Source organism: Alteromonas sp. ABV4_150 (assembly GCF_056311745.1).
Genome location: NZ_CM149971.1, coordinates 3402103 through 3459773, shown reverse-complemented (window position 1 = coordinate 3459773; position 57671 = coordinate 3402103). Strand labels below are relative to the sequence as shown.

At 44.6% G+C, this 57671-nt stretch carries 39 protein-coding genes, 4 tRNA genes and 3 pseudogenes (2 of these 46 only partly in view); 18 read left to right on the top strand and 28 right to left on the bottom strand.

What is annotated here, in order from left to right; genetic code table 11:
* Positions 1-940: the 3' portion of an N-succinylarginine dihydrolase gene (gene astB / locus ACYX4M_RS14995; protein WP_476080710.1), read on the top strand. 401 nt of this gene lie to the left of the window's left edge; the window shows 940 of its 1341 coding nt (coding positions 402-1341); the start codon falls outside the window, past its left edge; it ends in the stop codon at positions 938-940.
* A gap of 77 nt (positions 941-1017) precedes the next feature.
* Here astB and ACYX4M_RS14990 read toward each other — a convergent pair whose 3' ends face one another.
* Positions 1018-3567 (bottom strand): Ig-like domain-containing protein, encoded by a 2550-nt coding sequence (locus ACYX4M_RS14990; protein WP_476080709.1) that lies wholly within the window; start codon positions 3565-3567, stop codon positions 1018-1020.
* 114 nt (positions 3568-3681) lie between these two features.
* On the opposite strand from ACYX4M_RS14990, the gene ACYX4M_RS14985 reads away from it, so the two are divergent.
* Positions 3682-5028 carry a dicarboxylate/amino acid:cation symporter gene (locus tag ACYX4M_RS14985; protein ID WP_476080708.1) on the top strand — a complete coding sequence of 449 codons (1347 nt, stop codon included), beginning with the start codon at positions 3682-3684 and terminating at the stop codon, positions 5026-5028.
* Between the two features lie 163 nt (positions 5029-5191).
* Here ACYX4M_RS14985 and ACYX4M_RS14980 read toward each other — a convergent pair whose 3' ends face one another.
* From ACYX4M_RS14980 to dnaQ, 9 genes and pseudogenes are all read right to left on the bottom strand, one after another.
* Positions 5192-6418, bottom strand: coding sequence for a lipoprotein-releasing ABC transporter permease subunit (locus tag ACYX4M_RS14980; protein WP_476080707.1), 1227 nt, complete (start codon positions 6416-6418; stop codon positions 5192-5194).
* Positions 6405-7116 (bottom strand): annotated as a pseudogene (gene lolD, locus ACYX4M_RS14975) (lipoprotein-releasing ABC transporter ATP-binding protein LolD). The gene ACYX4M_RS14980 and the pseudogene lolD overlap by 14 nt, the downstream one beginning before the upstream one ends.
* An 87-nt stretch (positions 7117-7203) precedes the next feature.
* Positions 7204-8757: an EAL domain-containing protein gene (locus tag ACYX4M_RS14970; protein WP_476080706.1), complete on the bottom strand. Its 1554-nt coding sequence runs from the start codon at positions 8755-8757 to the stop codon at positions 7204-7206.
* Between the two features lie 317 nt (positions 8758-9074).
* Positions 9075-9151, bottom strand: a tRNA-Asp gene (locus ACYX4M_RS14965).
* 32 nt (positions 9152-9183) lie between these two features.
* A tRNA-Asp gene (locus ACYX4M_RS14960) sits at positions 9184-9260 on the bottom strand.
* A gap of 30 nt (positions 9261-9290) precedes the next feature.
* A tRNA-Asp gene (locus ACYX4M_RS14955) sits at positions 9291-9367 on the bottom strand.
* Between the two features lie 30 nt (positions 9368-9397).
* Positions 9398-9474: transfer RNA gene (locus tag ACYX4M_RS14950), tRNA-Asp, on the bottom strand.
* Positions 9475-9690: 216 nt separating this feature from the next.
* Entirely contained in the window at positions 9691-11187 is a 1497-nt protein-coding gene (locus tag ACYX4M_RS14945; RefSeq protein WP_476080705.1) for a TIGR03503 family protein, read from the bottom strand.
* Positions 11188-11241: 54 nt separating this feature from the next.
* The gene (gene dnaQ / locus ACYX4M_RS14940) at positions 11242-11961 is read right to left on the bottom strand and encodes a DNA polymerase III subunit epsilon (protein WP_476080704.1); all 720 of its coding nucleotides are present in this window, start codon (positions 11959-11961) and stop codon (positions 11242-11244) included.
* A gap of 111 nt (positions 11962-12072) precedes the next feature.
* Here dnaQ and rnhA point away from each other — a divergent pair, with 111 nt between their 5' ends.
* Positions 12073-12543, top strand: a complete 471-nt coding sequence (rnhA, locus tag ACYX4M_RS14935; RefSeq protein ID WP_476080703.1) for a ribonuclease HI — start codon at positions 12073-12075, stop codon at positions 12541-12543.
* 112 nt (positions 12544-12655) lie between these two features.
* On the opposite strand, the gene ACYX4M_RS14930 is transcribed toward rnhA, so the two are convergent.
* Positions 12656-13633: an NAD(P)H-quinone oxidoreductase gene (locus ACYX4M_RS14930; protein WP_476082889.1), complete on the bottom strand. Its 978-nt coding sequence runs from the start codon at positions 13631-13633 to the stop codon at positions 12656-12658.
* Positions 13634-13825: 192 nt separating this feature from the next.
* Here ACYX4M_RS14930 and ACYX4M_RS14925 point away from each other — a divergent pair, with 192 nt between their 5' ends.
* Positions 13826-15019, top strand: coding sequence for a class I SAM-dependent rRNA methyltransferase (locus ACYX4M_RS14925; RefSeq protein ID WP_476080702.1), 1194 nt, complete (start codon positions 13826-13828; stop codon positions 15017-15019).
* A gap of 109 nt (positions 15020-15128) precedes the next feature.
* Here the strand turns inward: ACYX4M_RS14925 and ACYX4M_RS14920 are convergent, their stop codons facing one another.
* The 6 genes and pseudogenes from ACYX4M_RS14920 to ACYX4M_RS14895 form a co-directional block, all read right to left on the bottom strand.
* Complete coding sequence (locus tag ACYX4M_RS14920; protein ID WP_476080701.1) at positions 15129-15383, bottom strand: DUF2061 domain-containing protein; 255 nt, start codon at positions 15381-15383, stop codon at positions 15129-15131.
* Between the two features lie 287 nt (positions 15384-15670).
* Complete coding sequence (locus ACYX4M_RS14915; protein WP_039223891.1) at positions 15671-15973, bottom strand: PilZ domain-containing protein; 303 nt, start codon at positions 15971-15973, stop codon at positions 15671-15673.
* Between the two features lie 314 nt (positions 15974-16287).
* Positions 16288-20284 (bottom strand): annotated as a pseudogene (gene hrpA / locus ACYX4M_RS14910) (ATP-dependent RNA helicase HrpA).
* 100 nt (positions 20285-20384) lie between these two features.
* Complete coding sequence (locus tag ACYX4M_RS14905; protein ID WP_476080700.1) at positions 20385-21731, bottom strand: Na+/H+ antiporter NhaC family protein; 1347 nt, start codon at positions 21729-21731, stop codon at positions 20385-20387.
* 462 nt (positions 21732-22193) lie between these two features.
* Positions 22194-23456 carry a helix-turn-helix domain-containing protein gene (locus ACYX4M_RS14900; RefSeq protein WP_476080699.1) on the bottom strand — a complete coding sequence of 421 codons (1263 nt, stop codon included), beginning with the start codon at positions 23454-23456 and terminating at the stop codon, positions 22194-22196.
* Between the two features lie 62 nt (positions 23457-23518).
* On the bottom strand, positions 23519-24430 hold the full coding sequence (locus ACYX4M_RS14895) for a diguanylate cyclase domain-containing protein (RefSeq protein WP_476080698.1): 912 nt from the start codon (positions 24428-24430) through the stop codon (positions 23519-23521).
* A 374-nt stretch (positions 24431-24804) separates the two neighbouring features.
* Here ACYX4M_RS14895 and ACYX4M_RS14890 point away from each other — a divergent pair, with 374 nt between their 5' ends.
* From ACYX4M_RS14890 to ACYX4M_RS14880, 3 genes are all read left to right on the top strand, one after another.
* Positions 24805-27510 (top strand): TonB-dependent receptor, encoded by a 2706-nt coding sequence (locus ACYX4M_RS14890; RefSeq protein ID WP_476080697.1) that lies wholly within the window; start codon positions 24805-24807, stop codon positions 27508-27510.
* 81 nt (positions 27511-27591) lie between these two features.
* A complete protein-coding gene (locus ACYX4M_RS14885; protein ID WP_476080696.1) occupies positions 27592-28707 on the top strand; it encodes a metallophosphoesterase in 1116 nt (371 codons plus the stop codon).
* A gap of 8 nt (positions 28708-28715) precedes the next feature.
* Positions 28716-30941 carry a phytase gene (locus ACYX4M_RS14880; protein WP_476080695.1) on the top strand — a complete coding sequence of 742 codons (2226 nt, stop codon included), beginning with the start codon at positions 28716-28718 and terminating at the stop codon, positions 30939-30941.
* Positions 30942-31148: 207 nt separating this feature from the next.
* On the opposite strand, the pseudogene ACYX4M_RS14875 reads toward ACYX4M_RS14880, so the two are convergent.
* Positions 31149-31569 (bottom strand): annotated as a pseudogene (locus ACYX4M_RS14875) (CBS domain-containing protein).
* Positions 31570-31747: 178 nt separating this feature from the next.
* Complete coding sequence (locus ACYX4M_RS14870; protein WP_476082888.1) at positions 31748-32740, bottom strand: isoaspartyl peptidase/L-asparaginase family protein; 993 nt, start codon at positions 32738-32740, stop codon at positions 31748-31750.
* Positions 32741-33134: 394 nt separating this feature from the next.
* Between ACYX4M_RS14870 and sbcB the strand changes: the two genes are divergently transcribed.
* Together sbcB and ACYX4M_RS14860 are read left to right on the top strand one after the other, a co-directional pair.
* The gene (gene sbcB / locus ACYX4M_RS14865; RefSeq protein ID WP_476080694.1) at positions 33135-34565 is read left to right on the top strand and encodes an exodeoxyribonuclease I; all 1431 of its coding nucleotides are present in this window, start codon (positions 33135-33137) and stop codon (positions 34563-34565) included.
* A 125-nt stretch (positions 34566-34690) separates the two neighbouring features.
* Positions 34691-36346 carry a FapA family protein gene (locus ACYX4M_RS14860; protein ID WP_476080693.1) on the top strand — a complete coding sequence of 552 codons (1656 nt, stop codon included), beginning with the start codon at positions 34691-34693 and terminating at the stop codon, positions 36344-36346.
* A gap of 79 nt (positions 36347-36425) precedes the next feature.
* Here ACYX4M_RS14860 and ACYX4M_RS14855 read toward each other — a convergent pair whose 3' ends face one another.
* The 4 genes from ACYX4M_RS14855 to ACYX4M_RS14840 all read right to left on the bottom strand — a co-directional run bounded on the left by ACYX4M_RS14855 (position 36426) and on the right by ACYX4M_RS14840 (position 41544).
* On the bottom strand, positions 36426-37859 hold the full coding sequence (locus tag ACYX4M_RS14855; RefSeq protein WP_476080692.1) for a diguanylate cyclase: 1434 nt from the start codon (positions 37857-37859) through the stop codon (positions 36426-36428).
* 103 nt (positions 37860-37962) lie between these two features.
* Complete coding sequence (kynU, locus tag ACYX4M_RS14850; RefSeq protein WP_476080691.1) at positions 37963-39198, bottom strand: kynureninase; 1236 nt, start codon at positions 39196-39198, stop codon at positions 37963-37965.
* Complete coding sequence (locus ACYX4M_RS14845) at positions 39188-40276, bottom strand: alpha/beta hydrolase family protein (protein WP_476080690.1); 1089 nt, start codon at positions 40274-40276, stop codon at positions 39188-39190. The genes kynU and ACYX4M_RS14845 overlap by 11 nt, the downstream gene beginning before the upstream one ends.
* 92 nt (positions 40277-40368) lie before the next feature.
* Complete coding sequence (locus tag ACYX4M_RS14840; RefSeq protein ID WP_476080689.1) at positions 40369-41544, bottom strand: thiolase family protein; 1176 nt, start codon at positions 41542-41544, stop codon at positions 40369-40371.
* A 349-nt stretch (positions 41545-41893) separates the two neighbouring features.
* Between ACYX4M_RS14840 and ACYX4M_RS14835 the strand changes: the two genes are divergently transcribed.
* The 7 genes from ACYX4M_RS14835 (at position 41894) to ACYX4M_RS14805 (ending at position 50310) form a co-directional block, all read left to right on the top strand.
* Entirely contained in the window at positions 41894-42301 is a 408-nt protein-coding gene (locus tag ACYX4M_RS14835) for a MerR family transcriptional regulator (protein WP_014949161.1), read from the top strand.
* Positions 42298-43467, top strand: a complete 1170-nt coding sequence (locus ACYX4M_RS14830) for an isovaleryl-CoA dehydrogenase (protein ID WP_039227068.1) — start codon at positions 42298-42300, stop codon at positions 43465-43467. The genes ACYX4M_RS14835 and ACYX4M_RS14830 overlap by 4 nt, the downstream gene beginning before the upstream one ends.
* A gap of 243 nt (positions 43468-43710) precedes the next feature.
* Positions 43711-45318, top strand: a complete 1608-nt coding sequence (locus ACYX4M_RS14825; RefSeq protein ID WP_476080688.1) for a carboxyl transferase domain-containing protein — start codon at positions 43711-43713, stop codon at positions 45316-45318.
* Positions 45319-45329: 11 nt separating this feature from the next.
* Positions 45330-46130: an enoyl-CoA hydratase/isomerase family protein gene (locus ACYX4M_RS14820; RefSeq protein WP_476080687.1), complete on the top strand. Its 801-nt coding sequence runs from the start codon at positions 45330-45332 to the stop codon at positions 46128-46130.
* Positions 46120-48132 (top strand): acetyl/propionyl/methylcrotonyl-CoA carboxylase subunit alpha, encoded by a 2013-nt coding sequence (locus tag ACYX4M_RS14815; RefSeq protein WP_476080686.1) that lies wholly within the window; start codon positions 46120-46122, stop codon positions 48130-48132. Before ACYX4M_RS14820 ends, ACYX4M_RS14815 begins: the two co-directional genes overlap by 11 nt.
* A gap of 1 nt (position 48133) precedes the next feature.
* Positions 48134-49033 carry a hydroxymethylglutaryl-CoA lyase gene (locus tag ACYX4M_RS14810; RefSeq protein ID WP_476080685.1) on the top strand — a complete coding sequence of 300 codons (900 nt, stop codon included), beginning with the start codon at positions 48134-48136 and terminating at the stop codon, positions 49031-49033.
* Between the two features lie 554 nt (positions 49034-49587).
* Positions 49588-50310 carry a transposase gene (locus ACYX4M_RS14805; protein ID WP_476080684.1) on the top strand — a complete coding sequence of 241 codons (723 nt, stop codon included), beginning with the start codon at positions 49588-49590 and terminating at the stop codon, positions 50308-50310.
* On the opposite strand, the gene ACYX4M_RS14800 is transcribed toward ACYX4M_RS14805, so the two are convergent.
* Together ACYX4M_RS14800 and ACYX4M_RS14795 are read right to left on the bottom strand one after the other, a co-directional pair.
* The gene (locus ACYX4M_RS14800) at positions 50279-51433 is read right to left on the bottom strand and encodes an MFS transporter (protein WP_476080683.1); all 1155 of its coding nucleotides are present in this window, start codon (positions 51431-51433) and stop codon (positions 50279-50281) included. The genes ACYX4M_RS14805 and ACYX4M_RS14800 overlap by 32 nt on opposite strands.
* A 74-nt stretch (positions 51434-51507) precedes the next feature.
* A complete protein-coding gene (locus ACYX4M_RS14795) occupies positions 51508-52041 on the bottom strand; it encodes an SRPBCC family protein (RefSeq protein ID WP_476080682.1) in 534 nt (177 codons plus the stop codon).
* A gap of 682 nt (positions 52042-52723) precedes the next feature.
* Here ACYX4M_RS14795 and glgC point away from each other — a divergent pair.
* Positions 52724-53995 carry a glucose-1-phosphate adenylyltransferase gene (glgC, locus tag ACYX4M_RS14790; RefSeq protein ID WP_476080681.1) on the top strand — a complete coding sequence of 424 codons (1272 nt, stop codon included), beginning with the start codon at positions 52724-52726 and terminating at the stop codon, positions 53993-53995.
* Between the two features lie 112 nt (positions 53996-54107).
* Here the strand turns inward: glgC and ACYX4M_RS14785 are convergent, their stop codons facing one another.
* Positions 54108-54920 (bottom strand): alpha/beta fold hydrolase, encoded by an 813-nt coding sequence (locus ACYX4M_RS14785; protein WP_476080680.1) that lies wholly within the window; start codon positions 54918-54920, stop codon positions 54108-54110.
* A 70-nt stretch (positions 54921-54990) separates the two neighbouring features.
* Positions 54991-56313, bottom strand: coding sequence for a spinster family MFS transporter (locus ACYX4M_RS14780; RefSeq protein ID WP_476080679.1), 1323 nt, complete (start codon positions 56311-56313; stop codon positions 54991-54993).
* 169 nt (positions 56314-56482) lie between these two features.
* Here ACYX4M_RS14780 and ACYX4M_RS14775 point away from each other — a divergent pair, with 169 nt between their 5' ends.
* Positions 56483-57298 (top strand): acyl-CoA thioesterase, encoded by an 816-nt coding sequence (locus ACYX4M_RS14775; RefSeq protein ID WP_334058057.1) that lies wholly within the window; start codon positions 56483-56485, stop codon positions 57296-57298.
* A 37-nt stretch (positions 57299-57335) separates the two neighbouring features.
* Here ACYX4M_RS14775 and ACYX4M_RS14770 read toward each other — a convergent pair whose 3' ends face one another.
* On the bottom strand, positions 57336-57671 hold the 3' end of the coding sequence (locus ACYX4M_RS14770; protein WP_476080678.1) for an HDOD domain-containing protein. The gene runs 510 nt beyond the window's last position; 336 of the gene's 846 nt are visible here — the last part of the coding sequence; its start codon lies beyond the right edge, outside the window; its stop codon occupies positions 57336-57338.

Sequence of the window (57671 nt, the reverse complement as noted above, 5' to 3'; positions counted from 1 at the left end):
CAAGTTTCATCGCTCACTAGAGCCTCAGGTTACAGGCAATATTTTGCGCGGCACATTCGCCAATGAAAAACACTTTGCCCACCATCAGCACCTACCAGATAACGAGCATTTTGGTGACGAAGGTGCAGCCAACCATACACGCCTATGCAGCAATTATGGGCAGGCTGGCGTTGAGTTGTTTGTTTATGGTCGTCACGCATTTGATACCAGCAAACCTGCACCGACAAAATACCCGGCTCGCCAAACATTAGAAGCATGCCAAGCAGTCGCTCGCTTACACGGTCTAGACGACGATGGCGTAGTTTACATGCAGCAAAACCCTGACGTAATCGACCAGGGCGTATTCCATAACGACGTGATCGCTGTAGGTAACCAGAATGTATTGTTCTTCCACGAGCAAGCGTTCTACCAAAAAGACGCCGGATTTAAAGAGCTTCAAGCCAAATTTGGGAGCGAACCGCTTCATTTTATTGAAGTGCCGACTGCCGAAGTGTCTGTTCAAGACGCAGTAAAAACCTACTTGTTCAATACGCAAATTATAACGCTTCCAGGTGGCGATATGACCATAATAGCGCCAACTGAATGTCAGGAAAACGAAGCCGTCAAGCGTTATTTAGACAAGCTAGTGACACTAGGCACACCGATAAAGTCAGTTAATTTCTTTGACGTTAAACAGAGTATGCGCAATGGCGGCGGCCCGGCGTGTTTGCGTTTGCGCGTTGCCATGAACGACCAGGAACTTGAAGCAGTAAATCAAAACACGTTAATCAACGATACACAGTTTACGCGCTTGAACGCGTGGGTCGACAAACACTATCGCGATGAACTAAGCGAAGATGACTTGCGCGATCCTCAGCTACTGATTGAGTCGCGCACTGCTCTAGATGAGCTTACGCAAATTTTGAAGATTGGTTCGGTTTATCCGTTCCAGCAAGGGTAAGTGCTATAGCGCCTTAAAAAGTAAAAAGAAAGCCGGCTAACAGCCGGCTTTTTTTATAATTTCAATAATGTATACATTTACGGCGTAACCAAAGTACACTGGTCAGTCACACCGAACGGGTTAGCCGGCGGTGATGCGCCTTCATCGGTCACGTCTTCAGCTGAAATACTAAGCGTGTAGTTCATCGAAGCTTGCGCCTCGCTTCCTGTAGACTGACCGAAAACGGAAATAACAGCATCATACCAAACCGCATAACTGCTCGGGTATCGGTACTCTAATTCGGCGTAACCATTTTCATCTGTTTCAGCGTTGCCGTTAGCAAAGGTTATGGTTCCCACCAATCCAGGAGTAAGCATCTGGTCTCCATTGGTATCTTCATTGGTTGGGGTTGTATCCAAAATGCCGTTATCGTTAACATCTTCTGTAAGACAGTTTTGATTTACTATCGCTACCCATTGCGATTCGTCGTCATCATACACCCAGAAACCTGTGCGATATTCACCATTATCCACATACTTTGCCGGCGATACCGATGCAGTTAGGTTCACGCCGCTGACTGGCTGTCCAGCTGAGTCAGAAACAAAAACACTGAAACGCTTCAAGTAAGATGTAGAGGTAGGTTCTTCAAGCTCATTACCCGTTCCTAGAGAGATATCGAATGCGCGAGCACCTACTGTTAAAGTAACTTGATCATCTATTGCTGAATCATCAGCAACAAAGGCAGTAACAACTACAGACTCTAAGGTTGAAACCGAGCCTGACGTAAAGACTGTTGTAGCTATTCCCTTACTGTCGGTAGTTGCTTGAGAGGGCGATACGAATCCGGTAGACACGTCAGAGACAGTAAAGTTAACCACACTGTTTTTTACCAAATTACCATCTACATCGCGAACCACCGCGCTAATCGTGCTGGTTTGTCCATCAGGGCCTAAAATATCAGGCGATGCATCAGCAATAAGCGTGTGCGGTGTAGTAGCTATGAACTCAATTTGAGTAAGTGCTGAAACCAACACATTGCCGCTTCCGTCGCTTGCCGACGCTGTAATTGAAGAAATGCCAGCATTGTTGGCGCTAATGTCAATACTTGCTTGTCCTTCTGCATCGGTTTGTACCGTTGAGTCGCCGTCAATCACGCCACGTGAGGCGCTAAAGGTCACCTCTTGGCCTACTACTGGCGTGTTGTTTTGACGCCATTGCACGGTGATAGTCTGTGTTTGCCCTAACGGCACTTCTTCTGTTGGTAAGTTAACGAAGTTAAACTCGTCTTGCTGTACCTGTACCGTAAAGCTTGTTTCAGCATTAAGTGCTGATGCAGTAATGGTATTTTCTCCAGAGGCAGATGCTGTATATGACACAGTAGCTTGTCCGTTAGCCCCGGTATTAACAGTGGCGCTGCTAAGGGTGCCGTTTGTGGCACTTAAGGCAACATCTTCATTTTTTATAGACTCGCCATCCGAGTCTTGAAGACGGATGGTATAATCAACAGTGTCATTTAAAATGACTGAAGACGCGCCGTTGATAGTTACTTCTGTTCCGGCAATTGTAATATTAACCGACTCAGTAAGGCTGCCCGCGCCGGCTGTAATAGTAATCGTACGGTTTGATTTATTGTTTTGCGACGTCAGTATTGCACGTGCGGTACCATCTGAAAGGGTAACGGGTTGCGTGAGCTGAAGCTCAACGCCATCACCTGTTGCTGCTGAGAAGCTTACCTCAACCCCTTCCATCAACACACTTTGCTCATTTTTAACTAGTGCAATAAGTTCGACTTCATCACTACCACTTGAAGCCAGCTGAATACTGTCAGCGAAAAGCTCCAGAGATGCCGGGTTTTCACTTACCGTTGTACTGCCTTCAGAACTAAAAGTCGTCGAGTCTGTTTCACCAGTAGGTAAAGTAGCCGTTACTTCGCCGTCACCGGACGCGCTTCCTACCGACATACCTATTGTTGCAACACCTTCTGCATTGGTAAGTGCAGTCGCTGTGTCATTTGAAAAGGTAGCCAGCTCATCGTTACTTAGTGAAAAGGTAAGCAACAAATCTGCCTGAGGTTCACCCAGTGAATTTGTTACCGTTGCAACTGCCGTCAACGCATTGCTCGATGAAAGGTTGTTATCAGCCTCGCCGCTATCATTTTGCAACGAGAGAGAAACGCTAATTGTAGAAGGGTCTGTGCCGGTAACTGCGGTCGCAGAAAACGTTGTCGTTCCTGTTTCGCCACTGCCTAGCGCTGCGGTAATTTCACCATCACCCGAAGCCGTGCTTGCATCTAAACGAATTCTGGCGACACCGCTTGAGTTAGTTCTTGCAGTGCCGGTATCATTTCCAAACTCGGCAAGTTCCTCGTTACTCAGGGTAAAAGTTAGCAGAGCATCTGAGTGCGGATTCCCGTCTTCATCTGTCACAGTCGCTACCGCAAACAGGCTGTTGTTTTCTGATAAGTTGTTGTCGCTTGCGCCACTTTCATTTTCTAACGATAAGGCAATTGAATAGGTAGGCGTGGTTGTACCGCCGTCTCCGCTTCCATTATCCGTGTTATCCCGAGAGACTGAAGAGCCGCCCCCACCACATGCTGTTAGCATAAATATTGCGCTAATTAAGCTTAGCACTCTCGCTAATGTCGACATAATTCGTTCCTGAACCTCTTTTATTGACAATTGCGTCGTTTTTTATGTTTAAAAATCAACTAAATCTGGCACACTACGAAAGATTAAAAATATAAAAATGCACAGGAAACATTAATGTCTTCATCTGCACATAAATATAGTTTAACCGCTCGCATATTTATCGGCATGGCTGCCGGTATCTTGACTGGTGTCTTTCTCCAATTATTATTTGATGATAGCGGAGATTTTACTTTTTCGATATTCGGTTTAGAGCTCTCAACGTATAACATTCTTGTCGAAGGTATATTTTCTACTCTCGGACAAATCTTTATCGCTAGCTTAAAAATGCTAGTGGTTCCCCTCGTTTTCGTATCCCTTATATGCGGAACAAGTACCTTATCAGATCCAAGCAAGCTGGGAAGGCTAGGTGCGAAATCGGTTGGATTATATGTTGTCACAACCGCAATCGCCATAACACTAGCCATGAGTATAGCTTTAGTCGTTTCTCCTGGTGACGGGCTGAATCTTACCACTGAAACCACGTTCCAAGCTAAAGAGGCACCTAGCCTGTCAGACGTTATTGTTAATATGTTTCCTAGCAACCCAATAAATTCAATGGCGCAGGGCAACATGCTTCAGATCATTGTTTTTGCAGTACTCTTTGGTATAGCAATGGCGATGACGGGTGACGCGGGCAAACGCCTCACCGCTATCTTTGAAGATATTAATACGGTAATCATGCGTTTGGTGACAATCATCATGAACCTAGCGCCTTACGGCGTCTACGTACTGATGGCAAAGCTATTCTCAACCATTGGCGGCGAAACGATATTGAGTTTGGCGAAGTACTTCTTCTTAGTATTTGGCGTTCTGATCCTTCACGGCCTTGTTACCTATTCTGTTTTGCTTAAAGTTTTGGCGGGCTTGAACCCGGTCATACTGTTGAAAAAAATGCGTGACGCAGCTCTCTTTGCTTTTAGTACGTCAAGCAGCAGCGCTACCCTGCCTGTCACTATGGAAACAGCAAAAAACAAACTTGGTGTAGGTAATTCAGTTTCATCATTCACGCTGCCTTTGGGTGCAACTATTAACATGGATGGTACCGCCATCATGCAAGGTGTAGCGACCGTTTTCATTGCTCAGGTTTACGCCGTAGATTTAAGCCTTGGCGACTATATGATGGTAGTGTTGACCGCCACTCTTGCTTCTATCGGAACCGCTGGTGTACCTGGTGTTGGCCTGATTATGCTGGCCATGGTGTTGCAGCAGGTAAACTTACCCGTTGAAGGTATTGCGCTTATTATCGGTGTAGATAGACTGCTTGATATGACCCGAACTGCGGTGAATATTACCGGTGACTGCATGGTGTCATGCGTCGTTGCAAAGAGCGAAGGCGCGTTAGATGAGAATGTTTATAACGACCCTAAAGCTGGTTTGAAACAAGAAGATGTTGACTTTGAACACTTCGAAAAGAACAGTTAGCAAGGAATTAAAGCCCACTTAGTGGGCTGTGAACATTATTTAAGTGTCGCACAAACCCAGCAGTTAAATACAAATAAGGCCAGCATAATTTGCTGGCCTTTATTTTTTCGCGCGAAACTGACTTGTTAAGTAAATACAATTATCGCTCGGACTTAAAATTTAGCTAGTGAAGCGCAGAAGATGGCGACACTTTCACTGCTTTATGTGCTGGATATAGCGTTGCGCCTACGCTTAAAAACATGGCTACAACAACCGTTATTACGACATCTTGCCAGTGTAAGCGTGAAGGTAGAAAGTCAATAAAATAGATATCTCCAGATAGAATTTCTACACCCAATGACGTTTCGATAAAACGAACAATATCCGACAAATTGGGCGCCACCAGCAAGGCTAGCGTAACGCCAACGGTGATGCCGACAAATCCATTGATAACACCTTGCAGCACGAATGTATTGCGGATTAAGCGGTCTGTGGCTCCCATTGTTTTTAAAATCGCTATAGCAGCTTGCTTGTCTCTAACCGCCATCACTAACGATGACACTATATTAAAACAAGCAACGGCAATCACTAACGCAAGCGCAACATAGACTACCGCTCTTACAAGCTGAATGTCGTTGTACAAATGCCCTTGAGTACGTGTCCAATCAGACATATAAACAGCTTGAGGATAGCTATAGCCTATATCTCGCATGGTATCGTATGCTGAAAAAGGATCATTAAGGGTAAACTGAATACCCTGGGCGTTAGATGTAATACCAATAGCTTCCGAGGCAGTCGCTAGGTGCATCAGCCCAAGCTGATTGTCTAGCTCACCACCAACAGATAGCACCCCTGCAATAGTCAGCGTAATAGAACGTGGCGCCTTAAAGGTTAAATCATGGGTGGCTTGAGGTATCAATAGCTGAACTGTATCTCCCACAGAGAGCCCCATGGAAGACATAATACCTTTTCCAATAATTAACCCATTGGTCTGTTCGGAAAAGTTAAGCCAGTGCTGGCTAGCCACTCTTTCAGAAAATTTGTCGCCAACTTGATTAACTGGGATACCGGTAACACTAATGGCCTTCAACTCACCCTTCGATTGCAGCATGCCTGTTAACCCAGTGTAAGGAGTTACTGACGCAATACGCTTGTCTTGAGAGAATCGGTAAAGCTGAGCGTCTAAGTTCTCTATGCCACTTTCACTTTTAGTGTAAAGTTCGCCGTGAGGAACCACACTTAGAATACGACTTGTCAGCTCTTTTTCAAAACCGTTCATAACACTAAGCAGTACGATAAGCACGAAACACCCAAGTCCAATGCCGATTGTCGATGACATTGATATAAACGAAATAAAACGCTGTTCGGAGCGTGTTTTTCTAAATCGTTTTGCCAGTTCAAGGGCGAGCATTATTACTCTCCATGGATAACGCCTCGCAAGCTAGCCGGCCGTCTTTTATCTTCAACACCCTATCCATTTTCGCAGCAAGAGCAATATCGTGGGTCACCACCACAAAAGCAGTGCCCTTTTTCTCACTTAGACTGGTCAAAAGCTTATAAATTTGTTCACCCGTAGAGTCATCCAAATTCCCGGTAGGCTCATCAGCGAGCACAACGGAAGGTTCAGTGACTAAGGCGCGGGCGATTGCCACACGCTGGCGCTCGCCACCCGACATGGTTGAGGGTAAGTGGTCCGTTCGATGGGAAAGCCCGACTTCTTCTAACATAGCTTTGGCTTTGGTATGGGCGTCTTTTATCGACCGTCCTCTTATTCTAAGCGGCATCGCAACGTTTTCTAAAGCAGTGAATTCACCTAGAAGGTGATGAAACTGATAAATAAACCCCATTTCATCATTGCGAAGTTTAGCTAATGCATTACCAGAAAGTTTACCAAGGGATTTACCATTAAATTCAACTTCGCCGTTGGAGGGTTTATCTAATCCTCCAAGTATATGTAGTAGCGTACTTTTACCCGAGCCGGAAGCTTCCTAAAATGGCTACATGTTCACCAGCTTTTATAGAAAGAGAAACATCGTGTAATACGGGGGTGGCGTTACTGCCATCTTGATAGGTTTTATTAATGTTGCTGCAAATTAGCACGTCCTGCATGCGACTGTTCTTCTATAGTTTCCAGACGGTGAATGGTAGCGCTAAACACTACCAACACCAACTGAAAAATGACAGCGCTAAAACGTGTTATTGTGTATCTTGGACGCTTTTAGCTAGCGCATCGGCAGACTGAGGCTTGCCAAACAACCACCCTTGGCCAAACCCGATAGTCAAGCCCTTCAGTTCATTACACTGTTCGGTATTTTCGACGCCTTCTGCAATCAGGTCGACGTTTAAACCTTCGGCGATGCTGACAATATGTGGAATAAGTGACGAACGAATACTGTTGTCTTCCATATCCATAACAAAACTTCTGTCAATTTTGAGATAGTCACAGTTCAAGGTTTTAAGCTGACTTAAGTTAGAGTAGCCCACACCAAAATCATCAATAGCAAACAAGAACCCTTTGCTTTTTAAAGATTTAATATGCTTAACTGCACTATGGGTTGCAATCTGCTCGTCTTCTGTGATTTCCAGCACTAACTTGAAATTTTTAACATTCATTTCCAGTACAAAATCTAAGTCTAAGCAATCCTCTCTTGTAAAATCGAAAGGAAACAAGTTGAAAGACACTTTGAACCCCTCTGGAATATCCGGATTCTCATTGAGGTCCTTTATCGCAGTCGTAATCATATGTACGGTAAATTCCCACGTCATATCTTGGTCTTTGACTTGGGGAATAAACTCATCGGGATAAATAGGCCCAAACTCGTCTTCAAAGCGACTTAGCACTTCACAACCGATGACTTTGCCGGTTTCCAAATCCACAAATGGCTGGTAAAGGCTATAAAACTTATGCTCTTTTAACCCTTTGCTTACTCTTGCCTCCAAAGAACGACGGCGTCTTAGATAATTGAACACCAGCATGTGCGTGAGTGCTGCCGTCATGAGCATGACGAAGACAAACAAGACAATCTTCCCCATGTGTAAATCCAACACACGACCGTGATCAGACTTAACTTGTAGGCAAGTGTTGGTGTAGCGTTCATCGCACAAAATGAATTTTAAGGAAAAATAACCAGTACGTGCATCCATGTCTTTCTGAGTAAGCTTACTATCAACAAGCCCTGGATTACCCGCCATGTGATAAAATTGATCACCGTTATAAAAAAGCTGCCAATCTTGTGTAAAACTGTAGCCAATGACACTATCCATATCTAGCACAGCGTTATAGCGTCCACGTTGAACAATGGTGCCTGAAGCCTGCTTATCAAATAGTTGCAGCGGCGTATTTATCCAAAATGCATCTCCAAGCTTAGTGTAAAAATCGGGAGTTACTTCTTTTATAGGCTCTTTAAGAACGCCTAGATAGGTGCTGCACGATAATTGCTTATTTTCGTAGAAACCAATTTCTTTTACAAAACGAGAGCGAAATAGAGTCTTGCGCATTTCTGCTAAGTTTTCGAGTTCACACGACTGATAAGTAAGAGCGTTGAGATAATCAAGGGTAATCTCAGCGTCTCTAAAGACTGTCCGAACATTATCTAAGATCCCTTTGGCTCTGCTCTCTTCTTGTTCCCTAACGAACACGAACATAACTATGGCAAGAACGAGGGACACTAAAATAACGCTTAGTAGAGAAACGCCAATCGCTTTTAAATTATCCGCTAAAAAGTACTGTTTTTGATCGCTTTTATTCATAATCTACATTGTATTCAAGCATTCACCCGAACACTCTAGTACAGATTCAAAAAAAAGCACTAAGACTTTAGGGCACATGTCACTGTTTGTTAGATATTTTTTATACCTAATACCAGTCAGTATAGATAGTCGTTTGGGCGCTTGGAAAGGATACCGGTCAATAAAAAACTTACGAATGCAGCAACCGCTTCACGCAATTTTTCATAACAACAAGGATACGCGCTGAATAAAATATTAAGGCTTGTATGGCGATACTAGTGAGAAGTTGTTTTTATTTTGAAATAAGGAATTGCTTTTGAATAGCATCTTATCATTAATGGCGGAGCGGACGGGACTCGAACCCGCGACCCCCGGCGTGACAGGCCGGTATTCTAACCAACTGAACTACCGCTCCGCAATAATGATGAGCGCGCGTTTTTCGATTAATGGCGGAGCGGACGGGACTCGAACCCGCGACCCCCGGCGTGACAGGCCGGTATTCTAACCAACTGAACTACCGCTCCACATAATCGAGATTGCGCTGTATAACTAAATGGCGGAGCGGACGGGACTCGAACCCGCGACCCCCGGCGTGACAGGCCGGTATTCTAACCAACTGAACTACCGCTCCGAAGACCTTTTAGTTATACCATTGAAAGAGTGGCGGAGCGGACGGGACTCGAACCCGCGACCCCCGGCGTGACAGGCCGGTATTCTAACCAACTGAACTACCGCTCCACATCTTCAATGTTATCAGTGAGTTGACTTGACTGTTGTTGCCCTGTCCCCTGACTGCGGCGCAGATAATACGTATTCCCCCATGTGGAGTCAACGCTTTTTATTAATAAAATTGTCATCTGCGGTTTGTTTGCCTGTTAAATAGACATTATGTCGAAATAAAATTCAAAGTGAACAATTTAACATCGCATAATCACAACTGTGATAATACACGCTTTAGGATTTTTCCGGCTTGCTCTCTTTCTTAAACATGCCCAACAACTTTTTAAACCCTTTAGGCGCTTCCTCCATAGAGAGATCGGCATCTGTCGTGGCCGAGCTTTGTTTTGCTGGTTCAGGCGATGATGTAGAAGACGTACGCTTTTTGCGCATAAAAATAATAACCGCAGCAGCAATGACGCCGATAATAACTATAGACCCGTTGACCGCTATCAAAATAATGGTCAAGGTTCCGTTATCCATTTCCTTTTCCGAAGATTCTTCATTTGGCGTCATTGCGGCGGGATTCAGCTCAGGCGACGTAACAAGTGGCGCGCTCCCGTCAACGATTGGGTCTTTTCCATCTATTAGTGGGTCTTCAACTTCAGGCTCTTGCGGCCCCTCTGCAACAAAACTAAATTCAGGCACGTCTAATATAAAGTCTCGTCCGTTTACTGTAGTGCCATACGCCGTAATCTTTACTCTAAAAATGCCTTCCTCATAAGCAACGATTAAATACTCGCGTGGATCACTGCCCCCCTCTGTCAAAGAAAAGTTCTGCATGTCTGCATTAGGGAACTTTACTTTTCCATCCACAAGTAAAGACTCAATATCCACGAGCTCCCGATCAACATCTATTATTACTTTATGGTAGCCGTCACCGCCGCCATTCATTTCGACGTCAATAGAAACAGGGTTGTTATGTAAGACAATCGGTTGGCTTTCTTGCTCACGGGTATACATGGGAGTAATAACGCGAAAAACAGGCTTCCACTCACCCGCCGGTATTTTTAAATTAAATTGCCCGGTAAAGACACCATCTGCTGGGCGCTCGTCCATTCCTCGGCCGTCGTCTTGAAACGTAGCAATATTTTGATCGCCTGTGCCAAAGTTTCCGAAATTAGGATTGTTCGTACTTTTAAATTCAATATCGAGCTCGACCACATCTCTAAACTGCTTGTTGTCAATTGGCTTGCCATTATTTGTGAGATACGCAGTAGATTTAAGAATTTCACCAGCAAATAACACGTCAGGCAGCGGATCAGCATGTAACTCTATATTTGATATAACCATTACACGGCTTTCTGGCAGCACTTGGCCAACGGCCTGCCACGGCCCAGCAACTGGGTTTTTAATGGTGATCATGTCGAAGGTGTCGGCATCGAACCACTCTACTTTGTCTTCGTCCACTCGCCCCTGGAACAGCTTAGACCCATCAGGCCTTACAAGTACTACGGGGGCAGAGCCATACTCTCTGAAGAAAACCATAGTGATTTCTTCAACGTTGTAATCAACACGAAATCGGTTTTGTAGAAGTTTAATTGAGTTTGTGTAGCTGTCGCCTAAGTCAGTAAGCGGCGAAGCATCAACATCTTGATTATTTGACTGAGGGTTTTGAATTGCACTATCTGCGAGCTGCCTAGCGGCGTCGCGCTCGTCTTCTTGCGATTGAGCGCTAGCGCTTATGTGTATGAAAAGCGATAAGATAATTATCCAACAAAACCACACTCTCACGCTACGCTGCTCCTGCACTGTTTGGTTATTTTATTTCTATTTATACGTTTTTGGCTAAGACGCCTCTTCAGGCTGAGGACGCCACAAGCATTTGCCACCCGCTTTTTCTACAATGTCCAAGCGAGCCTCATGCTGTGTTATTTCATCGGCGGTAGCTTTAATAACCTTTAATTTATTTGCGCCTCGCTTGACCCTGCGAATAGCGGTTGAGTCAGCATCATTACCCGAACTAGATGCCAATTTAAGCTTAGTCTGTCCACCGGTCATTAATAAATAGACATCGGCAAGGATTTCAGCATCCAGCAAAGCCCCGTGAAGCGTACGGTGGCTGTTGTCTATGCCATAGCGTTTACACAATGCATCAAGGTTGTTTTTCTGCCCAGGGTGCATTTGGCGAGCAAGGGTCAGCGTATCCAGTACATCACATATCTGGTTGGTGATGACGCCTTTTGTTGAGGCTTCCATTCCAAACTCGTGATCCATGAAGCCCACGTCAAATGGTGCGTTGTGAATAACAAGTTGCGCCCCTTTGATAAAGCTAACAAACTCCTGGGCAACCTGAGAAAACGTAGGCTTGTCGGCAAGAAATTCATTGGTTATGCCGTGAACTTCAATTGCCTCTTGTTCAATATGCCGGCCTGGGTTGATGTAAACGTGAAAGTGATTCCCCGTCAAACGGCGGTTAACAACTTCAACACACCCTATTTCGATAATGCGGTGGCCTTCTTTGGGGTCAATACCTGTGGTTTCAGTATCGAGAACAATTTGGCGCATGGAACCTCTACTATAATTACACTTTCATTTTTTGATAGTATATCAACCCCTTCGCAATCCGCTAAGGGAAAACACAAGATAAATTAAGCGAGTTAAACTAAAGGAAACGCTGTGGCTCAAAAGACCATTCACATTTATACCGACGGCTCGTGTCTAGGTAACCCTGGCCCGGGCGGGTACGGTGCTGTACTAATTTACAAACAGCATAGAAAAGAGTTGAGCGATGGCTTTGCCCACACCACGAATAATCGTATGGAGCTGCTTGCCCCGATTGAAGCACTCAATAGCTTAAACGAGCCGTGCAACGTTGAGTTAACTACCGACAGTCAGTATGTAAAAAATGGTATTAATCAGTGGATCCATAACTGGCGAAAAAACGGCTGGCGCACTGCTGATAAAAAGCCGGTTAAAAACGCAGATTTGTGGCAGCGTTTAGACGAATCGGTGAAAAAGCACAAGATAAACTGGCATTGGGTGAAAGGTCATTCAGGACACCCAGAAAACGAGCGTTGTGATGACCTTGCGCGCGGTGCTGCAGAAGCGAACCCAACAAAGCCAGATGAAGGCTTTGTTGGAAAGTAAAATACTTCGGCAAAGCGCTTTTGGTAAGAGCCTTTACTTAAAGTTCTCACCGAAAGCTTTTACTAGGGGCGTTTAACACGAGCTTTTATCAAGAGCTTTTTACCACGCGCTTTTACCATGAAATGACCAACTTGCCCTGCGTGTCGTTGTTTTCCAATCGCGCATGAGGCTTATCGATATCATCGATACTATAATGGGTATCGATATTTACATTTAGCTCTTTGTTTTCAAAAGCGGGCAAACATACGTTAGAGAAATCACGTATTAAGTCCGCTTTATACTCGTCGCTTCGATTTCTTAGTGTTGTCCCAATGATCGAGGCTCTCTTTCCTAAAAGCAAAGCCATATCAAGGTTGTCAGCATACCGTCCTGCTAGCATGGCCAAGTAAACTACTTTGCCGTCTTGCTTCAGCACTTTGAGGTTTCGGTTAAGGTAATCGCCACCCACCATATCAAGCACCATATCAACGCCTTCTGGCCATACTTTTTTTAGAACCTCATCAAACTGCTGCTGTTTGTAGTTAATAAGATGCTCTGCGCCATTGCTTTCACAAAGGGTGAGCTTGTCTTGGCTAGACGCTGTTACTGCACTATGAACACCCCAATATCGACATAGCTGAGTGGCGGCTAACCCCACACCACTTGCTCCCCCATGTATTAAGGCTCTTTGAGCGGGCTTAATATGAGCAATGGTGCGTAAACACTGAAATGCGGTAAGAAAAACTTCGGCAAGACCTGCAGCTTCAAAAAATGGCATGCCCTTAGGGATAATCATTAAGTGAGCAGGATTAACAATGACTTCAGTGGCATAGCCACCACCTGCGACCAAACCAAATACTTCGTCACCTTCTTTAAAGCTACTAACATCGCTGGCAACTTCTGTTACAACGCCTGCTACCTCTAACCCGAGGATTTCACTTTCCCCTGGCGGTGGTGGATAACTACCTTGACGCTGTAACGTATCTGCTCGATTTACACCGAATGCTTTTACCTCTACTTTTACTTTTCCCGATGTAAGCGATAACCCATCACATTCCTTAACAACCAGTTCGCTCGGGCCGCATCCCTTTTCAAAATCCACATAGCGCATACTCTGCATCCAATCCTAGTTTCAAAATTTTATTCGTAATTTGTCTACGTACTACTATAACAATCAGTTTGGGTTTCTTTTGAGTTATTCAACACAGAACCTTTGAAAATGCGTATAATCGCGGCCATTACCGTAAGCATCCAGATTGGCTTACAACAAATATATATTGTTTAAACTACCACGAGAGCCTACATGTCAGCACAGGTCATACTACAACCATCCAGAGATAAATCACTTCGCCGTAAACACCCTTGGGTTTTCGAGAGCGCCGTGGCTGAGTTAAAAGGCCGTGCTCGGGTTGGCGATACGGTAGATGTTTTCGACTCTGAAGGCGATTGGTTAGGGCGAGGCGCATATTCTCCAAATTCTAAAATTCGCGTTCGCATGTGGACGTTTAAAAAAGATGAAAGCATTGATAACGGCTTTTTCTTGCGCCGTTTAGAAACTGCGCTAACGCTGCGTAAGCGCTTGTTTGACCCAAGCAAAACGAATGCGTTTCGTTGGATAGCGTCTGAAAGTGATGGTCTTCCCGGTATTACCATTGATCTCTACGACAATGTTGCCGTGGTGCAGCTTCTTAGCGCTGGCGGTGAAAAGCACCGAGATAAGATAGTATGGGCAATCACCAAGCTAATGCCTAATGTTCACGTTTATGAGCGCAGTGACGTTGATGTACGTAAAAAAGAGGGACTAGAGCCGGTGACAGGCGTGCTTCACGGCGAGCCACCAATGCAGGTCACAGTAAAAGAAAACGGTATTAATATCGTTGTAGATATAGAACATGGTCATAAAACTGGTTTTTATCTCGATCAGCGTGATAGCCGTGCCGCCGCTGCACATTACGCAAAAGATGCTGATGTACTAAACTGTTTCAGCTACACAGGCACATTCTCTTGCTATGCTCTTTCAGGCGGAGCAAAGTCAGTGACTAACGTTGATGTGTCTCAACCAGCGTTAGATTTAGCTAAACATCATGTGGCAATTAACGGATTAAGTGAGGACAAAGCGCATTTCGTCAATAAAGATGTATTCAAAGCGCTAAGGGAGTATCACGAAAAGGGCAAACAGTTCGATATGGTCATACTCGACCCACCCAAATTTGTTGACAGCAAAGCTACACTAAACCGCGCTGCTCGCGGCTATAAAGACATTAATATGTACGGCATTCACACAGTTAAATCTGGCGGATTGCTGCTGACTTTCAGCTGTTCAGGTCTTATGCCTGCTGATTTATTCCAGAAGGTTGTCGCCGACGCTGCGCTCGATGCTGGCCGTACAATAAAAATCATTGCAAGGCTAAATCAAGCGTCTGACCACCCTATTATTGGTAGCTACCCCGAAGGCTATTACCTGAAAGGTTTAGTCTGCGAAGTCACCGACGATTAGAAATGAAAAAGCGCCCTCGTTGTTATAAAAATTGGGGCGCTGATTTCACTGATTGAGTTAACGGTGGGCTATGCAGACAGCTCAGATAGCGAGCAATAAACCTTATATCTTAAGAAGCGAAGGTTATATTATTTGAAAAGCCATTCGATAGCTGCTGTGAAGACTCACTCGTTTGCCCTTCAGTAACCTCCTCTTTATCCTCAAATTTTCTCCATACCATTTCGTGGAAATAGAAGGCCACAGTATTAATTGCTGGCTCAACTAATGCTACCGCACCGCCTACTACCAAGCTGCCCGTAAGTAAGTAGGCTACAGTAAAAGCTACTGAAAAGTGCATAACGGCAAAGGTAATTGTCTTTTTCATAATAATCGCTCTATCAAAAGTTGAAATCTGTTTGCTTTCGCATTAATGAGAATTATTATCAATTGTAGGCAAACATTAAAATAGAAAAAATTGAACGGCTTATTCGGAATACTGAATGGAAATGATGATGAGAGACGATGTCGTCATTCACAGGAGACCATCCATAAAGACTGGTAATCAGTGTAATTTCGGCGAATATATGTCGAAAATACTATTGAAGAAACTCTCGTGTATTACGACTGAATGGGGCGAAGGGGGGAAGCTTCGCCTAAATAACAGGAAAGTGACTACTTCATCTGAGAAATTTCAACACCTATTATGCAACTAGACTCAGATTCTGGCTTACAGCGTACAACGGTCGCCAACGCGGCCAAAGAAGGAATTTGAGAACTAGATGATTCGATAGCAACACTCACCTGAGTGCCTACTTCAATCGAGGGTTCATCAACCTCTAAAGACATACCAGTAGCGCTGATATCTCTACACATTGCCTGCATGGTGCGGCTCGACTCATCGTCAGTAATTTGCAACTGACACGGCGAATTTACCATCATCCTGAAAAAATTTCGCTTATCGTCGTATCCCAACATGTCTACTTCTCCTGATTTTTAGCATTACGCTGACGACTACAAGTGTTGTTATAGGTTGATGGCGATAACTTGTCAATCGAACTGTCTAAATTTTATTCAGTAATATTGCAAAAGTCGTATTGGTCTTACCTCAACGAGTCGACGATTATCTTTTATTATCGATAAAACAGCACGGCTGTACGCTTATTGAATACAAATAATAAAGCCCCACGATGTGGCGCACTGTGGGGCTCTAATGTGATTAGCAAGCCTATGTAGATGCGCTCCGCGCTTAGTAAACTATGCGTTACAACCTGTCTATATCGAAAACTTCGTTATAAGTCTGCTAAATAGAGAGATATACGCTTCGCTGATATGGGGTAGGCCGTACCAAGCTGTTGCGCAAACAAAGAAACACGCAGTTCTTCTATCATCCAGCGCACATCATCAAGGGCTTGAGGCACCTTACCTTTGGGGTACTTACTGCACGTTTTTTCCCACTCTTTAATCGACTTTTCTACGGTTACCTGATGCATTCGGTCTTTGTTGGGGTCAATAGGTAAGCTTCTCAAGACGACGGGCCAAGCCTTTAATATAGCGGTTCCAATCGTCCAGCCTACTTTCACCTATTTGAGAGACAAAGCCAGGGAATACCAATGACGCTAGATGCGCTTTACAGTCACCTAACGCGTTAATCATAGTCAGCGGTACGTTACCTTTCATCTGCTTTTGGCATTGATGAGCAAGAGTAAGCCCCTGCTCTACCTGCTTGGCAATTTCTAACACTCTGTCATTGATATTTGCTCGAGCAATCTCCAAACAGGCCTCAAAGTCAGCTTTATTCCGAATATCAGTGTCGTTCGATTTGCAGTAATCACTGACAATGGCGTCGATACCCGCAAAAATACAATCATCTATTAGCGCTTTAACTTGCCCAAATGGATTGAAATACAAGCCCAGTTTGGCTTTATTGGGTAATTTACTTTGCAAATAGTTAAGCGGCGACGGCATGGCGTTTTTTATCAATACATTAACACCCTGCTTATGTAGCGCCTGCGCTTTATCTGCCTCTTCTATTAACGCGATATCCACCTTATCGCCTTTTTGCACTAAGGCTGGGAACGCCTGAACTTCAAACCCACCTACCTTTTGCACAAAGGTTTCTGGCAAGCTTTCGAAATCCCACTGTTCAATATTGTTGCGCTCTAATTCAGGAGTCGCGGCTTTTTCAAAGGTTTGTTTTACCTGCCCTGCACACTGTTGTTTAAGGGCATGAAGGTCATCACCTTTGGCAATATCATTCCCGTTGTCGTTCACTACCGCAAAGTGCATTTTTAAATGCTTATCAAGCTGAGTGAGATTCCATTCTTCGCTCTCAATAACAACGCCTGTCATTTTGCGAAGCTTATCGCTAACCGCTTCCAGTAAAGGCACAGGACGGTTGTTTTTGTCTGTTTCACTGATATCAGCAAGGCAGGCATCGGCAAAGTTAGGCGCAGGCACAAAATTGCGTCGCAAGCGTTTTGGTAAGGTTTTAATTAAACCTACTATAAGGTCGTGTCTTAGCCCAGGTACTAACCAATCAAAACCTACATTGTCCACTTGGTTAAGCACTGGTAGCGGGATAACTAAAGTTACGCCGTCATCTTCAGCGTTGGGTTCAAAGTTATAGCGTAGCGGCAGTGTAATATTGCCCTGGCGCCATACATCAGGGAACGCGTTCGCCACCGACTGCCCCGGCTGCTGACGATACACGTCTTCTTCTTTGAAGGTTAAACTGTCGTTACTTCCGTGCTGTCTAAACCATTTCTTAAACGCCGCATCATTATTGGCTTCAATCGGGATACGCTTGGCATAGAAACTAACCAGCTCTTCATCATCAACAATCAAATCGCGACGTCGAGTCTTTTGTTCAAATTCGTCAGCTTGCTCCAGCAGTGCCTGATTCTCTTGTAAGAAGCCGTAGTTGAGCTTGGTGTTACCTTCTACTAACGCTTCGCGAATAAATAGTTCATGGCAAATTGGCGGGTCAATTAGGCTGTAAACCTTTGCGCGCTTCATCACAATAGGCAGCCCGAACAAAGTAACCTTTTCAAACGCGATAACCGCGCCGCGTTTCTTCGACCAGTGTGGCTCTGAATAGCTTCGTTGCACAACATGCTCGGCCAAAGGCTCTACCCATGCTGGGTCTATTTTTGCCACCATGCGTGCAAATAACTTAGAGGTTTCTACAAGCTCGGCTGCCATTACCCATTTTGGCTGAGACTTTGATAACCCTGAGCCTGGAAAAATTAAAAAGCGTGAATTGCGTGACCCCATATACTCGCGCTCTTTGTCTTTAAAGCCCATGTGCGACAGTAAGCCGCTGGCAATAGCTTGGTGAATAGCCTGATAATCGGCTTCTTGCTTTGAAATGCCAAAGCCCAGCTCAGCAATAGATTTTTTAAGCTGACTTACAATGTCTTGCCACTCGCGCATACGCAAATAATTGATGAAATTCTGCTTACACCATTTGCGAAGCTGATTTTGGCTTAGTGCGTTTTGCTGTTCTCTAAACGCCACCCACAAGTTGTAAAGACTTATGAAATCTGAATCTTTATCGTGGTATTCGCTGTGCTTCTCGTCTGCTTGCTGGCGTTTTTCCTGAGGTCGCTCTCGTGGGTCTTGAATAGAAAGTCCTGCCGCAATCACCATAACTTCACTAAGCGCATTTGTGCGCTCAGCTTCTATCACCATACGTGCATAGCGAGGGTCGATGGGCAAACGCGCCACCTGACGCCCCAGCGGGGTAAGCTGCATCTTGCCACTTTGCTTCGTTTTCCTGTTAGCTTTGCCTTTCGCAATGGCTTGGATTTCTTCAAGTAAACGGAAGCCGTCGTTGATGTTGCGGTTATCCGGTGGTTGAACAAACGGAAAAGCAGCGATGTCGCCCAATCCTAACGCAAGCATTTGCAAGATAACCGACGCTAAGTTCGTTCGCAGTATCTCTGGGTCGGTAAATTCTGGGCGCCCTAAATAGTCGTCTTCGCTGTATAGGCGAATACAGATACCATCAGATACACGGCCGCATCGCCCTGCCCGCTGATTTGCTGAGGCTTGAGATATTGGCTCAATAGGCAGTCGCTGCACTTTACTTCTAGCGCTATAGCGTGAAATACGGGCAAAGCCTGGGTCAATTACGTATTTAATGCCAGGAACCGTTAGCGATGTCTCAGCAACGTTAGTGGCTAGAACAATGCGCCTGCCGCTGTGAGACTGAAATATGCGGTTTTGCTCTGCCGCCGACAACCTGGCGTAAAGCGGAACAATTTCAGTATTGCGATAATGCTGTTTGCTCAAGGCATCTTGGGTGTCACGTATCTCGCGCTCCCCGCTTAAGAACACTAAGATATCGCCTGGCGCCTCACGCATTAGCTCGTCGACAGCGTTTACGATAGCGTCGCTTTGATCAATATCGTCATTATTATCTTCTGGCGCGTGATAACGGATTTCTACCGGATAAGTACGTCCGCTCACTTCAATAATCGGCGCATTATTAAAGTGTTTAGAAAAGCGTTCCGGGTCGATGGTAGCTGACGTAATAATAAGCTTCAGATCAGGGCGCTTATCTAACAGCTGGCGCAGATAACCTAACAAGAAGTCGATATTAAGGCTTCGCTCGTGGGCTTCATCGATGATGATAGTATCGTATTGATTTAAGAATCGATCTTGCTGCATTTCAGCAAGCAGCATACCGTCGGTCATAAGTTTAACGTAGCTTCGCTCGCTTACCTGGTCGCTAAAGCGAATTTTAAACCCTACCTTTTCGCCAAGTGGCGTGTTTAGTTCTTCAGCGATACGTGTCGCCACGCTTCTTGCAGCCAAGCGTCTTGGCTGAGTATGAGCAATCATGCCATTCACACCGCGACCTAGTTCTAGACATATTTTAGGTAGCTGTGTGGTTTTACCCGAGCCGGTTTCACCGGCCACAATAACCACTTGGTTATTAGCAATCGCTTCTTTGATATCTTCTTTTTTATCGCTAACCGGCAGCGGCGGGTATTCAACCTTAGGAAGGTTGTCTTGACGCCAATCACGCTTTTCTATTGATGCATTGATATCGCCCTCAAGTTTTTCAAACTGGGCGTTTAAGCTTTCTTTGCTAACTGCGTTGCCACGTTCTGAATCTTTGTGATTATCTGCTTTTTTCACCGCGCCTTTTCCGTCAACACCAGATGTACCATTCACTTTTTGCGCAAGCTGGGTAATACGGCGCTTTAAGCGAAATTTATCTGCGCTTAAACAATCGTCTAGTTTGTTGTAAAGAGGTTTTATAGCAAGTGGTGAAGACAAAGTGACATCCTAAAGCGAGGTTTTAATCATCAATAAAATTCGGGCGGTGATCCTAGAAGATACCGCCCTAAAAAGCCAGCCTGTTAAGCGTTACGAGAATTTAAGCGCTTTGGGTTAATTCATCGTCCTGCGGCGTTTTAAAACGGGGAAAGCCAAACCAAATGGCCGCCACGCCAAACACAAAAATAAGCATGGGGTACCAGCAATAAGGTGTAATGGCCAAAGGTGAAATGCCCACTACGGCCGCTGCACTTAAAAGCTGCGCGCCATAAGGAACCAAGCCTTGAAAGCTGCACGAAAAGATATCCAGTAATGACGCGGTACGGCGTGGGTCTACGCCGTATTTTTCGTTCAGGTCTTTAGCAATTGGGCCTGCGGTAACAATGGCAATGGTATTGTTCGCCGTTGTAATGTCTAAAAAGCTGACCAAGCCTGCAATACTAAATTCCGCGCCTTTCTTTGATGTAACTTTGCGGGTCAAGCGTTCTATTAACCAGGTTATACCGCCGTTAGCGTGCATTAACGCCACAATGCCGCCTATGGTTATGGCAATCATCGCCAAGTCCTGCATCCAGCCCATCCCTTTTTGAATGCTTTGCATCATGGAAAGTGGCGTAAAGCTACCTTGCAACAAGCCCACTACGCAGGCACTGGCAATACCCACTGCAAGTACGCTGATGACGTTAAACCCTGTTAGCGCGAAAGCAATAATGCACAAGTACGGCACTATGCGCCAAAAATCGTAGCTGCCGCCTTCAACAATTCCTGAAGTATCAACATCGACCATAAGCAGTAACGACATAGTAACGATGCAGGCTGGTACAGCCACCATTAAGTTTGCTTTGAATTTGTCCTTTAACTGTACGCCCTGTGTTCGTGTTGCGGCAATGGTGGTGTCTGAAACAAACGAGAGGTTATCACCAAACATAGCGCCCCCCACTACAATACCTAGCGCCATTTCCACCGGCAGCCCTAAACTTGTGGCGAGAACTGCACCTATTGGCGAGAGCGCGGTAATGGTGCCCATAGACGTGCCCATGGAAAATGATATAAAACAGCAAATCAAAAACAGACCCGGCAATATCAGTGAGGAAGGTACAAATTGTAACGCCATGTTGACCGTGGCATCTCGTGCACCAATATCTATAGTCACCGCGTAAAACGCACCTGCCAGTAGGAATATCAGCACTAAGAGAATAATGTTCTTGTCGCCACCGCCTTTACAAAAGGTTTGTACCTTTTCAGAGAAGCTGACCTTTTTACCTTTCGGATTTAAACATAGGCCATACCCAGCGCTGATAAAAAACGCCACCAAAATAGGCATTGCGGTAATGTCATTTGTGGTGATGCCTGTAACCACAACTAGGATCACAAAAAGCAAAATAGGCGTTAAACCTAGTGGGTTTGGAACAATAGAATTTGGTGCAATGTCGTTATTTTCGTGCACAGAAAACTCTCTTTTGGGTTTTATTGCGTGACAGCAAAAGTTTAAAGGCTACGCTGAACAGCCACCTGAAGGGTGCGAATGCGTAAAACAAGCTTCAACAAGACCATATCTTCTCGGTCTTTGACGATGCAAAGCTAAAGCAGCAAAGGATAAAAGGTTTTAACGATATTGAAAAGACATTTACTTTCCAATGATTATGTCATAACAGACCGTACAGAGAATTACCCTCTCAATGAGACTTACAAAGTTTGTAATTGCGTCGAATTACAGCAGGCATAGTAGTTCTACATTAAGCTGACGCGACAAAGAGTATTGCTTTTTTAAGAAGTGGGACCACAACCACCTTGCTGCTGGGGGTCAGCGTCACATAGTTATATCGTAGGGTTGATAGTGCACTGAGATGTTAATTACAGAGGTCTTATGTTCGACACATAAGGGGCGAACACGATTTACGGTTTCTGATTAACTTCTAAGTTCGCTAGGGGTTTTACCTGTTAGTCGTTTTATCGTGCGACGAAAGTTGGGCAAATCGTTAATACCCATTGCGTTGGCCGCAGCCTCGTTACTCACCTTTTGCACCGATAAAAGTAAAAGCGCATGATTGCGCTGCACTTCTTCAGACAGAGCGCGGTAGCTAGTGCCGAACTCTTTTAATTTCCGTTTCAGCGTTGCTACGCTGACGTCTAGGGTTTCCGCCAATTCAGGCAATCCGATATTAGGCGAGTGCGTGTTAGACGAAGTACAAACGTAACGCCTCACAAAGTCAGGCAAAGACAAGCGGTTTTGCTGTTCAATAGAACTCCTTTCTTTTGTTTGCGTTGCACTGTTACTTGGTAAATCTTCCATAGATGCGTGCAATTCAACAGAGTCTATCGGCTGAGTTGTCAGCCCTAAGGGATGGCTTGTTACCCTTTTTTCAATGCAAATACTGTTAAAGCGGCTATTAAACGATAATTTAAGCCCAAGGTGCGTTTCATAATCAGCGATATTCTTCGGTCGACTGCCTGTGAAGGTAAAAGACAAAGGTATTCGCTTATTCGTAATACTTTTAATGAGCGCCACCAGCGTTGCAAATGCCACTTCAAGAGTGAATTGAAGCTGTTTGCTGCTTATGCCTGTAAACTGAGGCACTAGTATAATTTTGTCGGTACTTTCAAACCGCTGAAACTGACAGAGCGGTAAGCTACACCACCTAAATGTTTGGCGTTGAGTAAGGTGTAAAAGTAGCTGCTCAATATTTTCGCATGCTTTAAGCACATGTAGCGGACTAGTAAGCCACTGCGAGGCTAAAGCACCACCCAATAAAAAACTGACATCGTTACCTTTGGTTTGGCTATGAACATTGCCTAACAGCGATGAATACTGGTTTATGCTTACTAGCGAATTGGGTTGTAACGACTCCTCAAAAATACCTGTACCGCGCAAGAGCTTATTCTTATTACAGCCACGAGAGAGCGCCACATTAAGCACTGCCTGCACTAACCAATATCCAACTATTACTTTATCTTGGCTAGACATCACTACATGATCGCTACCAGTGACACCCGCGCTAAGCCCATCAGCATCACCATTTACAGAGACACCCACCGCTAACTCATCAACATCACCTTTTGCAGGGACACCCATATTAGATATACGTGTTGAATGGCAACGCTCAGCACCTGCCGCTGCATCTTCGTTTGCAGAATTTTCTAGTGCGTTAATTCGTGGTAACGTTAAATCCATTAGACATTCACCGCAGGCATCTTCGTGCACATACACCAGCTATTTTCACCAATCTGACCAACCTACGCTGCACTGTCATGAGAACGCTCAAGCTCTAACAGCATGGTGTTTAGCACAGTCGCAAGGCGCTGATTAGGTAACAACGTCACTTGAGCACTTCGTGCGGTGGTGTAAATAGCATTGGCATTGAGACTATGTCTAAAAGCAAGGTGCTGAATGCTTACTTTGATATCATTCAGGATAACATCGGCCTGCATGGGCGAGACGTCTGGCATCAAAATAGCAAACCTATCACCGGCGTAACGACACGCTAGATCTTGCTGGCGCAAATTCATGATCACCAATTGCGCAATCTCGTGCAGATACCTGTCGCCTTCTGTATACCCATGCTTTTGATTAAACATAGAGAAGTTATTGATATCGATGATGGCAATTACAGCCGACTTCCCGGATTGCTGTAATTTATTTATTTGTGCTTTCCAATACTCTGCACGGTAAAGCTGAGTAATCGGATCGATAGCATCGTGATCCCGAACGTCCCATTCACGACGTCGTAATTGCAAATTTAACGCACGCTGCTCTAGGTGCCATTGATAAAGTGCCGCGGTCATCACTACCATCCCCACCGCCGCAGGGTAAGACTCAATCATACTTATCCAGTAAGCGGCCTCGGGGTAATGAAAAAATTCGTCTAAGAAATCTAAACTGACAGAAAACAAGAAAAAGCCTAGCCCTATAATAAGAAGGCTAGTTACTTTTCCAGGAGGACGGCTAGCGAGCGCTGCAAGCATCCACGCAAGCGTTAAAAAAGCGATGCTACCCTCCCCCACAATATCTAGGCCAGATATCACGGTACTTTCTTTTGCATTGCCAAACATAAAAGCTAGGCACACCGCCAAGGTTACCACGCAAAACGTAAATACCAGCCAAAGCTTGTGATGTCTAAATTGTGTTGAATTTGTAAAGGTAAACATAATGCTCTCTTTGGATATCTCTAATATTGAATACATCACGCGTCAGTCCAGCGGCTTCCAGCGCTTAAAACAAAACAAGAGTCTTGCCCAAATTTGTTGAAACTGTCGAGGGTCAGTTTGGCTCATCAATGTGACATCTTGATGGCAAACATTTCAAGGAACGCGAAAAAAGAAATACAAACCAAGTAAAATCATAAACTTAAGACAGGGTCAATTTAGCTCATCGATTTGAGAGTTAGCGACAATTGCCGAAAGTAAGCCCATTGCTCCATCAAATCGTCATATAACTGTCATGGAGCATTCTTAGGGTGCTTAGTCATTAACTTAGCACTTACTTCACACTCCTATTGACTGCTTAATTGATTGGAAAATAAATGAAAATTAAAACCGCTTACCCTTCTCTTACACTTGCCTGCATAGCGGCGCTAGGCCTTAGCGTTGCATCGCCTGCTTTAGCGGCGGATGGTGTCATTATTGGTTCAGTAAAAGACGCCGCCAAAGCACGCAGCTATACAGGCGCACAAATTAAACTTATCGAGCTAGGGCTTGTAACCGAAGCCGGTAGAGACGGTACGTTTCGCTTCCCTTCTATTCCTGAAGGCACTTATACCTTAGAAATCTCTTATCTTGGTGAAGATACCGTCACGCAAACGATTAACGTGACAGACAATGGTATTGCCCGCGCTGCCGTCGAATTTGGTAGCGGCGATACCATTGATGAAATCTTGGTGCGCGGCCAACGAAGCGGACAGGCAAGCGCCATTAACCAGCAACGCGTATCTGACCGTATCTCGTCTATTGTTTCGGCAGCCGCTATTGGTCAATTTCCTGATCAGAATGCTGCGGAATCGCTACAACGTTTGCCCGGCCTCTCTATAGAACGTGACCAAGGCGAAGGTCGCTTTGTGGGAATTCGCGGTATCGACCCAAACCTTAATAACGTAACCATCAACGGGCTAAATATTCCTTCGCCGGAGTCTGGCGTGCGCTCTGTTGCGCTTGACGTTATTCCCTCAGAACTTATTCAAACGTTAGAAGTATCGAAATCTGTAACCCCAGATATGGATGGCGACGCCATTGGTGGCTCGGTGGCGGTAAAAAGCGTAAGTGCCTTTGATAAAGCCCGTGATACCGCAAGCGTTACCGTTCAAGCAAGTCAAAACGATTTAGTGGATAAAACCAGTCCAAAGCTGTCCGGAACTTTTACTAAAAAGCTTTCATCTGAATGGGGTGTTGCTGGCGCTATCTCCTACTTTGATAGAGACTTTGGTTCGGATAACGTTGAAAGTAACGGTGATGACGAGCTTGAGCAACGGGACTATACAATTACTCGCGAACGTTTAGGTAGTGCGCTGAACATTGATTTCCGTCCCGACTTCAACAACCAGTATTTCCTTCGCACACTATATAGTGAATTTTCTGATGACGAATACCGTCAGGCCAACATTTTCACTTTTGACGGTGAAGACTCGGAGATAGAAAGAGAAAGTAAAGATCGTTACGAAAGTCAAAGCATCTTTACAGTGGCACTAGGTGGTGAGCACCAGTTAGACACGTGGAGAGCAAACTGGCAACTTGGTTATGCAAAGTCTGATGAAGACGAACCAGACGCTTTGTATTACGTTTTTAAAACAGAAAACGACAGCATTAGCGCTGATTTAAACACCATGCGCCCTACGGTCTCGCAAAACGCTGATGCAATGGACTTATCTACCTACGAGGTAGATGAAATTAGCTTTGAAGATAACTACACCAAAGATACCGAAACCAGTATTAAATTTGACGCATCACGCCCTGTTAACCTAGGCGGATACATTGGTGAATTCAAATTTGGTTCAAAATACCGCAGCCGAGAAAAAGACAGAGACAGCAGCATCACGATTTTTGATGGTGACTTTGACGGGCTAGATGCCTCTCAGTTTGGTACTGCTAGCCCAGAGTATGCACTAGACAATTTCGGTCCAGGGCTTAATCGCGGCGTTATGCGCAGCTACTTTAACGATAACCGCTCAAGCCTTGAAGTAGACAGCCTTAATTCAGAAGTTGAATCTCGCGGTGCCACATATGTAAACGAAGAAGATATTTTTGCAGCCTACGTAATGGGCAGCGTTGACATTGAAAAGCTTCACTTGGTCGCCGGTGTTCGCTATGAGCGCACCGACTTTTCAACGTCAGGCATGCGCGTAGAGCTAGTTGAAAACGAACAATCTGATGTAGAAGAAGTGGTCAACTCACCATGGGAAGCTGAGCGTGATTATGACTACTGGCTACCGAGTGTAAACGCCAGATATACGTTTTCTGACAAGCTACAGCTTCGTGCCGCCTACACGCAAACCATTTCACGTCCAAAATTTGAAGATGTGGCTGCGTTTCAAATTATCGAAAGTAAAACCGAAGAAGACGATGGCGTTTTCGTTACGGAACGTGAGGCAGAAGTGGGCAACCCAGAGCTTCAGCCTTATGAAGCGCAAAACGTTGATTTGTCAGTTGAATACTACCCTGGTGACATTGGCGTAATTTCAGCAGGATTGTTCTATAAGAATATCGACAACTTTGTTGTGTATGCCGATGTTGCAGGTACCACTGGCTGGGAAGGTTTTGAAGAAGTTATTCAGCCAATAAATGGCGACTCTGCTGACTTGACTGGTCTGGAACTTTCTTGGGTCAAAGCCTTCAATAACGGGTTTATTGTATCTGCTAACGCGACATTCACCGACTCTGAAGCCACCACATTCTTAGATGGCGAAACGTTCGAAACACAGTTACCTAACCAGTCAGATCGCATTGGTAACTTAACCATTGGTTACGAAGCGAATGATTTCAGCGTACGACTTGCTACCACGTATAAAAGTGAAAACTTCGAAGAAATTGACGGTGATATGCTGAGATTTGAAGATGACCATGTACAAATTGATTTCATGGCCCGCTATTACATTAACGACAGCATGCAGGTGTATTTCAACGGCATAAACCTAGGTGACGAGCCTTTCTATAACTACTTTGATACGCGCAGTCAAAACGCGCAGTACGAAGAGTATGGCCGTACCTTTGAGCTAGGTTTCACTTGGCAGCTTAACTAGTCACTTTTATTTGTTGTTAATATTCAGATGTTCGCAAGCTTCTAACATGGGGCTTGCGTCATCTGCTTTTGAGAGTCTTTCATGCACGGTTTACCCACACTCGCCCCAACCACAAAGCCAACATTCGCAACTCTGTTTGCGGTTGTGTTTTGTTTCACCTACTGCCTTACCTCAGAATTTGTAAAGGCAGAGCAAACAAGCCCCGCTTATTCCGCGGCAAAAACTAACGTAGCTATTGAAAATGCGAAGGCTACCAACGAGCAGTATTCACACGATTATTATGCACACACCACTATTGAAGGTTTATCGGTACCGGATGACGCGGTTTCTTTTTTAACGTTAGGTGATTGGGGCCGCAACGGCCACTTTTATCAAAAACACGTTGCTAAATGGCTAGATGTTGCAAGCTACCAACTAGATGCCGAATTTATCGCAACCACCGGCGATAACTTCTACGACAATGGTGTTGCCTCAATTGACGACCCTTACTGGCAGTCTTCTTACGAAAACATTTATCATCAACCTCATTTATTCATCGACTGGTACCCTGTGTTGGGAAACCATGACTATCGAGGAAACTGGCAGGCGCAAATAGATTACAGCACTAAGAGTCGACGTTGGGAAATGCCGGCGCAGTATTACAGTAAGACGTTAAAGCTTGACGATGGAAGCTCAGCTCTCTTGTTGTTTATCGATACGTCTCCGCTAAACCCCGACTATGCAGGTGAGGCTAAATACCAGGAAGCTTACTCACAAGGAGCATCTAAACAGCTTGATTGGATAAATACTATGTTGGCCAAAGAGCAATATACCTGGAAAGTTGTCATAGGCCATCATCCACTTTATTCAAGTGGTAAACGCTTCGGTAAAACAGACGCTATCAAAGACGTGTTAGAACCCATTTTTCACAAACATGGCGTCAACCTTTATGTTGCTGGGCACGAGCACGACCTTCAACACAACCAATTACCCGGGGATGACCTAGTGCACGTAGTGTCCGGTGGCGGCTCAGAAGTGCGGCCTGTTAGTAACTACGACTTTACACAATTCGCAAAATCGACCGGCGGCTTTGTCAGTGTGAGCATGACAGCTAAAAACATCTTCCTTAATTACATCGATCACAATGGGAAGACGATTTACACCCACACAATGAATAACGCCCGCACAGTATCTTCGCCGAACACGATTCAGGATTAATGATGACAATGGATAACCAAAAAACAAAAGGGCTACACCGAGCAGTAGCAAAGACCGTCGTTTTTACCGGTGCTCTAGCCACACTCTTTAGCTGTGCAGCGCAAGATACGACAGTCTCAAAAACTGAAGGCGCGCCCACAGGCACTGTACTTACACTTACACACCTTAAAAAAGGTTTTGAGCAAACGCTTTATTACCAAAACAATGGTCACACTAATAAAGACACCCATGCTAACAGCACAAAAAACACAGCGCTTACAAAGACACCCATGCCAGCAGCGTCTTACAATGACACCCATGGCAATCATACGCTTAAAGTAGCGCCGTCCAAGAAAAGTCATTCTTACGAAGACACCCATGCTATTAACCTTCAAATAAACGAGCATAAAGGCATTTCACTTATTAACAGCCAAGGTAAAACTCAATTTATTGAAGGCAGCTACGCGTTTGCACACGCTGAAGTAGCTAGCTCTGCGACCAAGCAATGGGTGTCTTTGGTAGTGTTTAATAACAACACGCAACATATTGAAGCATATCGCATATCTGTTGACACCCTGACAGTGCAACGGCTGCTTAGCCAAGCCACCAAAGGCTCTGAGGCCATTTGCGCAGCAATGAGTGCGCAAGGACACCCTCACATTATCAATGTGGATGCCACAGGCACCCTCAATCAATATGAACTACACCATGATCAGTTTTTATCGCTACGCAGTTTCGCCATAGGCCCTGGCATTAAAAGTTGCAGTGTTGACCTAGATACGCAAAACATCTACTTGGCGGATGAGTTCGCCGGGGTATGGAGGGTTAGCGCCCATATAGAAGGTGAGTTAGAGAAAACGCTTATCTTTCATAATGCGGATACTCCAGTCGAAGGTGTGAGCGTCTTACCCTCTACTGCTCTAAATTCAAACAGCAGCCTTGTCGGTTGGGTAAGCCCAGATAAAAGCGGCGTGTGGCTGCAAAATCAATGTAATGCTGAATTCGTAACTTTGATGCGCGACGAAGAAGGAACCGCTGAAAACATAGAGCCTGAGTTTATTCACTTTGCCACTTTTGAAAATAAAGAAGGGCCAAGAATTTCTGTGGTAGTAGATGATGACGCATCGGGCAGGGTTTATTCTGCAGAACTGCCGGCTAGTTTGACCGCCGAATATTTTAACGATGGGTGTCTTGCTAAAAAAGACGGTGACACTCAAAGTGGTACCGACACTTCTGACCAACATAAGGTGGCTACTGTTTTACCATTCGCGCAAACTCAGCCTGTGCAAAACTATGGTGATGCAGCTGACGACCCTGCTATTTGGGTTAACTCACAGGCCCCTTCAGACAGTCGCATAGTTGGCACCGACAAAAAAGGCGCATTGAATACCTACGATCTTACCGGCAAGCAACTTCAGAGCCTGCCGATAGGAAGAGTCAATAACGTAGATGTTGGGTACCGGGTTGCGGTAAACACTGTGAACATCGACGGTAAAAAAGAATTTACTGATGTTGCCGTTGCTTCAAACCGAACACATAACAGCTTGTCTGTTTTGGAAATAGATCATAACGGTAACCTCACCCATTTAGGTGAGATTAAAACAACGCTTAGCGACATTTATGGTATGTGTCTTTTTACCAATAACGGGATAGCTCATGTATTTGCGAACGATACCAGTGGTCGCTTCGAGCGATATGAATTATCAATCAACCAAGGCAAAGTAGTTAAAGGAAAGTTAAGTCAAAGCTTCTCTCTTCCCTCACAGCCTGAAGGCTGCGTGGTAGATACCTACACCAATACGGCTTACCTTGGTGAAGAGGCCGCAGGTATCTGGGCGCTGGATATCAGCTCTACTGATAATACACCTACATTTATCTCAGCAATAACACCACCGGTTGAAGCTGATGTAGAGGGCTTGGCACTATTTACCGTTGATGACAAGAAATACCTCATTGCATCAAGTCAGGGCAATAACAGCTACGCCATCTATCACATACATGAAGAAAACCCTGAAACGTTAACACTTATGGGGCTAGTTCAAATTGCCGCTGACAAGGCAAAGCAAATTGACGGGGTATCGGAAACTGACGGGCTAGAAGCAACAAATGCCAACCTTGGCGGTGCTTTTACTGAAGGACTGTGGGTAGTGCAAGATGGCCGCAACGTAATGCCAAGCCAAAAGCAAAACTTTAAACTTGTCGCAGGTACGACGCTTAAAGACGCAATAAGAGATTTAGTATATAGGCAAGGTTAACAGCACATGGTGTGAGTAACGCCAACACCCACGCCGATAATAGAGAAAAGGGGAGCTTAAAGGTTACCTTTCCCCTTTTCTCTCAAAATTTGCTAACTTATCGCTGTAGTTTATTTGCGCTTAAGGTTTCAATACCTCAAAACATCGCCAATACCACCTTCGATTTTGCAGACAAGCTTACATAGGCAGCGCAAAATCTAATATCAACTAGCCCGCTCGCTGATAGCCATCGTTTAATTGAACGTCAATGGCACGAAGCACTGCCGTTCGGTTAATGGAGCCTAAAAGCACACCATCATCATCTACTACCGGGTAAACCCGTGAGCTTCTCTTTAAGCAGCAATTGCGCTAGCTCTATCACCGACATATAGGGCTTAACCGAAACCACCGGCGTTTTCATTATTTCACCTACCCTACAGATCTGCTCGCGATAATAGCTAGATGCAATCATTTGAGCGATACAGTCTTGCTCGGATAAAAAGCCCACGACCTTTCCCTTTGCATCAAGCACAGGTCCACCACTTTGCCCACTGGCTAACAGCGCTTCGACAGCCTGCGCAACGGGCATATCGACATTAAGTTTGACTGGGTGAGTATTCATATAATCACTGACTTGCAACGATTCCATTTTCGATTCTCCAGCCGTGGCGCCTAATGTGACCGATACTGCGACTTATTGGGCGTTACGGCACTTCAATTATTTTTAACCACATGTGAAAGCAATTTCCCCCACATTTAAAGATTAGACGCTTCGTTGAATACAAGCCAGCACATTTAACATTAAAACAACAAATGCCACTAAGTATTTAGTCTTTATAAATAGCCACGGTTACTTCACCATGCACGTCGATACTTGCGCGGTACATACCCGCTGAATTAAATGGCATCGCGATGTTTCCTTTCCCGTCGATGGCTATTACCCCGCCATCTCCACCAGCTTTCACTAACACGTCGTTAATCACTGTATTAGCAGCGTCTTTCAACGTTAGCCCTTGATAATTCATTCGCGCACAGATATCTGCAGCCACATTGTATCGAATGAAATATTCACCATGACCGGTAGCTGATACGGCGCAGCTAGCATTGTCAGCATAAGTGCCGGCTCCAATAACGGGTGAATCGCCGATGCGTCCATATCGTTTAGCCGTCATTCCACCGGTTGATGTACCGGCAACAATGTTGCCCCAACCATCCAATACGACGGCCCCTACCGTTCCAAAGCGCTCGTTCCCCTGCTGCAAACCGTAGCCGTTTGAAGCCTGCTCCATACGGGCTTTCGTTTTATCTAACGCTTGCTTGCGAAATTTGGTATCAAAAAGTGAGTTGTCTACTTGCTCAAGACCGTTTTCTTTTGCGTATTCTTCAGCGCCTGCACCAGAGAGCATGACATGCGGAGACTCATCCATTACGAGTAGTGCCGCTTCTATTGGGCTTCGAATTGTCTTAACACCGGCAACAGCACCGGCGTTTTTTGTTCCACCATGCATGATAGACGCATCGAGCTCATGCTCACCGTCAAACGTATACACTGCGCCAATACCGGCGTTAAACAAAGGTGAACTTTCAAGAATTTTAATCGTTTCTACTACCGCGACTTCACCTTTGGCACCGTCTTGCAGCAAGCCATAGCCGTGCTGTACCGCCTGCGTTAGCACTTTTTTATAAGCCGCCTCTTTTTCAGGCGTCATCGACGATTTCAAAATAGTGCCTGCTCCGCCATGGATGGCGATGGCTATCTGTGGGCTCTCTTGGTGTGATTTAGCTGCTAGTACAGTAGCGCTTGTAAACAATGCAAACAAAGTGCTAATTGCGCAAAGCGTGTATCGAGCTCTATTGGACTGACGGGAAATTCGAAATAGTTTCAAACGGTTGACTCCTTTGAAAGTTATAAAACACCACTTATTTTTGTGATGAATGAAATCAACATAAACAAGCAACGTTAATATTGCATTCTTAGCAATTTAAGATGACACACTAAATGACGATAATCTAGGCTATGTCGAGAAGTTCTGTAAAAGCACTCTGGCTGATTTAAATATTGTTTTAGGTGGCTGAAGCGAAAAGCCAATCGGTTACAAAGTCAATTAAGACATTCTTTGTTTCGAAAATTGGGCACAAAACCAACAGCGTTTGGTATTAAAATTGTCGCGGTGTACACTGCGTGCAACATTTTATAGATAAGCAATGGTGGTTATGCACGCACCTACATTTTTGTGGCACGATTTTGAAACATTTGGCACCAGTCCGCAAAAAGATCTCCCTTGCCAATTTGCCGCCGTAAGAACAGATATGGATTTAAATGTTGTTGGAAAGCCCATCAACATTATGAGCGCCATTGCTAATGATTATCTCCCTCATCCAGAAGCATGCCTGGTTACAGGCATTACGCCACAGCAAACCATAAGAGATGGGTCGAACGAGGCGGACTTTGCTGCGCGAATTTACCAAGAGATGTCTACACCAAATACCTGTAGCGTTGGGTTTAACAGCATTCGATTCGACGATGAAGTGTCGCGCTATTTATTCTACCGTAATTTTTACGACCCCTATTCACGGGAGTGGCGAAATGGCAATAGTCGCTGGGATATTATTGATGTAGCAAGAGCCTGCTACGCGCTTAGGCCAGAAGGGATTAACTGGCCAGAACGAGATGATGGTACACCCAGCTTTAAACTCGAATCGCTTACTGCTGCAAATAACATTGGGCATGAAAATGCGCACGATGCCCTAAGCGATGTTTATGCGACGATTGCGCTGGCAAAGCTGATTAAAGAAAAGCAGCCTCGATTATTTGAGTATGCGCTCTCGCTTCGCAATAAACATACGGTTATGCAGCAAATTGATGTGAGCAAACCTTCGGTACTTTTGCATATCTCGTCCAAACTACCAGCATCCCAGGGGTGTTGCACATGGGTAATGCCAATCGCAAAGCACCCAACTAATTCGAATGCATTTATAGCGATAGATTTATCCCATGATATAAACAGCTTGGTAAACGACTCAGCAGAAGAGATCAGGCAGGCACTTTACGCGCCAGCGGATACATATTCAGATACAAAAGAGCGACCTGGTCTTAAACTTATCCACATTAATCGCTCACCGTTTATTACTACAGCAAAAGCGATGACTGAGGACAATGCCGCGAGGCTGGGTCTTGACCGTGAGCGCTGCCTCGACAATTACAAGATTCTCGCAAGCACTAGAGGCCTGCCTGACAAGCTTATAAATGTGTATGACGAAGAGCGCGACAGTACAGAGCATGACATTGACCATGCCTTGTATAGCGGTGGTTTTTTAAATGACGAAGACAGGCGCTGGTGCGAGCGAGTTATTAATGCCGAGCCTGATGACCTTGCCACCTTAAGCGATGAAACTCAGCATGAAGGTTTGCGCAAACAGCTGTTTCGTTACCGTGGACGAAACTACCCTAATACGCTAACCGCAGATGAGATGACCAAGTGGCAGTATCATCGTCAGGCTCGCTTAACAGACACCGCGTTTGGCGGCTCAATCACCTTAGAAAACTATATGATGAGACTAGAAGCGTTAGCCCACGAGCACAGCGATAATCCTGACAAACAAGCCATACTGCGAGCACTGTATCAATATGCTAAAAACCTTTGACGGAGGTTTTATAACATCATAAATTAATGATAGTTGAACTAGGGCGGTGAGGGATAAAACGTAGTCAAGGAATTGATGACTTCCGCCGATAATAACAATACACGTGCGCAAGGGAATAAGTAGTCATGAATGGCGTTACAATAAGCTTCGACAAATCAAGAACCTATATAAACATTATGCTAAACCCATCTGAATTTACTTCAGAGGTTGATATTCGCGAAGTTAGACAGCAATTGGAAAGTGGCGAAACCAAGCGCCTTTATGTGTCAGAAAAGGCATTGAAATCAGCTTGCGAGACGGCCAACCATTACTTTAAAACAGGCGATGGTACTGTGGTTCAAGAGCGTATTGGAGAACGTAAAAATGCCGAAGTTGAATTTCGGCTGCCTGAAGACGGCATGACTGCAAACTTAGTTCTCACTACCCCCTATGGCGGTAAACTCCCTTCCCTTGCAACGGTTAAATCGTTAGCGGTCAAAAATAGAGTGGTTCGAGGTGTAAGTACTAAAAAAATAGACGCCATGCTCAAAGAGGCTAGAAATGCAGTGCCTGGCACTGTTTTAGAGGAAACTATTGCCAAAGGGCTTCCTGCTCGAGATGGAAAAAACTCCAAATTTGTTCCACTAGTTCCAAACGCACTTGAACGGATACTTAGACCGCAAACGAACGAAGGTGAACGGGTTGACATGCGCAACTTAGGCGAAGTGATATGCGTGAAAATAAATACGCCTGTTCTGCGCCGCACTCCGCCTACCAAAGGCCGTTCTGGCTTTGACGTAAAAGGAAATACTATTTCCGCCGTTGAAGGTGAATGGGTAGACTTTAAAATGGGGACAGGAACGGTTGTCTCTGATAGCGACGCAAACTTACTAATGTCGTCAATTTCTGGAATGCCTAAATACCGCGACCAAGTTATGAATATTGATGACACTTTTATCTGTAACGGTGTCAACGTTGGTACAGGGCACGTAAATTATGAGGGCGCAGTATTAGTTAATGGCGATGTCACCGAGAAAATGCAGATAAAAGCGGCAGGTGACGTTACTATCAACGGTTTTGTAGAGTCTGCTTATGTCGAGTCTGGCGGTGACATTATTATCACCGAAGGCGCGATGGGCAAGGTCAACGATAAGCAAGGTGATTTCCAGTGTAAATTAGTGGCCGCAGGGAGTATTCACGTACAACATGGTCAAGGCATCGACATACAGTGCGCTGGAAATATTACTGTTGGTAGACAGCTTGCGTACAGCCGTCTGCGTTGCGGTGGGGCTGTAATTGTGGGGCAAATTGATAAGCCTATGGGCAACCTATTTGCTTGTGACATTATAAGTCAAGATAGAGTTGAAGCTGGAACCCTCGGCGCTGTTTCTGGAAGTACGTTGAAAGTTGATTTCAGTCCTGGTTTTAATCAACTACTAGAGCGCAAAGACTCCCTTGATGAGTTGCTAAGGCAAATTCGCGAAAATAACTTAAAACACAAAGAAAAAATCGACCTTATTCAGGGTAAAAAAATCCCTAAAGAGCTACAGCGAAAAGCAGCAGAAGCCCTTGAGCTATTTAACAATGAAAGTGCGCTGCTGGAATGGTTGGAGAATAAAGCTAACGACGTTAAAGCAGCGAAAGAAAACTATCAGGCCGACGTTAAGCTTATAGCCAATAAAAGGCTCTACCCAGGTGTTTCTGCCAAGTTAAATAATAGGAACTGGCGCTCTGAGCGAGAGTACGAGCGCGCTCAAATCCACTACGACTCGCACCAATGGCACTATGAGCCAATAATATAAGGGGTGCTAAGGCTTGCGAAGCCCAATTTTTCAGGCTTCGCCTCACTTACAATGAAGCAAGCCTCAAAAGGATGGTTTATTACTGGGCAATACTCACGTTACAGTAGCCTTGCCGCTTAGACTGATATAGCGCTTTTATAGTGCGTTCAAGCCAGTCAGGAAACTCTTCTGACTCACGTAATTCAGCCATGCCAATGGCAATTTTGAACTTATCGCCTAGTTGATAGTGAGAATCCATACAATCTAACAGCCTGTCTGCGAGAATCTTCGCTGAGTCTAATTGAGTCTGTGGGCAAAGCACAATAAACTGCTCTCCATTGAACCTTGAAACAACGTCGACCTCTCTTACAGTATTAAGGCAATTTTGGGCTGCTGTCTTTAACACCTCTTCTCTAATACAAGGGTCGTGAGAAAATAAGTTTTCATCAACAGGTGTTAAGTCAATGGCGATTAATGTGGCGGTAGTATGAAACCGATGAAAGCGTGATATTTCTTCTTCCGCTCTCTGTATCATGTGATTGCGGTTATATAAACCCGTGATCGTATCGTAAGCCGAAAGAAACCCTAATGTTTTGTTTTTCTCTAACAAATTTGCCTGTAACGCACTAATCTCTTCATTCTTTTGTTTAATTATGCGCTTGTAGTCACCCACATGGCGGTTTCTCGAAATTAGCCATAGCAGCCCCATCAAAATAATAACTGAACTCAGTATCATCACGGCATAATTACGACTATAACGGATCTGAACGTTATTCCACCGCTTGTAGATTTCTACTTTCTTCGTCTCTGGAATACGCTCTATTGCAACATTAAGTTTTTCTACTAAATGGCCGTAAGATTTATTAACACCAAATGCCAGAGAATCAAACGGTTCGGCGTAACCGACAATGTGTAAATCTTCAAGCTCAAGGTTATTAATGTGCATATTCACACTCATCAATGAGCCCACCATAACGTCAAATTTACCGTTTGCGAGTTGTTTAAGGCCTTCTTCCTCGGATGGGATGAGTTTCAATCGCAATCCAGGGTAATGACGAGAAATATACTCGACTTGGCGGTAACCCTGCACAATACCTACTGTACGATTGCCAATACCTGAATAACCCTGCAGCATAGGCATTCCCGTGCGGGCAACCAGTACATTTGGCGCTTCAAAGTAAGGCGCACTAAAATCTAAAAACTGCTTACGATAATCAGAGGTATTCATCATGGGGATGACTTGACACTTGCCTTGCTGAACAAACTCTAAGCTTTCCTGCCAACTCTGTGTAGAAACGAGCTTAAATTTAAGGTCGCTTAGTTCAGCAATAAGCTGCATGTACTGGGCTGAAATACCTACATGAATACCATTTCTTATTGCTTCATAAGGCGCCCAATTGGGATCAATACAATAGGTTACTTCGTTTGTTTTTTGAGATGCTAATGATTGTTCAGATGCAGCTTGCAAGAGCGCGCTAAAAACGGCTCCTACGAACAACACTGTGCAAAGCAGGCTTTTTCTTATTTTTCTCAACTGCACACCCAAAAGAATAATGACATCAACGACAAGTCAGCAGCGAAGTATTAAGTCTAAACGCAGAAAATGCAATAAATTCGACTATTTAGACACTCTTTAGCTAGGTAACACTCTGCTGTTGCTTGAATATCTTCTTATCATAACGTCTTTCACTCACGATAGCAGCCAACGCTGTTACCGCTTTTTCAATATCGGCAAAACTTAAATAAAGTGGCGCAAAGCCAACACGAAGTATGTTTGGTGCACGAAAATCAGCAATGACACCTTCTGCTATCCATGCTTGGCAGATAGCATAAGCATCGTCGTGGGCAAACGCAATTTGGCTGCCTCTGTTATCGAGCGACGGGCTTACAACCTTGAGCTCATCTAATAAGCCCGCTCTTTTAGCTTCAGCAATAAAATAGGCTTGAAGCTTTTTAGATTTTTCATCAATGGCTTTAATTGAAACACCCTCAAACACATCAAGAGCGGCTTCAAGGATGCTCATTCCAATAATACCTGGCGTACCACACAAGTTCTGTTTTACCGACGTATCGGGGGTGTAGTCGGGAGAAAATAAAAATGGCGAGCTATGGCCCATCCAACCTGATAGAGGCTGTTTATAAGCGTCTTGATGTCGTCGGGCAACATAAATAAATGCAGGAGCACCTGGGCCGCCGTTCAAATATTTATAGGTACAACCAACAGCGAAGTCTACATTGCACTCATCGAGGGCAACGGGAAACGCGCCCGCGCTGTGTGCTAAATCCCAAAGCGTGAGAATTCCTTTATTGTGCGCCTGCTTTGTAATGCCCTTCATATCAAGCTTAAAACCACTTCTAAAGTTAACCTGGGTTAACATCAGCACAGCGATATCATCTTCAAGCTGGGCACCAACACTATTTTCATCTATATACCGAATGCTATATTCATCGCCCAGCAAATCAAGTAAACCTTGAACCATGTAGATGTCGGTAGGGAAATTATCTCTCGTGGTGGCGATAACTTTTCTTTCAGGGTGCATTTTCAAGGCAGCGCTAAGCACCTTAAATAAATTGATTGATATCGAATCGCAACATATTACTTGACCTTGCTTGGCACCAATGAGCGTGCCAATTTTGTCACCCACCTGCTGTGGTAACGAAATCCACTGGTGCTTGTTCCAGCTTGTAATAAGGCCTTCACCCCATTGTGTTTTTACGACCTCGCAAGCACGCTCTTCCGCTTTTTTCGGCAAGGGCCCAAGAGAGTTACCGTCTAGATAGATAGTATCATTTGGCAGCGCGAATTCGTCCGCCTTACTATAAAGGGGGTCTTTCTCATCAAGCTGCTTAGCAGAAAAAACCTTATTTATCATGGTGACTTAAAACCTCAAGTAAAGCATCAAAGGATGTTGATTCGGAGTGTAGCCAGTCGAAATGACCGCCGTTTTTTATTATTCTGTTTCTGGCGCCAGGTACTAAAGCGTGATGTTTGGGAACAATACTATCTTCTTCGCCTTGCAGTAATATTACCGGAGGTGTGATATCAGCGACATTTGGTGTAGCCACTTTATATGCACGTTTGTCATCGGATGGCATTCCCCCCATAAATTGCGGCGTGGCCGTCTGACAGCTATTTTCGCCGAGCGCATAACTTTGCATATTTGTTATAGCGGCAAGCCCTATGACCTTCTTGATGGCTTTACTCACATCGCTTTCCGAAAGAGCCTGCGCAGCCAATAGCCCTAGGTGCCCACCTGCGGAATGCCCCACCAAATATATGTCGCCGCTACCGCCTGTAGCTTCAATATTCTCAATTGATGCCCTCACAGCTTTAATTACATCTTCCAAACTACCGGGCCAGCCGCCGCCTTCATCGCCAACGCGTCTATATTCCATTGCATAGACACCCATTCCACGTTCTGCCAACGCATGATAGAACCCTTTAGCATGGTCGAAGCCGTATGCATTAAGCCAACATCCGCCATGAACGAATATGACGGCGTCCCCAGCGAACTCATTTTCATCCCCACCCCGGCCATGCCATATATATACAGTCTGAAGCGGGTCGTCGCCGTAGCTAAATTGATCGTCCTGTTCTGACGTTGGCAAGACACCCAACGCAGAATATGGCACTTGAGTCAGCAGCTGTGGTTTTGTGCTCGCGAACTTTTTTGCATGGGTGTCATTCGAAGTGTTTCTCGGAAACAAGTTCGGTTCATTAACATGGGTGTCTTTGTAATTCGGCGTTGTTTGGGTGACACCCATTGTAAAGGAAAGCTGTTGTGCTCCACGGTCAAACTTCGAGTTAGCATGGGTGTCATTGTAAATTACATTGTTATTCACAACGCCACTCTCATTCTGACGTGAAGTCGCTTGTGTATCTACGGCGGCAAAAAGTACCGCTAGCACAGCAATTGTTGATGGGGAGATAGCTTTGATGGGAAATTTCATATTGATGATTTTTATTTTAATTAAATCATAGAGTGCTAAGTAAATGGGGCACTCTATGATTAATTTTTTGACATGTTATCGCTGAGCTCTGTTTAAAGCATTTCAACAGCTAGTGCTACGCCTTCGCCACCACCTATACACAAAGATGCAATACCTTTTTGGCCGCCGCGTTGCTTAAGCGCGTGTAAAAGCGTTACTAAAATACGTGCGCCTGATGCACCGATTGGATGGCCCAGTGCACATGCACCACCTTTAACGTTCACTTTGTTTTCATCTAGCCCGAGTTTCTTAACTGCCAGCATAGTCACCATCGCAAAAGCTTCATTAATCTCAAACAAATCAACTTCTTCTTTCGTCCACCCTGCTTTATCCAGTACTTTTTCCATTGCTCCTACAGGGGCAACGGTGAAGTTTTCAGGTTCAATAGAATTTGTAGCATGAGCAACTACACGTGCCAATGGTGCTAGGCCAAGCTCTTTCGCTTTATTCTCGCTCATTACCACCAGTGCTGCAGCACCATCAGAAATCGAGCTTGAATTTGCCGCAGTGACCGTGCCGTCTTTTTTGAAAGCTGGTCTTAGTGTTGGAATTTTTTCTGGGCGCGCTGAACCCGGGCCTTCATCGGTATCAACCACCGTGTCACCCTTTCTAGATGAGATTGTTACCGGAACTATCTCATCAACGAATGTACCGCTATTAATTGCTTCATGAGCTTTTGAAAGCGAGCTTAATGCAAACTCATCCATTTCGCCTCGAGATATGTTTTCTTCATCGGCAGTATCTTGCGCAAAACACCCCATTGCTTTGCCATCATAAGCATTTTCTAGCCCGTCTAACATCATGTGGTCAAGCACTTGACCATGACCCATGCGATAACCCGCTCTTGCTTTTGGCAACATGTATGGCGCATTGCTCATGCTTTCCATTCCCCCTGCTACGACTGCAGTCGCACTGCCAGCTTTGATTAAGTCATGCGCCATCATTACCGCTTTTAAACCCGAGCCACAGACTTTATTAATAGTCGTAACACCTGCGCTTAATGGAAGTCCCGCCCCCAGTGACGCTTGTCGTGCAGGTGATTGACCAAGGCCAGCAGGTAATACACACCCCATGATGACTTCATCAATTGCAGAGACATCCATCTCTTCGCACACTGCTTTAATCGCAACTTCTCCAAGTTTGGTCGCAGCAAGTGAAGACAAATTACCGTTAAAACCACCCATTGGTGTGCGCTTAGCAGCGACAATAACTACTGAATCGTTACTCATAACTGTGCCCTTAAAATTCATTTAAATTATAAAGTTAAGTGAAGAACTTCACTAAGATGTATACAAAAGTAAACACCTCTTAAAGCGTCTAAGCTTTACCTTCACCGTGAAAAATTGACGTTAGCAAAATGTTACTTTACCTTAACGTAAAATGTAATTAACGTTAACGTAAACCTGTACCAAGTGAGTGTCAACCAAACACTACGTTTTAATATGGCGGAAAAAAACACGCTGCTTAAAAACAATAGTGTAATTGCAAAGACACCCACCCTGTACAGCAAAATTAATTACAGAGACACCCACGCTAAGAACAAGGGTGTCAAACAGCGCTAAAAACAAGGTACATGTAATGAGCAAGTACGATGACGAAACAACATATGCAATAGGCGAACTCGCGCGCGAGTTTGACATTACTCCTCGCTCAATTCGTTTTTACGAAGAGCAGGGGCTAATGTCACCGTCAAGAACCGGGCAAAATCGCGTTTATTTAAATAAAGATAGAGTGCGCTTAAAGCTTATCTTACGCGGAAAGCGCTTGGGTTTTTCCCTTGCTGAAGTCAAGACACTATTCGACATGTACGACACTAACCCCAACTCAGCCATTCAGTTAGAAGCCATGCTTGAAATGACTGAGCAAAAAAGAGCGGTGCTTAAACAACAATTAGAAGATATTCAGATGTTAATGACAGAGCTGGATGATGTTGAAGCACGTTGCCGTGAAGAACTCGCAGAATTAAAACGAGGAAATATCGCATGAACACCTCCTACCCTACTTTAAATTTTGGACTTGGCGAAGACATCGAGATGTTACGTGACCAGGTCTATCAATTTGCACAAAATGAGATTGCTCCTCTTGCTGAACAAGCAGACGCAGACAACCAATTCCCAAATCAATTGTGGACTAAGCTCGGTGATATGGGTCTGCTTGGTGTGACCGTATCAGAACAGTACGGTGGCTCTGATATGGGCTATCTCGCCCACACTATTGCGATGGAAGAAGTTAGCCGCGCATCAGGTGGGATCGGATTGAGCTATGGCGCTCACTCAAACCTTTGTGTTAACCAGATTTTTAAAAACGGTAATGATGCTCAGCGTGAAAAGTACCTACCTAAGTTAGTAAGCGGTGAGCATATTGGTGCACTGGCAATGAGTGAACCTAATGCAGGTTCGGACGTTGTTAGCATGAAATTGAAGGCTGAAAAACGCGGCGACAAATACATCCTTAACGGCAACAAGATGTGGATCACAAACGGTCCTGATGCACATACATTTGTTATCTACGCCAAGACCGATCCTAACGCAGGGCCAAGAGGGATCACAGCGTTTATCGTAGAGCGCGATTTCCCTGGCTTTAGCCGCGCACAGAAACTCGACAAACTTGGTATGCGCTCGTCTAACACTTGCGAGTTAGTGTTCGAGGATTGCGAAGTACCTGCCGAAAATATTCTTGGCAAAGAAGGCGAAGGCGTTCGTGTACTAATGAGCGGCCTAGATTACGAACGTCTTGTTTTATCCGGAGGCCCACTCGGGATTATGCAATCGTGTATGGATATTGTTGTTCCTTATATTCACGACCGTCAGCAGTTTGGTCAATCAATTGGTCAATTCCAACTGATACAGGGCAAAGTCGCTGACATGTACACGCAGATGAATGCAGCGCGCGCGTATGTTTACACCGTTGCACAGTCGTGCGATCGCGGTGAGACAACGCGAAAAGATGCGGCTGGCGCGATTCTATACTCAGCAGAACTCGCCACAAAAATGGCATTAGATGCCATTCAGCTGCTTGGCGGTAACGGTTATATCAACGAATACCCGACGGGTCGCCTTCTACGTGATGCCAAGCTTTATGAAATTGGCGCGGGAACGTCCGAAATTCGCCGTATGCTTATAGGCCGCGAGCTATTTAACGAATCTAAATGATACGGAGTTTAGGGTGGAAAATAATTTGTTTGAAACAAGGAACAATTAGACGTTCTTTATTTCATAGAATTTAGCAAGACACCCACCCTACTCTACATAAAGAGATTTAGAAAAGCTGAACTTTATTAGAATTGCAAAGACACCCACCGCAGCAAAAGAGCCTAGTATGGGTGTCATGCTAACCATCTTGCTAACTAGTGGTTATCGCGATGTTGTCGCGAATACCCAATAAAAGGAGGGGTTATGCCCGTTCTTCGCTCAAGTATAAATACGAAGTCTGAAACATTTATCGCAAACGCCGAACATATGCAGGCTCAGGTAAATGATCTTGTCGAGAAAATAGAACAAATTTGCCAGGGTGGCGGCGAAAAAGCAGCGCAGCGCCACGTCTCGCGAGGGAAGCTTCTACCACGTGACCGAATAAACGCACTTATCGATTCAGACACTCCATTTCTCGAAATAGGCCAGTTAGCAGCCTGGGAAGTATATGAAGACTATGTGCCCTGTGCAGGGGTTGTTGCCGGGATCGGTATTGTTGCTGGCATCGAGTGCATGATTGTAGCAAACGATGCTACTGTAAAAGGCGGGACTTACTACCCTCTTACTGTGAAAAAGCACCTTCGCGCTCAGACCATCGCAGAGCAAAATAACTTACCTTGTATTTATCTAGTGGATTCAGGTGGTGCTAACTTACCTCGCCAAGATGATGTATTCCCTGACAGGGAGCACTTTGGCCGTATATTCTTCAACCAGGCTAATATGTCTGCTAAGAATATTCCTCAAATTGCAGTAGTAATGGGGTCGTGCACGGCGGGCGGAGCTTATGTTCCAGCTATGGCTGATGAAAGTATTATCGTTAAAGAGCAGGCGACTATCTTCTTAGGAGGACCACCACTTGTTAAAGCTGCAACTGGGGAAGTAGTTACCGCAGAAGAGCTGGGAGGCGGTGACGTCCATACTCGGATATCCGGAGTTGCTGATCACTTAGCCAACAACGATCATCATGCACTTTCTTTAGCCAGAAATGCTATCTCTAGATTAAATAGAAAGAAACCTAAAGACTTAGACGTGACCGAGGTGAAACCACCGCGCTACGACACAAAAGAGATATACGGCATTGTGCCTGCAGATAGCCGTCAGACATACGATGTAAGAGAAATCATTGCGCGTGTTGTGGATGACTCAGACTTTGATGAGTTCAAACCGCTTTACGGCACAACCTTGGTTTGTGGTTTTGCGCGCATTTTCGGTTTCCCTGTAGGCATCGTAGCTAACAACGGCATACTGTTCGGTGAAAGCGCGCTTAAAGGTGCTCATTTTGTCGAACTATGCGCCATGAGAAAAATCCCCCTCGTGTTTTTGCAAAACATCACAGGCTTTATGGTCGGTAAGCAATACGAGCACGGTGGGATTGCGAAACACGGTGCCAAAATGGTAACCGCTGTAGCATGTGCGAATGTGCCAAAGCTCACTGTGCTTATCGGCGGAAGTTTCGGTGCGGGTAACTACGGCATGTGCGGCAGAGCCTATGACCCACGCTTCCTTTTCATGTGGCCAAATGCTCGAATATCTGTAATGGGCGGTGAGCAAGCCGCAGGTGTTCTCGCACAGGTAAAACGCGACCAAAAAGAGCGCTCAGGCGAGTCTTGGAGCGCAGAAGAAGAGAAAGCATTTAAACAGCCCGTCATTGATACCTACGAAAAGCAAGGACACCCATACTATGCATCTGCAAGGCTCTGGGACGATGGCGTGATCGACCCGGCAGATACACGTTTAGTGCTTGGTCTATCGCTTTCAGCGACGCTAAACAAGCCTATCGAAGACACCCAATTTGGCATATTTAGAATGTAGGAGCTCGTGTTATGGAACAATCAGTTATTTACAGCGTAGACGAAAGAAACATTGCCACTGTCACCTTAAACAGGGCTGATAAACATAATGCCTTCAACGACGAAATGATAATCGAGCTGACTCGTTTGTTTAAAAAAGCGGGTGAAGACGAGAATGTGCGTGCGCTTGTTTTAAGAGCAGAAGGTAAAAGCTTTAGCGCTGGCGCCGATCTTAACTGGATGAAAAAAATGGCCAGTTATACCGAAGCGCAAAATGAAAGCGATGCTCTTGCATTAGCTACAATGTTGCAGACACTTTATAAAATGCCAAAGCCAACAATAGCGCGAGTACAAGGCGCAGCCTTTGGAGGCGCAGTTGGTCTAATTGCATGTTGCGATATTGCTATTGGCAGTAAGCTCAGTAAATTTTGCTTAAGCGAAGTTAAAATAGGCCTCATTCCAGCAACTATCAGCCCTTACGTTGTTGAAGCGATGGGCGCTCGTGTGTGTAGACGCTACTTTCAAACCGCTGAAGTATTCTCTGCGCGCAGAGCACGACGACTAGGACTATTGAGCGAATCAGTAACTGAAGACGAGCTAGATAGCACAATAGATGACATTGTATCAAACATACTGAAAAACGGCCCCAAGGCAGTAGCTAAAGCAAAAGACTTAGTGCAGTGGGTGTCAATGCAAGAAATTGACAATGCCCTTCTCACAAAAACGAGTAAGCTTATTGCACAAGTAAGAACCTCTGATGAAGGTCAAGAAGGTCTGTCAGCCTTTTTAGAAAAGCGCAATGCGTCATGGGTGGAGGTAAAGAATGATAAATAAATTACTAATTGCTAACCGTGGCGAAATAGCCTGCCGCGTTATAAAGACAGCCAACGCACAAGGTATAAAAACGGTAGCTGTTTACTCAGACGCCGATAAGAATGCACTTCATGTTCAAATGGCTGACGAAGCGGTTTACCTAGGGCCATCTCCGTCAAAAGAAAGCTATTTACGTGGTGATCTCATTATTGAGAAATCGAAAGAGCTAGGTGTAGATGCAATTCACCCAGGCTATGGCTTTCTATCTGAAAACGCTGAATTTGCCAATCTGTGTGCAGAAAACAGTATTATCTTTGTAGGCCCACCTGCATCAGCAATAGAGGCGATGGGCTCTAAATCTGCTGCAAAAAGCATTATGGAAAAAGCAGGCGTGCCGTTAGTGCCGGGCTATCACGGTGACGAACAGAGTGAAGCTGTATTAAAAGCTGCTGCCGATGAAATGGGCTACCCTGTTCTGTTAAAAGCCGCGGCTGGCGGTGGCGGTAAAGGTATGCGCCAAGTTTGGAGCGAAAAAGAATTTTCTCAAGCTTTAAACGCCGCTAAACGTGAATCGATGGCCAGCTTTGGTGACGACCACATGCTGGTTGAAAAATACCTAACTCGTCCTCGTCATGTTGAAATACAAGTTTTCTGTGACACCCATGGTAACGGAGTATACCTTTTCGAGCGTGATTGCTCTGTTCAGCGTCGTCACCAAAAGATTATAGAAGAAGCACCTGCTCCTAACATGTCTCAGTCAGTGAGAGAGAAAATGGGCGAAGCGGCGATTCTTGCGGCAAAAGCCATTAACTACGTAGGTGCTGGAACGGTTGAGTTTTTACTTGACGAAGACGATTCATTTTACTTCATGGAAATGAATACCCGTTTGCAGGTTGAACACCCTGTGACAGAAATGATTACCCGAGAAGACTTGGTTCACTGGCAGTTAACTATTGCCGAAGGCAAGCCACTTCCTAAGCAACAAAATGAACTAACGTTAACAGGACACGCATTCGAAGCACGTATTTATGCTGAAGAACCAAACAATGAGTTTCTCCCCTCTACCGGTACTCTTTGCTTGTTGCGCACACCAAAAGAAAATAACGTCGTTCGCGTTGATACTGGTGTTGTTGAAGGTGATGAGGTAAGCGTATTTTACGACCCTATGATTGCTAAGCTTGTAGTTTGGGGAGAAAACCGTGAGATAGCGCTTAAGCGGCTTATTAGTGCGCTAGGTGATTACTATATAGACGGTGTAAGTACGAATATTGACTTCCTCAAGCGTGTCGCCTCCCACTCTGCATTCGTCGCTGCCGAGCTCACAACTACATTTATAGAGAAACATAATGATTCCTTGTTTGCTCCTGTAGCTAGTGCTAGCAAAGACACCCATGCCAACATCCCAACAATGGCATTACTTTCGCTTTTAACAAGAAAAGTTGCATTAAACAATAAAACCCCATCGGTATGGTCTACTGCAGGTGCGTGGCGGTCTAACGGAATTCACCAAGAAACTTTAACGTTGCTTTGCGACCAAGAAGAGATTGGTGTTGAGGTGAAACATTTACAATATGGAAATGAGCCTGCTTGGGAGCTAACGGTAGATAACAAAAGCTTCCGAGTAAGTGGCAAAATCATAAATAACACGTTGGAAGCGACAATTAATGGATACAAATCAACGTTTTCGTTTTCAGACAATGATGGAGTGTTAACTCTTTTTAACAAAGACACCCATGCTAAGTTTAGTGTAGTTCTAGCCTCGTTAGGTGAGGATAACAGCGATGGTGATGATGCCAATTTCAGTGCCCCTATGAATGGAACAATAGTTGCGCATTTGGTTGAGAAAGATCAGCAGGTTAAGAAAGGGGATCCAATCTTAGTCATGGAAGCGATGAAGATGGAGCACAGCATCATTGCCCCACACGACGGCTCAGTAGAAGAGTTCTACTTCAACCCAGGTGAATTAGTTGATGGTGGGGCCACGCTATTAGCGTTTTCGACCAAAGAAGCTGCCGAGGTTTAGTGTGACGTTTCCTAAAGAAGTAAGCATTGTTGAAGTGGGCCCCCGAGATGGCCTTCAAAATGAAAAGCAGGCCTTAAGCGCCAAACAAAAGGGAGAGCTCATAAAGCTTCTCTCCGAAACCGGTCTCAACCGCATTGAGGCTGGTAGCTTTGTGTCGCCCAAATGGGTGCCTCAAATGGCAAATTCAGATGAGGTTATTGAGGCGTTAGAAACCGATTCTGGTATTCGATATTCAGCGTTGACTCCTAACCTCAAGGGATTAAAAGCGGCCATAGAGTCAGGAGTGAAAGAGGTTGCTGTGTTTGGTGCAGCCTCTGAGTCTTTTTCACAGAAGAATATAAACTGCTCAATCAGCGAAAGCTTAAAGCGTTTCGAAGACGTGTTTGAACTAGCCAACCACAATAATATAAAAGTGAGAGGCTATGTTTCGTGTGTAATGGGCTGCCCCTATGAAGGTCATATTTCTCCGAATGCCGTTACACAGGTAAGCAAGGAACTGATTAACATGGGATGTTACGAAGTTTCACTAGGCGATACCATTGGAGTGGGCACACCAAAAGCTACCAGTTTGTTGCTTGATGAAGTACTAAAAGAGATTAGTGTTAGCAAGGTTGCGGCCCACTTTCATGATACCTATGGACAGGCACTAGTTAATTTGTACACGGCGCTAGGGTATGGAGTTTCAACCATCGATTCGGCCGTTGCAGGCCTAGGAGGATGCCCTTATGCCAAAGGGGCCAGCGGAAACGTCGCAACTGAAGATGTTCTGTATATGTTAAACGGCATGGATATTTCCACGGGAGTCAACATGAATAAGCTGCTTGTAGCTTCGTCGTATATTTCCGACATTTTAGGTCGCTCTCCTGTGTCTAAATCAGCCAATGCACTTTTAGCAAAATAGTCTTTCATTTTGGGCCTATGAACTCATGTTTATGCCTTTAGAAATCCCTAGTGGAGACACCCATCCTAAGTATAAGGGGAACTATTTGGGTGGGTGTCTCTACAAACTTTCTTTAGGTTTCAACTCCTCTAGGATGGATGTCTCTGTAAGCTCTCTACCCATGGTTGATACGCAGGGGTGAAAACCGCGCTGTAGTTCAGGTCACAGAGCAGCACCTCAAATGGTAAGGTTTGTTCAAGTAATATGACCATGCTGGATGAAAAATGGCGCAAAGCAGAAAATCCCTTATTAGCCTTCAAGACACGCCTTATTATCACTGCATATCTCGCTGCGTAAGACGTAGCTACCTTTGCGGGTACGATCAACATAATAATGTTAGTTACGAGCATAGAAAATCTTGGGTAGAGAAAAGGCTTCTATTTTTAGGTAAAGTTTTCTCCATAGACATCTGTGCTTATGCGGTTATGAGCAACCATGTCCATGTCGTTTTATCAGTAAATAAAAGTGTTGCCCTCGCCTGGCCAGTAGACACTGTTTTAAAGCAGTGGCATAAAATGCACAAAGGCACCCTACTCACACAAAAATATTTGAAGGGCGAGTTACTTAGCGAAAGTGAATTAGATACAGTCAAAGCTACGGCTGAAGTTTATAGAAAACGTCTTTTTGATATTAGTTGGTTTATGAGAAACTTGAATGAGTTTATCGCGAGAAAAGCCAATGAAGAAGATAACTGTACTGGTAGGTTCTGGGAAGGCCGATTTCGTTCACAGGCATTATTAACTGAGAAGGCACTATTTTCATGTATGGCCTATGTTGATTTAAACCCTATTCGAGCAAGAGCAGCTACGAATTTAAAAAACTCTTTGTATACAAGTATGTATACTAGGCTGGCTTCAAGCGCATTGACTAATAAACCTGTGAAAGGGTTAATACAGTTTAAAACTCATAGGGTAAATAACGGCCACCGCTGCTTAAATCTCACTCTAAACGACTATTGTGAACTTCTTAATAACTCTATAACGTTACTTCTTGATGGCAGCGCACAAGCTTCTCAGCAAGAAAATTGTGACAAGGCAAATTACATTGGCTTCGGAGAAGCTCAATGGATCAAGATTATCAATGATTTCGAGAACACTTTTTCTTTTGCTGCTGGAGACAAAGCATCCATGCAAAAATTCAAAAAGCGCACCAATAGGAAGCGAATGGCCAAACAGAAATCCGCATCGCTTTGCTTTGATCGTAGCTTTACTTCTCAGAAGGTAGAATTACAGTCATAACAACTGCGATCAAAAGCACTGCTGCCATGATATACACCACAGAAAACGGTAAAAAAGGTGTTAGCGCAGCGTATAAAGCTCCAAATGCTAATAAGATTACTCCTATCGCAGTGTTAGAAAAACCAACTAATTCAGTACGCTCATGCCCATCTTTAACGTCTAAACTATATGTCTTTCTTCCTGTTCGTACACCCGTATGGGCTATTGAAAGCAAAAAGAATAAAAAAGCCGATGTGGCGATTGAGGCTGATTGCCAGTAAAGAAGCCCTCCACACGCACACAACGCGAGCACACCTGATAGTTGCAGGGTTAATTTCGCACTTTTATCAGCAAGCTTGCCCCAAACGACCGAAGATAAAAGCGCAGCCAAAGCCTCAGCACCTATATAGATTGGCAGTAACTCTTGGGCGTCACTATTTTTTTCAATCATAAAATAGGGAGCAACAAGCGCCGAATGCACAAAAAGCCCCCTTACAAAAATAAATTTATAAATGGTAGGATCAAAGTTAATACTAAACGCTTTTCCGTCGTCGCTGCCAGTGTCCACACTTGTCTTGATGGGCCACACACATACCAAAGTCAAAATAAAAGAAAGCAAACTTCCACTTAAAATTAGCAAAAGTACGTTCGAAGAAAGGTTGTCATCTATAACGACCAAGGGTATTGAAATTAGGAGTGTGACTACCCCAGATATAGTTGATGCAAACCCTATAAGGTTTCCGCGCTCTCCTTTTTCTGCGACATCGGCCTCCATATCTTTAACAGTTAATGAACACGCAGAACGGCCTAAACTTAGAAATATAAGAGAAATTAGTAGCAAAGCGCCTGCTGTAAAACTAGAAAAGAAAATTACCGAAAACAGCATACCAACCACAGCAAATGCTTGTACTGCCATGCCGGTGCGCCAAACAATATGCCGCTGAGAATGTTTTCGAAGATAAATACTAATGAGTACTTGAGGAAGCAGTGCACCCGACTCTCTGATAGGTACCAACCATCCCACCATCCAAACTGGAGCACCAACACTCAGAAGAACTGCCGTTAAAGTTGTCTTTGCTGATATCAACAGGTCGGCAAGCTTATTAAGCGAAAGGCCAGCAATGAGGAGTTTTTTTTCTTTCATGGTCGATGGCACGTACCGTAAACAATTTGGTATTTACGGCATCTATATGTTCTCAGATCAAAAGGTTGCGCATTCTAACCGTTGTTTTCAACCAGTACCTTTAGGTTTTCAAGTCCCGTCTCAAAATCCGGACCAACCATACCATCCACCATTAATGCAAAATATTTGTTGATTGGATTATTGTCTACTGTCCCTTCATCCCTCCAGGTTACCATAGAGCCCTGGCCCGTAGGTTCAATTTCAACCACGCCTGAAGAGCCCATGTCAAAGTCAGGAAAATACAGCCGATAGAGAACTCGTTTGTTGTGTTCTAGTTGCGTGATTTCCATTTCACCATTTCCTTCCGTCTCACTTTCCCATTCCGAACGCATCCCAATAGCCCTATCAGGTCCAAAATAATCAAGTTTCATGTTCGGGTCGCGTTTGAACCAGACTCCCCACTTTTGCCACTCTTTTAGGTCAACAACATAAGGATATATCTCAGAAGGCTCGGCATTGATATTGACTCTTCTTTCCACGCTATACTCATTTGGAATAAATAAGCTCGTAACAACAAACAATAAAATTATTACGCCAGCCACAACTAAAAGTTTCTTTAGTGCTCCCATCTAAGACTCCATAAAATAATTAACCACCAAAATATAACACTTAATTAACAATTGTCACTTTTTGTTGTAGTTGGCACTTTTGAGGAGTTAACGTTAGATTGACACCCATCCATTCATTTTTGACGAAATTAAAAACGTTTCGATGAGCTAGCATCTTTAATAACTTGGTCGTTTAGCTGGGTGTCTTCATAAATAGTCGCCCATCCAATCATCTTTGACGGAATTAAAAACGTTTCGATGAGCTAGCATCTTTAATAACTTGGTCGTTTAGCTGAGTGTCTTCATAAATAGTCGATAAAACTGCAAACCTGTCGTTTTATGAGTGAAGTGGATGTCTTTTCAAGATGCGATCGAAAAACTTATGCTGGATGTCTTTCTTCACCTATCTACACCTTGTGATAATGAGTGCATCGACTATTGTTTATAGGTATGCGTTTTATGAGTGGGTGTCTTGCTAAAAAAACGCAAAACAACATAAATTTTAAAATTTTAACCATTTCATCACAAAGCAATGAAATCACGCTGTTATTATAAATTATCTTGTGTAATATGGGTTTAGGTTATCAGCTAAGCCTGTTCACTTGGGCGGCTCACGGATAGCGCAGCAAATCGCAACACCTCGTTTTCTCTTTATATTTCTATTGATACACGGTTATCGCTTTTTTACAGGAGTTTTTAGAAAATGGCAGATCAAAGTTCTCGTTACATCAGTAACCTCACCCGCGATACATATGCGCTTATCTTAGCTGGGGGGAAAGGTTCAAGACTACACGAGCTCACTACTTGGCGAGCCAAACCCGCGCTTTATTTCGGCGGTAAATTTAGAATCATCGACTTTCCCCTATCAAATTGTGTTAACTCAGGCATTCGAAGAATTGGCGTTGTCACTCAGTACAAGTCTCACTCCTTAATTCGCCACTTGGTCAGAGGTTGGGGGCACTTCAAGAAAGAACTCGGCGAATCAGTTGAAATTCTTCCGGCGTCTCAGCGCTTCTCCGACAGTTGGTATGAAGGCACCGCCGATGCTGTTTTTCAAAACATCGACATCATCCGTGATGAGCTGCCCAAATATGTAATGATCCTATCAGGTGACCATATCTATCGTATGGACTACGGTGATTTGCTCGCTAAGCACAAAGAGTCTGGTGCCAAGATGACAGTATCTTGTATGTCAGTTCCATTAGAAGAGGCAGCGGGTGCTTTTGGTGTGATGTCCGTAGATGAAAACTACCGTATTAATGGTTTTGAAGAAAAACCTGCCAACCCTACCCCGCTTCCCAACGACCTCACGCGCTGCCTAGCCTCTATGGGCAATTATGTATTCGACACCGAGTTTTTATTTGAACAACTGCGAGTAGACTCAGAAAATATGGGGTCTCAGCGTGATTTTGGTAAAGATATTATTCCATCGATAATCGCTGACCATCCCGTATATGCCTACCCATTTGAGCAAAGTGGCGGAGATAACGCTTACTGGCGTGACGTAGGTACAATCGATTCGTTCTGGGAAGCCAACATGGAAATGGTTGCACCTGTACCTCAGCTCAATTTATACGATAGGAAATGGCCTATTTGGACTTACCAAGAACAATTGCCACCTGCCAAATTTGTATGGGAAGACCACGACAGGCGTGGTGAAGCCATAAATTCTGTTGTTTCTGGTGGCTGTATCATTTCTGGTTCAACCCTTCGTTCTTCTATTTGTTTTTCTAACGTAAGAGTGCATTCATACGGACTCATTGAAGATGCTGTCATTCTTCCAGACGTTGAAATTAAACGCCATTGTAAGTTGAAAAAGGTCATAATTGACCGCGGCTGCGTAGTACCGGAAGGGACGACCATTGGTTATGACCACGAACAGGACAAAGCACGAGGCTTTCGAGTATCAGAAAAAGGCGTGGTACTTGTAACACGTGAAATGCTTGGGCAGCCAGTGGGTGGGTTGAGCGCCTAAACAAAATTAATAAACGTATAAAAAACTGCGCGATTGATTTTGGCGTTAGGCGCCAAAATCAATCTCAGCCAAGCCCACTAACCTCCGCAGTCCATTATGTGAGGCAACTAGTTCATTCAGCCTTAGTGTTCCATCGTTTAAGGGTTTGCTCAATAAAGCTCGCCACTTTCTCCGGGTGTTCTAATGGGAACATATGACCACCTTCTAATACAGCATGTTCAATCGCATTGTGCTTCATGAGTCGCGAGTACATCTCAGGCTTGCAAACGTTACTCTTGCTACCTGTTGCTAATACTGCAGGACACTTTAGCTTTCCTTTGTATTTCCCGAGGTTATGAGGCACATTGCGGAATAAATCAGCTTCCACATCAGCCCGAAATGTAAGTGAAATATTGTCTGACTTAGTCTCTGTTACAGACTGCACGTAGTCACGCACACATCGTTTATCCATATCTCTAAACAACGCTTTTCCATGAAAGTACGCAACCATATCGGTATTGCTTGGCCAACGCGTATTACGCGTTTGAGCTAGTTTTGCTGGCGTTAGTTTATTGATTAAAGGCGTATGTTTAGCAAATTTAAAAAAGTAACTCAGAGGGCCAACCACTAGCGGCGGGTCAAATAAAATAACGCCCCTAAATAGCTCAGGCGCCTCACACGCCGCCATGTAGGTGATAACGGCTCCAAACGAATGCCCTACACCATACACACCACGAGGGTCTTTATTCTCTTTTTTAATGTGTTTGATTAGCTCTTGAACTTGATTGCGCCAGTTGCCATTTACAGGAAGCTGAGGGTCGTGCCCGAATCGCTCAACGTGCAAACGGTTGAAGTGGCTGGGTAACGCCGAAAACATGGCATTATAGCTTCCTGCAGGAAACCCGTTTGCATGGGCAAAATGAAAACTCAACTCAGACGAGGACACCAATACACTCCTTCACATTCAAATAATAAAGGGGCTTTAAATCAGCCCCTTACAATGAAAGTCGATAATACTATAAGCCTCTGGTTTCTGCCATTTCCCAATCCTTTACTATCTTAGTACTTGTCCATAAGAACACAGCAATCGAAATGCCGTAAGGAACTACCAAGTAAATAAGTGCCTGCCTTAATGCCTCTGTTTCGCCCAATGAAGGTACAAGCGCTTGGCTAATAATACCGGTAAGCGTGGGTCCACCACCTAACGCAATGATATTCAAAACAAAGAAGAAAAGTGCCGTCGACATAGCCCTTACGTTTATTGGAGCAAGGGTTTGTGCCATCGCAAAACTTGGCCCCAAGTAAGAGCCACTAGTAAACAACAGCAATGCCATAAGCCCCACTGATAGCCAAAGATCTTGAACTTGTAACGATGCATAGAAGGCAGGAACACCAATAATCAGCGCAATGGCGGGTATCAATGCATAAGCTTTTTTGTTGTGCTTACCCCATCTGTCAGCAATATAGCCACCTAACCAGACGCCCAATGCATATGCGGTTCCGTTGATGATGCCAAATACAATAAGAAGCTGTGTAATATCTAGCCCTGAAAAAGCTCGTACATAATAATCAATGACCCATGTCGAGATTGCATAGTTACCGAAAGAACCAAATGAAATACCTAAGGCCATCCCCCACCAGGTAGGTATTTTTAGCAGCATTTTCAATGACGATTTAACACTCGGCTTATCAGCGTCATCTGCACTTGGCGCAGAAACGGTCCTAGCGGGCTCTTTTACCGTCAACTTCAATAAAATAGCCAGTAACACTCCAGGTATACCAACGCTGTACATTACCGTACGCCAGTCGGCAGAGCCGCCTTGTAAGAAAAATGCTGAGGCAAAAAACGCGAGCATTACACCAAACGGAATGCCTAAGGAGTAGATGGCTAGCGCCCCAGCGCGCTTTTCTTTAGGGAATAGGTCAGAAATGATACTGTGCGAGGGAGGACTGCCCCCAGCTTCACCAATACCTACCCCAATACGAGCAATAGCGAGTTGCATATAATTGGCTGCCAAGCCTGATGCCGCAGTAAAACCACTCCACAGCGTAAGGGATATTGCAATGATATTAACGCGACTGTAACGGTCTGCAAGCCACGCTATTGGAATACCCATCACGGTATAAAGCAGTGCGAAATAAATGCCTTTGAGCCACCCCAACTGGGCGTCATCTAACCCCAAGTCGGCTTTAATAAACGGCGATAATATTCCAATAATTTGCCTGTCTATAAAGTTAAAGGCATACACCAAGGTCAATATGAACAGAACGTAATTGCGGTAACTTCTAGATGCTCGAGCTTCGTTAGCTGGAATACCTTCAACTTGCGTATGGGCCATAACAGTCCTTTTAAGTGACAATACCCCAGTCTACGCACTTGGTAAAAAAATAAACAACTAATTGTTACTTATTTGTTAACATAACGAAAATTTCTAACTCAGGCTTTTCGTTCCACAGCGCTTAATGTACGATGAAACCCACTTAACTCATCAGACCAGACAAGCCAATATGACAGTAGATGAATTGCTCAATATTCCCCAACTATCACAAACATCCGAAAACACCTGGAAAGTTGACGGGCTAATTATTCCGAAAACCTGGGGACAAGGACGAACGGCGTTTGGCGGCATTTCTGCCGGCATGCTATATACGGCTGTGAAGCAACAAGTAACTGATAATCGCGTGTTACGCTCTTTTACTACTAATTTTGTTGGTCCTCTATCGCTCGAAGCCCCTTTTTCTATAGAAGTTACTCTATTGAGAACGGGAAAAAATGTCTCCCAATATACTGCGCATGCCATTCAAGACGGCAAAAGCTGCGTTTTCTCCCAAGCGTGTTTCGGGGTTGCTAGAGAATCTGGAATTAAGGTAGAGAATACAGAAAAACACGATATGCCTTTGCCTAACAAGGCGAAATTTATCCCACAAATACCTAAAGTTACGCCAAAGTTTTTACGTTACTTTGACTTAGCCATTGAAGATGGCGGTATTCCCTTTACGCGAAGAAAAACCAGCCATTACCACGGCTTCATGCGTTTTAAACAAGCTCCTGAAGCGATAACTGATGCGCATATCATTACCATGATTGATGCTTGGCCACCTACGCTTTTGCAAATGATGAAATTGCCAGCACCAGCTAGTACGGTAAGCTGGAATTTAGAATTTATCCATCCGCACAAGCCGGTAAGCCCTACAGATTGGTTCGGCTATAAGGCCCATACAAGACAGGCCGCTGACGGTTATGGTCACACGGAAGCGACGATTTGGGATAAAGATAACGAAGTAATAGCAATCAGCAGACAAACCGTAGCGATTTTCGATTAATCGCTACGGCATTTGCTATGACGAGAGACGCTTAACGTTAATAGAGCATAAACGCGTTAGGGTTAAACAAAGAAATAACCGAAATGCATTGCAGGTTAGTTATATCTAGCGCGTCTTCCAAATCTTCACGATTTAACGATAACGCCTCGTGAAGCTCAGGTTTCAAGTTGTGATAACTTGGGTAAATTTCAGGATTTACATTATCTAACGCGAGTACGTAAGAAAGCTGGAGAATTTTATCTTCTACATTTGTCTCTACATCTTCGCCCTTGTGAATGCTGGCAATAGGCGTATAAATTGAGCTAGGTATACCCCATTTTTCAATCAGCCTTGCCGATAGTTCCGCGTAAGTAAACCCTAATACGCCAAATTG

Coding starts and splice junctions, on each gene's coding strand:
- ACYX4M_RS14990 (WP_476080709.1), bottom strand. CDS start 3,567: ATGTCGACATTAGCGAGAGTGCTAAGCTTAATTAGCGCAATATTTATG.
- ACYX4M_RS14985 (WP_476080708.1), top strand. CDS start 3,682: ATGTCTTCATCTGCACATAAATATAGTTTAACCGCTCGCATATTTATC.
- ACYX4M_RS14980 (WP_476080707.1), bottom strand. CDS start 6,418: ATGCTCGCCCTTGAACTGGCAAAACGATTTAGAAAAACACGCTCCGAA.
- ACYX4M_RS14970 (WP_476080706.1), bottom strand. CDS start 8,757: ATGAATAAAAGCGATCAAAAACAGTACTTTTTAGCGGATAATTTAAAA.
- dnaQ (WP_476080704.1), bottom strand. CDS start 11,961: ATGCGCCAAATTGTTCTCGATACTGAAACCACAGGTATTGACCCCAAA.
- ACYX4M_RS14930 (WP_476082889.1), bottom strand. CDS start 13,633: ATGCGCTATGTGGATTTTGAAAAGGGATGCGGCCCGAGCGAACTGGTT.
- ACYX4M_RS14925 (WP_476080702.1), top strand. CDS start 13,826: ATGTCAGCACAGGTCATACTACAACCATCCAGAGATAAATCACTTCGC.
- ACYX4M_RS14920 (WP_476080701.1), bottom strand. CDS start 15,383: ATGAAAAAGACAATTACCTTTGCCGTTATGCACTTTTCAGTAGCTTTT.
- ACYX4M_RS14915 (WP_039223891.1), bottom strand. CDS start 15,973: ATGTTGGGATACGACGATAAGCGAAATTTTTTCAGGATGATGGTAAAT.
- ACYX4M_RS14900 (WP_476080699.1), bottom strand. CDS start 23,456: ATGGATTTAACGTTACCACGAATTAACGCACTAGAAAATTCTGCAAAC.
- ACYX4M_RS14895 (WP_476080698.1), bottom strand. CDS start 24,430: ATGTTTACCTTTACAAATTCAACACAATTTAGACATCACAAGCTTTGG.
- ACYX4M_RS14890 (WP_476080697.1), top strand. CDS start 24,805: ATGAAAATTAAAACCGCTTACCCTTCTCTTACACTTGCCTGCATAGCG.
- ACYX4M_RS14885 (WP_476080696.1), top strand. CDS start 27,592: ATGCACGGTTTACCCACACTCGCCCCAACCACAAAGCCAACATTCGCA.
- ACYX4M_RS14880 (WP_476080695.1), top strand. CDS start 28,716: ATGGATAACCAAAAAACAAAAGGGCTACACCGAGCAGTAGCAAAGACC.
- sbcB (WP_476080694.1), top strand. CDS start 33,135: ATGCACGCACCTACATTTTTGTGGCACGATTTTGAAACATTTGGCACC.
- ACYX4M_RS14860 (WP_476080693.1), top strand. CDS start 34,691: ATGAATGGCGTTACAATAAGCTTCGACAAATCAAGAACCTATATAAAC.
- kynU (WP_476080691.1), bottom strand. CDS start 39,198: ATGATAAATAAGGTTTTTTCTGCTAAGCAGCTTGATGAGAAAGACCCC.
- ACYX4M_RS14845 (WP_476080690.1), bottom strand. CDS start 40,276: ATGAAATTTCCCATCAAAGCTATCTCCCCATCAACAATTGCTGTGCTA.
- ACYX4M_RS14840 (WP_476080689.1), bottom strand. CDS start 41,544: ATGAGTAACGATTCAGTAGTTATTGTCGCTGCTAAGCGCACACCAATG.
- ACYX4M_RS14835 (WP_014949161.1), top strand. CDS start 41,894: ATGAGCAAGTACGATGACGAAACAACATATGCAATAGGCGAACTCGCG.
- ACYX4M_RS14830 (WP_039227068.1), top strand. CDS start 42,298: ATGAACACCTCCTACCCTACTTTAAATTTTGGACTTGGCGAAGACATC.
- ACYX4M_RS14825 (WP_476080688.1), top strand. CDS start 43,711: ATGCCCGTTCTTCGCTCAAGTATAAATACGAAGTCTGAAACATTTATC.
- ACYX4M_RS14820 (WP_476080687.1), top strand. CDS start 45,330: ATGGAACAATCAGTTATTTACAGCGTAGACGAAAGAAACATTGCCACT.
- ACYX4M_RS14815 (WP_476080686.1), top strand. CDS start 46,120: ATGATAAATAAATTACTAATTGCTAACCGTGGCGAAATAGCCTGCCGC.
- ACYX4M_RS14805 (WP_476080684.1), top strand. CDS start 49,588: ATGCACAAAGGCACCCTACTCACACAAAAATATTTGAAGGGCGAGTTA.
- ACYX4M_RS14800 (WP_476080683.1), bottom strand. CDS start 51,433: ATGAAAGAAAAAAAACTCCTCATTGCTGGCCTTTCGCTTAATAAGCTT.
- ACYX4M_RS14795 (WP_476080682.1), bottom strand. CDS start 52,041: ATGGGAGCACTAAAGAAACTTTTAGTTGTGGCTGGCGTAATAATTTTA.
- glgC (WP_476080681.1), top strand. CDS start 52,724: ATGGCAGATCAAAGTTCTCGTTACATCAGTAACCTCACCCGCGATACA.
- ACYX4M_RS14780 (WP_476080679.1), bottom strand. CDS start 56,313: ATGGCCCATACGCAAGTTGAAGGTATTCCAGCTAACGAAGCTCGAGCA.
- ACYX4M_RS14775 (WP_334058057.1), top strand. CDS start 56,483: ATGACAGTAGATGAATTGCTCAATATTCCCCAACTATCACAAACATCC.